This is a genomic window from Algoriphagus iocasae, from assembly GCF_014206875.1.
GTDB lineage: Bacteria > Bacteroidota > Bacteroidia > Cytophagales > Cyclobacteriaceae > Algoriphagus > Algoriphagus iocasae.
The window spans coordinates 1,281,701-1,339,371 of record NZ_JACIJO010000003.1 but is presented as its reverse complement, the minus strand read 5'-3'; the positions used below and the strand labels follow the sequence as shown (position 1 = coordinate 1,339,371).

The following is a 57,671-nucleotide window of genomic DNA, read 5'->3' as shown; positions in this document are numbered from 1 at the left end:
CTTTTGCGAAGCGCAGCATCTGCAAGTCCAGGTAGTTTCTCAGGTAGTCAATTTCGCGTGAAAGAGGGATTTTATCCATTTGGTTTTCATGAAGCATAAAACGCATCATATCTCCCAACTTCTGGATTCCATCAGAGGTCTTTTCGGCATTTTCCATCAACGCAGACCCATAAAGTGTGTTGAGTGCATTGAAAAGAAAATGTGGATTGATCTGTGACCTGAGAAAGCTTAGGTTCGCTGTACTTTGGTTTACCTGAACAGAAAGAATATCGATTTTTCCGATGTAGTCCTCATATTTCGCGAAAATCAAATTGGAAACAGGGAAGACTACAAAAACCAATAAAAGTACCATTCCAACTCCCAGAAGCATGATTTCAGGAACATTGTTTTCTACAGCAGCAAGGAAAAAACCAATTCCAATTACTGTAATTAATCCCCATAAGTACCATCGATAAGCCTTGGTGTTTCCCTTAATTTTATTTCGATAAAGAAGGAAATAATTATAAAGGACAAAAAAGGAAATACTTGGAATGATCATCAAAACGATCACTAAAATCACTTCATTGACAAAGATCCTCGCTACAAACAAAAAGATGCTGATAAAAAGGAAGATCATAAACAGTCGAATACCGTTGTATAGTTGGAAATCCTTGAAAACAGGTGGTAAAAACATCTTTCGGAGTAAAATCGCTGTCACCAAATACACTGTGTAGAGCGAAAGGGTACTGAAATAAAATCTAAAAAAACGCTCTGCATTGATACCATTTACGGCTGCACAAGCACCAGCTAGTGATCCAGTCACCGCTGCTGCGGCAATACTTAATAAGACCAGATGTAATACATTTTTATCCCTGAGATACTTGGGAATGACTACCAAATGCATCACATAAAACCCTATGTAAGCGATAATTGGCATGATGACAATTCCGAAAAACTTTTCCACCGGATAGTGATCGGATGACATGGTAATGACAATATTAGTCAGGACAATGATCAAGAAAATAAAGGTGACCATCCACCACTCAATCTCCCGAAAAGCAAATTTTTTAGATTTCATAACTTATTGTAAATAAATAGGTTGAACTACTTTGTTTCAATAGAATTTGAATTAGAAGTCAAGGTAGTTTCCTGTTTATTTTCAGAAATGCTGATACAAGATTTTATCATCAGCAAATTGTAAATAATTGCTAAAAATATCAGCAAATAAAAAACTTTCTTGGTGTTCATCGAAACTCATTCTAATTGATAGACCAAGATTACGGTGATGAATTAGGCCTTACAAAAGAATGTGACGAAATAGGCAGTTTTTGGGATGGAATTTGAAGTAGAATATAAGATGTATGATTTTAGATATATGATTTAAAAAAATCTAACATCTAACATCTAACATCATAAATCAAAAAGGGTTGCTCAACAAATCGATTCCCCACATCCAAGGAAGTACAAAATACACCATCAAGGTTACCAGGAAAATGGAAATAATGTTTAGCCAGAATCCGGCTGACACCATATCTTTCATCTGCAAATAACCCGAGCCAAAGACCACGGCATTTGGTGGTGTCGCTACTGGCAGCATAAATGCGCAACTGGCTGCCAAGGTGGCACCAACCATCAGTCCAAATGGGTGTAAATCGAGCTTTAGAGCCACTGAAGCTAATATTGGGAGCAGCATAGATGCTGTGGCAACATTGGAGGTAACTTCTGTAAGGAAGTTGACAGAGGCGATGATAATCAATAGCAACAAGAAGAATGAAATGCCTTCGATCAAAGTAAATCGCTGGCCGATCCATTCTGCCAGGCCTGTTTCTTTAAATCCTGCTGCTAATGCCAAACCACCTCCAAAAAGGATCAAAACTCCCCATGGAATACGCTCGGCTGTTTTCCAGTCCAAAATTCGGTCTTCACCAGAGGAGGAGGGAAGGATAAAAAGTAAAACCACCCCAATCAAAACGATGATGGTATCATCTATTTCCGGTAAAAACTTGACCAAAACAAAACTTCTTAGAATCCAGGCCAAACACACCAATCCGAATACTATCATGACTGATTTTTCTTCGTAACTGATTTTGCCTAAGGCTTTTAGTTGGGTTCCAATGATGTTTTTTCCATCTGAAAGGCTGAAACTTTTAGGAAGTGGATTCGCTGAACTCACTAAATAATACCAGCAAATAAATAGCATAACGGCCACCAAAGGCAATCCAAAGGCCAGCCATTCATTAAATCCAATGCTATAATCATATAAATCATTGATTACAGCCGCCATAATCGCATTGGTAGGAGTTCCGATCAATGTAGCTAATCCGCCAATAGAAGCGCTGTATGCGATTCCAAGCATGATATTTTTGCCTAAACGATCAGCAATAGAAGAGTTAGATTCACCTAATTGGGATTTAAATTGATTGACAACGGCCAATCCGATTGGTAACATCATCAGGGAAGTAGCTGAATTTGAAATCCACATCGAAAGAATTCCTGTTGCTAGGATAAATCCCAAAACGATACGTCTCAAGTCTGTACCTAATAAATTTATTATGTTAAGTGCGATTCTTCGGTGTAGATTCCATTTCTCAATTCCTGTAGCCAATAAAAATCCTCCCATATATAAAAGGACCGTAGGGTGCATATAATTTCCAGAAACATCAGCGATTGGTAATATCCCAAGCAGCGGCATCAAGATCAATGGAAGAAAAGCTGTAGCGGCAATTGGTAAAGCTTCGGTAATCCACCAGATGGCCATCCAGGCTGCAAGTGCCAGCATAGACTGAGCAGCTGGGTTTAGATCCGGTGAGCTCATGAAAAAGTGAATCAATAGAAAGGCTACAGGTCCAAGAAAAAGCCCCAACTTGGGAAGTGTTTTATTCATAACTGATGAAATCAGGGGATAAGTGAAATCTCAGCCTTGAAGATAGAAATAATATAGATATGGAGGATATGCTACAGTCTATTTAACATAATATAAATTATTGAACTTTTATTGAAATTTTTAAAAATGAATGTCATGACAAAATACTACCAAGTCATTTATCGAAGTCATTTCTTGATTAAATGGGGCTAAAATTAAAATCTAATCACTTTTTACATAAATTCTTTGCCCAGTTCGAAAGTCCAAATACCCCTCTGTATAAATACTGCCCATCTTGAACAGCGCTTTTATTTCTTGTCCCCAAAGCATGTCGCCTATCTCATTTGCCATTTTCACGAGTGAATTTAGTTTACTCAGTTCAATAAAATCATACATTTCTGGAATGTCCTCAATTTTTCTATGATTGATATGTGCAATCCTGATATTTCTATGATCATTTTTTAAAAACCTGATTTCTTGTCTGAAAACTTTAATTTTTGTTTTTAACTTTTTCAATTTAGTTGGATCACTATTGATCCTTTCCAAATCTTTACGTGCCGAATGGAAGCTTTGTGAGGAACGTTCATCATCTAGATTAGTTAAGTGCATAATCAGTCCGTTTTCAATATATCTCCATGAAATAATAACGAATAACATATGATCTCGACTTATTTTTAGGGAATCTTCAAAGTACTGCATTTTTGTTTTGAGAAAATGCATACTTACGTTGGAATCAATTACCTCAATTTTTAAAGGATGATATTTCTCCTTAAGATCACTTGTCAGCATAAATATTCTTTTTGATTCTTTTGATATAATTTACTACCAAATCTGTGATTAGTTGGTTTGAATTATTCAAATATTAATTTCTGACTCCCCTACATTGTTGAGTATCCGAAAATTTGCTTTTTTATTTTTATTATAACCTTGAATCACATGATAATCTTCAGATATGTTGAATGCCATTTGTATGATGTTTTCAGCCAGTTGATCAAGTTTGGAAATTGGACGAAATTGAGACAACTGAATCATTTCTCACAAAACATAACTTCACTGATAATGAATGTATTTATATCTAATGGTTCCCGCATATACTCATTGATATCACTTCCTGATCCAACTCTCCAAATGTCAATATCATGATATTTCACTGACATAATCATTGATATAAAAGCAAAAGGTTTTGGACCCAATGGTGCAATTACTATACTGTATTCTTTACGCAGTAAATAATATAATGAGGTTAACTCTCTTTCTAAGTGCAAAAGATCATCTAAGGGGAATTTTATGACATTTCTATTTTGAAGAATATCAGAATTGTTAGCTTCTAGACGCTCTACAAATTTTGGATCTAATGCGGGTTTAGAATAGAACAGATAACATTCCTTGGGGTCTAAGTGCTCAATAATCCCTTCTGCTTTACTTTGTTCATACCCAAGACAGACAATCAATGCTTTAGGCTTATCTGTTGGGACGATATATTTGCCTGGTAAGGGAGCAATTTCGGTATTGGGTTTAGGATCTAATGGTTCAGCAAATTTCGAAGGTGTATAAACAAAGTAGACTTTAACAGATTTAAATCGTAGATTTTTTTTTGATAGATAGAGAATAATTGAATAGTACCACGACTTGGTCATGCATGAATAATCTACAACTATGTTTATGGCTTCTGCATTACTAATCTCACTGAATTTAGTATCTAACAAATCATAAATTTCTTGGACATTTGAAATGACTTGCGTAAGTATTTGATCATACTTTTCTGTTTTAAAACTCTCTTTATAGCAAAGGGCAATAGTACTATTGATTTTATTCTCCTTAGCTAATTTTTCATAGCTCGTAAAAATCCTTTTCTCGTGATTCCCTGCAAGAAGAAATAGCGAAATATTTAGACCCTTAATTTGACTTACATCAATTTGTTGTCCGTACTCAATTTCCATAATTCATGATCTAAAAATTGACATCTGTGAAGTATCGAGACCTTTTCCTGAAAGACACTCACTTAACTTTATTTCAGTGTAAGTCCGAATTGGTAAATCATATAGAATTGAAAATAGGTAAGAAAGCTTAAACCTTTTACCTCGAATCTCAAAGTCAAAAGAATCATCATTAGAATCAAGTAGTATAAATGCTCCTTGTGAAACCCCTTTGTCGATTAATTCGAGAATATCCTTCGATATCTCATGTTCGTTCTGATCAACAACGAATGTACCTTTCGGATCCATTTTAAAATCTGGACCATGAACTTGCTCTTTAAAAAAGGATCCAATTTTTTCAATTAAATCAGTAATTGTAAACGCGCTCTTCCCTATTGGTATATTGGCGATTACATTCTTAAACCTATTAGAAGCATTAAGTATCTCGTTATACTGTGTAACCTTATCTGCCCTATCTTTTGATTTCACCATGATAAGACTCATCATCCCTATTAGCCACCTAGGATTACCATCACAAACTTTTGCTAAAACCTCAATTCCAGAGAACAAATCAATTGCTTTCTTTCTACTTCTAAGAGTAACCTTACTATTTCGATTTGACTCAATAAAATAATTTCTGTGATACACAATTGGTTTTATTTTCCTGAAAAGTACATCTTTTTGTTCCTTAGTGTTAGGAATGGGATTATCTACGTCAATACCCTTAGAACTTAAGAATTTTTTAAATGAATCGTCTTTGGCAATTAAGCTTTTTAGTTCATTATAAAACTCACTGCCTTCCGTATAGCTGTCAGGACTTTTATTGTAAATCGCATTTGTTCCAAAGAATGAAGTAAGATCCTTATTGCCACTTACAAAAGATTCAATAATCCTTTTTGAAAAACTCTCATTATCAGAAGAAGACCACATTTTTATCATCTGCACGTCATTCCCTGATGTTGCAGTATAGTCGCCCTTTAATGTTTTTTCTAATTCAATTGATAATATTGGACTAGCACTCAGTTTATAAAGTATGAATTGTTTTCTACTTCTTAATGATCGAAAAAGCTTTTTTTGTAACCAAATGGGAGCAAATTCAAGTTCATCAAAACATAAAGCCCAACTTTTCTTCGTGGAAGATTGAATCCCATAAATTCTTTCAAATTTTGGGATTACAAGCTCAATTGAACTCTCAAAATTTAAATTGAAGTAATCTGGAGTTTGAATTACTGATTTTTGATCATAGTTAAAAATAACCTTCTGTATTAATTGATTTACTTCATCAATTCGTTCGTTAAGTGCTTCCTTAATGAATCTTAATTTAGGAATTGCTGCTGGTATCTTCCATGCTTTAATAAGTTCTTTACACAACTCGACCTCTTTGTCTTCGTCAAAATCCTCTAATTCAATTGAAATGATATTTAGGAAAGTATCGCAAAGGGACGAGAAAACGTTACTATTAACAGAAAAATGTGAGATTTGCTCTGCGAAATTTCCATAGGGCTTTAATTGAGAACTGTAGGTCTGATTCTTGACATCCCAGTATATATCAGTGGATATATAAATACCGTAAAATGGGATATTCTCTCTTACATCTTTGGCTCCTTCGGAATCCCATGCATACAGTGCCGGTAATGTTAGCATTTTCATCAAAGTTGTTTTACCACAACCTCTTGCTCCCAATATTACAGAATGGTTATTCTGAATAAGTTTGCTATAGCTATCGGACCAGATAAATGTTTTAGCAACTTCTTGAGGCGCTAAATGCCTAGCATTATAGGTAGTATAAAAATTATCTGGTTGCATCATGTTCCGATAGATTTCACATTACTTATATATTCTGGCATCTCCCATATCTTAGGTGATATTATTAAACTTTCAGCTTTCAATAATTTCATCAAATCTTCAGCTTCATTTGGCATTAAAAATTCAACATTGGGTACCGCGGTTACTACATCAGACCACTTGGTGATTGGATTGGATCCCACTGTTCCTATTATTTGTCTAGTTATTTGTTCTAATGAATCAGTATTTCCAAATCCCGTATATGGATGAAAACCGCCATCATCGGATATTACAGACCAACCATTTCTAGGTAAGAAAGTCCATGATTTAATTTTCCCTTTTGCCTTTAAACTGCCATCCTTAACTAAGTCAATTTTATGAAATGTGTTTCTCTTGCTCGTCCAACTCAAATTTGTGGTTGCTGAGAAACTCCCTGAGGATAGAATTGGTATTTTATGATTTGTTTGGGAGCAATTGTGATATCGCAGTAATGGATCATGCTTATGCCCATGTATAAATAGGTCAAATTTGAACTTTCCTAAGACTTCTAACAAAGCATCTGCATTTACTATTTTATCTTCTTCGCCAAGAGATAGGCGCGAATGATCTATTGGGTGATGATGTGAAAGAGCAATGTTAATTTTATCATTAGAGGCTTTATCTAAATATTTTTCAACATAATCAACGAGACTATCATCAACCCTCCCAGATGCAGCTGAATCCTTGTTATAGTGGAAATGAGAGCTATTTATTACTAACACTCTATAAGACCTGCCTTCAATAAAAACACATCCTTTAGACCAGAAAGTGTCTCTACTAACTTCATCATCTATTGGAAAACCTTTTCTAATTCCTTTTGCAAGTTCTAAGCTATAGTCGGAATGAGTTCCATAGGAGTCAACATCATGGTTACCTATTGTGGCAATTATCTGATTTCCTTTCAAATGTCCATGGATTTCCAATGAAAAATCCCAACCAGAAATAAACCCTTGTTGGTCTGATTTATTGGTGAAATCTCCTGGACAGAGAGTCAAGTCCACAGAAAGATTCTCTTTTTTTATAAGATCAATAATACCTTCAACAGGGTGATCTTTGGGATTGGATCTTGATTTATTGGTGGTCAAATATGAGTCCAATGTATTGGAACTACTAATATGGTAACAGTGAAGATCACTAATAATAGCTATGCTTAACTTGCTGATTCCCATGTTACTATATTGTATTACAAATTATTAATTCATTATACATACCTCTTGTCTTGTTTCTACCTCCAACTTGACTATACCTTGCGCGTTTATGCATGCTGCCAATTCCTGAATAGAGCTCTATGATTGATTTGTGATAAGCATTTGTTAATATGTAATAAGCTCCTCTTTTTTCAATCTCTTTGATATGATCCCTTAACCTCTCTTGATCTTCCCACGAAAATAGTTTTTGATTGTATTCAATAAATCCATTGTTTTCATGAGCAACAGTATATGGAGGATCTAAGAACACTAGATCATCTTTTTGAATGTATGATAAAGTTTTTTCAAAGTCTATTGATTTAATAATGACATTTTTAAGGACCTTACTTGCATTCATTAGATTTTCTTTGGTCACCACATCCACATTAGGTCTTTTCCCATAGGGTACATTATACTCTCCTTTATTGTTAACCCTATATATACCATTGAATGAGCACCTATTCAAGTAAATGAACTTAGCGGCACGAGTATGAGGGGTCAGGTACCTTGTTTTTCTAATTTTATAGTAATCTTCTTTTGTATTCTTTAGCTTTCTTAAGCTCCTAATTACCAAATCAACATTATCTCTTACTTCGATATAAGTTTCAATTAGCTCTTCATTGGTATCGTATAAATAAGCATTTCGATGAAATGGAGTTAAAGAAAAGAAGATAGAACCACCACCCAAAAAGCATTCGTGATAATTATTGAATTGTTTTGGAAGGAAATTCGAAAATCCATCTCTGACTAACCATGTTTTTGAGCCAGTCCACCTTAAAAATGGGAGAGCTTTTTTTTCAATATTTATTGTTTCTGAAATCAATTTATGGCCTCAATTTTAATCCTTTACATACCTCTTTGATCACTTCACAAGGATCTACATCAATTGCCAGTGCAATAAGATAAACTTCTTCAGCTCTCAGTTTGGCTTTTTCATTATTTGATAGTTCGCTTAATCTTGTTGTACTTATTCCTGTCTTACGGGATACATCAGACCTGTTGATAGACCTTCTAGCCAGAAAACTTCCAAGTTCAGTCATTTGATTTCTGCAAATATATGTTCCGAAAATAAGAATAATTTTTCTGAAATCATGAATAGTTGAGAATGTTCAATTTTACGCACACATTTGCCACTATCTGCCCTTTTTTCCATAGTCCCTCACTGCGGTAATATGATTCCTCCATTGGTAGAGGTGTTAAAAGATTGTTCATTCCTGCCAATAAATTTGAAGTCATTTATGATTGATTTTAGAGGCCTTTCTTTCATTATATTATCTTGCGACAATTTTCAAAACAAGATCATTTACCATGAGGCGAAAAATTCCAGAATCAACTCTACCAAAACTCAATCGCTCGCAATTAATTACTCCAGAAGGCTTACAAAAATTAAGGGATGAACATGATCACTTGTGGCGAGTGGAACGACCAGACGTAACCGCTAAGGTTGCATGGGCGGCAAGTTTGGGAGATCGTTCAGAAAATGCCGATTACCATTACAACAAAAAACGTCTTCGGGAAATTGATAATCGCCTTCGTTATTTGCGAAAATGTATTGATGACTTTAAAGTTGTTGATTATCATCCCAACCAAGAAGGAAAAGTGAATTTTGGTGCTTGGGTAGAAATCAAAAACGAAAAGAAGGGTCTTAAAAATCGTTTTCGTATTGTTGGTTATGAAGAGTTAATTGGTAACAAAAATTATATCTCAATGGACTCTCCCATGGCTAAATCCCTTCTTGGTAAAGCTGTTGGAGATGAGGCGATAGTAGAAACCAAATTAGGTGATTTCGTATGGAAAATTCTTAAAATAGAGTACCAAAAATAAATAGACCCAAATAAATCTCAGGTTACCTTTTGCCTATTGAACTTATTCTTTTCTCAACATTTTGGAAGAAGGTTTCAAAATCGATTTTTATATGTTTGGGAATAAGCCCTAGTTTAGTGACTTGTTTTGACCCCAACCCATGTTTTTAGCAAGTATTTCAGAAATCAGCACCGCTTCATGGATTCTAAGTTTTTTGGCGGCTTTTGTTATTGGTATGTCAAAAGCCGGTATCAAAGGAATAGCCATTATCAATGTCACTTTTATGGCTATTGCTTTTGAAACCAAGCAATCCACCGGTATTGTATTACCGCTTTTGGTGGTGGCAGATGTGTTTGCTGTGATTTATTACAACAGACATACGCAATGGAGCTATGTGGCGAAGTTTCTTCCATGGATGATTTTGGGGATTCTTTTGGGGAGTTGGGTCGGGATGGATCTTCCTGAGAAAGCTTTCAAAATATTTATGGTATTTCTGATCTTCCTGATCCTAGCGTTTATCGTTTGGTGGGATCGTAAAAAGGTAAAAACTGTACCTACTCATTGGGCTTTTGCCAGTGGGATTGGCACTTTGGCAGGCTTTACTACCATGGTGGGAAACTTGGCCGGTCCCCTATCGAATATTTACTTTTTGGCGATGCGATTACCTAAAAATCACTTTATAGGTACTGCAGCATGGTTATTTCTGATTATCAATGTCTTCAAATTACCCTTTCATTTTTTCGTTTGGAATACGATAACGGCAGATACACTATTACTCGATTTGAAATTGATTCCAGGTATTATCGTCGGATTCTTGATTGGAATAAACATCGTAAAAAGGATCAATGAGGAGTTTTTTAGAAAAATGATTTTGGTGTTGACCGCCTTAGGCGCGATCATTATACTGTTTAAATAACATCTTTAAATCTAAGTTTTAATTGTCTTATTGATATCTACCCTACTTAGAATAAAAACCTTCGAGGTTTTGAAAACCTCAAAGGTTATTGCCAAATCCCTTGGAACGCTCTTTGCATCTTATTCACTGATGCAACATAAGAAACATAAAATTTTAGCGGGATTTGTAATTCTTTTAGTCATAGGAGGAATTACGTTTAAATCCCTACAGACTCCCAATTATCCTTCAGAATCACCCAATTTTTCACCTGGAATTCATGACAACATACAACAGGCTTTTTTGGATGTTTGGCAGGAATATAAAGAGCTTCATAGCTACGGATTTGATGTGATTCAAAATACGCTGAGTTCATCTACTATGCAGGCTCAACCAGTAATCGAACTCAGTGATATTTTTGGAAAAAACAGACGCTATAAATTGGATGTTGCCGAAAAAGTTTTGGATTCCGATAATCTCTTTTTAGCCGACTTGCCTGATAATGTTTTAAGAGGTTGGTTTGCCCATGAACTTGGACATATAGTTGATTATGAAAATCACTCAAATATCGGGATGGTCACTTACGGAATTCGTTATGTGCTGTCGGATAAATTTAAACGGGAAAGAGAACATGAAGCAGATAGTATTGCTATTCGCCATGGATTTAGAAAGGATGTGATCGCAGCTAAGAAATACATTCTGGAAAACGATTTTATATCTCCTGATTATCAAAACCAAATCAAGAAATATTACATGTCGATTCGTGGTGCGGAACTTTGTCCGGATGAGCGAATTCCAGTTTTGCCTAAGGTTGAGATATAAATTCCAATAGGCTTTTCATCTTCTCCTCCTTCATCACTTTAGGGGTTTTGGTCTGCCCTCCTTTTTTATTTGTCGTCCCCAAAAAATCTGTGTATTGATCTTTAGAAATTACAGTTACCTGTATGTCTTTCAGTGCTTTAGATCGAGCGACACTATAATTTTTATTGGCATCTTTCAGTAATTGATCTAATTCTTCTGCAAGTCCTTCCGGACTTAAATCACTTACCAAAACCCATTGATGAATGTAATCGCCTGATTCATTTTTGATAGCTGCAACCATGTATTCGTTGATGGTAGCCTGATGGGATTCGGCAAGTTTCAAAATAGCCTTGTCCATCTTTTCTTCTGACAATTGGGAACCGACAACATTTAGAAAAAACTTAGTTCTACCTGTGATTTTTATCTGTGGTGGGTCCTTGCTTTCAAACCTGATCACGTCGCCGATAACATAACGCCAGGCACCAGCACAAGAACTAAGTAATAAAACATACTCCTGTCCCACTTCTACTTCTCCTATTCCTAAAACTTCAGGATCATCTAGCAGTTCTCCGGTTTCATCCACACCCCTTTTATCAAATGGTATAAATTCAAAAAAGTACCCATGATGAAGTGCCAATTTCATTGCCATGGTATTAGCAGTTCCGGTATATGAAATGAATCCTTCTGAAGCCAGATAGGTGTCCAAAATAGTGATAGGTTTTCCACAAATCGCTTCAAAATCTTCTCTATAAGTTTCGAATGCCACACCACCGGAAGCATAGACTTGGAAGTTGGGCCAAATCTCATGGATGTGTTTCAAATTGTGCTTTTGAATGATCCTCTGAAGCATCAATAAAACCCAGGAAGGAATTCCTGCAATCGCTCCGATATTCCATTCTGGAGCTTGCTCGGCAATGGCATCTACACGCTTATCCCAATCTGAGATGGCCGCGATCTCTTTTCCCGGTCTGTAGAAGATCTCGTACCAATCGGGGAAATTACTCACATTGATTCCAGAGATTTCTCCCTCTTCAAAACCATGTTTATTTTTTTCTAATCTGGCAGAACTACTCAGCATCAGAACTTCAGATTCAAACAAAGTCTCTGGAAAATCAAAGTCATGTAAAGAGTTGATCATCGATGTTCCCACGGATTTCATTGATGCTAAAAAATCATTGGTAATCGGGATTCTTTTGCTGCTTTTACCTGTGGTTCCACTGCTTCTGGCAAAGAAATCAGGTTTCCCCGGCCAAGTGATATCTTCCAGTCTTTCTTGCCTAGACCACCACTGGGCATGCATTTGATCGTAATTGAAGATGGGAACTTCCTTTCGGAAAGCATTTATCAGGTCATCAGATTTTAACATTTCCTGAAATCCATAATACTTCCCAAAAGCCGTGTCTTTTGCCTGAGTTAGGAGTTCACGAAGTTGGTTTTCCTGTTCTATTTGAGGGTTCTCATCTGAAGATTGAAGTTTTGCGGTGATATCTAAACCTGCTTTTACGAGCTTTCCAAGAATGGCCATGTTTCTAATTTTTCTTAGGAAAGAAACAAAGCCCATGCCTTGGGAATTTAGAGAGGAAGATTAATAATTATGAATATCCGCTTTTGCACCACCACCCTTTTATTCTTTGATTGAAGAGACGGAAGAAAGAAGACCGAAGACAGGAGCAAGCTAGACCTGAACTTCAAGGCTTCTTTTTTGCAGTCTAAAGTTTATTCTGGTAAGATTACGGATAATCATATAAATAATTTTCAATTAAGAACTGCTTAAGATATTTAGTTGAACATTCCACCTTCTTTATTTAAAGGAGTATGGCCGTTATTCAGTGCTAGAAGGTTTTCTCTCAAAATTTTTGAAAAAGGAGTATTTATTCCAAGTCGGTCTTTCCAATTCATTATTGATCAGATAACTGTTCATAAACTGGAGTTCTACATAGGTTTTGGCACCATCAAAATCAAAGCTATCTCCTAATTCGTCTGAAGGCTTATGGTAGATTTCTGTCATCATATGTGTGATGGCAGAATCGAGCCCAGTATCCGAATCAATGGATTTTATTCCTGTTTTCATCCGCAAAGCAGGAATACCTACTTTGACAAAACTGTAATTATCACTTCTAACGAACCGGACTTCTTCTGGCAGGTGGTCTTCGTCTATAATCAAGTTTAGCAACTTTGCACTTTTTTCGACTACACCCATGATGCTGCTTTGTTCAGCTCCTAAAGGCTCGATAGAAACCAATGGACCTACCCAAGTAGGCATATCTGTGTTGACATTGGCAATAATGCTTGCTGCTGGCACGACTGGATTTTCTGCCAAATAGGTAGATCCCAGCAATCCCATTTCTTCTGCTGTTACTGCTGCGAAAATTACAGATCGTTTGGGTTTGGATTTTAGCTTACTGTATAGTCTGGCAATTTCCAACATAGCACTGATGCCTGAAGCATTGTCGTGAGCACCGTTATAAATAGAGTCTCCATTTATTGGCTTTCCCACACCAATATGATCTAAATGAGCTGTGTGGATGACGTATTCATTTTTTAAATCAGATCCTTCCAATAGGCCGACTACATTGGCACTTTCAAAATCAGTGGAAAGAGAAACAACTTTCCCTTTTAGAATGATCTTGGTTTTGGGATGTAGCCCCTCTCCCCGATTGTATTGAGCGACTAAAGAATCAGCTTCATTTTGGGTTATTCTATTAATAAAATTCCAATCTAAATATCCCCCGAATTTCAAATCCCCAAAACTCGATCTACCCGAATACTTTCCGGGACTTAGCATAACACTGTTTACACCATCCTTAGAGATTCGATCATATGAACTATTAAAGTTACCTCTTCCACCTGGAAACGTGGTAAAAAACACTCCTAATGCACCCTTTTCGCTTAAGGTTTTTACTTTGGTGTCTAAACTGCTAAAATGGGCTCTTTCAGTCGCTTTTAACACCTCAGGGCCTCCGTTGAAAAGAACTACGATTTTGCCTTTGACATTCAAATCTTCGAAATCGTTAAATCCAAAGTCAGAAGCATCAATTCCAAATCCACCAAAAACCAATTCGCCTTCAAATTCTACTTCTGGTTCACTCGCATTTCCTAAATAAAAGTAGTCTGTTCCTGCAATCAATGTGTCGTTATTTCCTGCCAATAAAAAAGAATTCCCTTCGTCAATGAGGGAGTTTCGGATGGTCAAAGTCTGGAAATAACTGCTTCTTTCTTGATTTCCTAAAGGAGTAATTCCCATAGATTGATATTGGTCGACAATGTATTTCATCGCAATATCATATTCTGGTGTTCCCGGTAGCCTTCCTCTTAAACTGTCATTGGCCAAAACGGCAATATGTCTTTCGATGAGGTCTTTATCAGCAGATTTGGCATAGGACAAAAGCGCTTCATCGTCAAGCACTGTGGGCTTTGGCTTACAATAGACGAATAGGGCCAAAAAGGAGAAAACAAAAAGTAGATTTTTCATGGTGTTTGGTGGTTGCTTGGCTTGTATTGCTAAAAGATAAGGGGATTAATTATTTACTGCAATAGGCGATTGATAATCAGTATTATAAAGCAGGTTGGGTAGGATTTCATTGACTTAGACGATGTTTTGAAATCAAATAAAATCTAAAAAATGCATCCATTTTATTTAAGACTAACTGCTAGATTCCAATTCGATTTCAATTTCCCGTTGCAAATACACCCATTTGCCTTAATTTTGATTTTCAATTTTGATCTATGACTGAAGAATCCGCATCTCTTAATTTTATCGAACAAATAATAGCAGACGATTTGGCGGCAGGTTTTGACCCGAAAAAACTCCGGTTCAGATTTCCTCCCGAGCCAAATGGTTATTTACATATTGGTCACGCAGCATCTATTTGCCTGAATTTTGGCTTGGGTTTGCAACATAACGCCCCTGTCAACCTGCGCTTTGATGACACGAACCCAAGCAAGGAAGAGCAGGAATATGTAGATGCAATCAAGCGCGACATACAATGGCTTGGCTTTAAATGGGCTCAGGAATGTTATTCTTCTGATTATTTCCAGCAGATGTACGATTGGGCTGTCCAGTTGATCAAAGAAGGAAAAGCCTATGTAGATCAGCAATCTGCTGAGGCAATGGCTGAGCAAAAGGGCACTCCTACTACTCCGGGAGTTGCTGGACCATATCGAGATCGATCAGTCGAAGAGAACCTTGATTTATTTGAAAGGATGAAAGCCGGTGAATTTGAGCAGGGAAGTTATGTCCTCCGTGCCAAAATCGATATGGCTTCTCCAAATATGTTGATGCGTGATCCACTTTTATATAGGATTGTTAGAAAGGCGCATCATCGAACAGGTACAGAGTGGTGTATTTATCCTATGTACGATTGGGCTCATGGAGAATCTGATTACATCGAACAGGTTTCTCATTCCCTTTGTACGCTGGAATTTAAAATGCACAGAGAGCTTTATGATTGGTTCTTGGATCAGATTTATGATCCTGCATTATTGAGACCAAAGCAAAGGGAATTTGCCAGAAGAAACCTTTCTTATACAGTCATGAGTAAGAGGAAGTTGCTGGAATTAGTAACCAGCAAAACTGTGACAGGCTGGGATGATCCAAGAATGCCAACTATTTCTGGTTTGAGAAGAAGAGGTTATACGCCTGAATCTATCCGCAAATTCTCTGATCTCTCTGGAATTTCTAAGCGTGATTCTGTGACTGATGTTTCCTTATTGGAATATTGTATCCGTGAGGATCTGAACAAAACAGCTACCAGAGTGATGGCCGTTTTAGATCCTGTTAAGTTGGTAATCACCAATTATCCGGCTGGAAAAACAGAAATTCTATCTGCTGAAAACAATCCCGAAGATCCGAATTCCGGAACGCACGATTTACCATTTAGCGGTGAGTTATTTATAGAAAGAGAAGATTTCAAAGAAGAAGCTGGAAGCAAGTTTTTCAGATTGACTTTAGGAAATGAAGTTCGTCTAAAAAGCGCTTATATCATTAAAGGTGAGTCAGTTGTGAAAGATGCTGAAGGCAATATTCTGGAGATTCATTGTACAGCTGACTTAGATTCAAGGTCTGGAAGCGGAACCGAAGCAAGCACCAGAAAGGTAAAAGGAACTTTGCATTGGGTTTCTATTCAGCATGCGATTAAAGCGGAAGTTCGTGAATACGACCGTTTGTTCCTAGATGAGGCTCCAGACAGCCATGAGGACAAGAACTTTATGGAATTTGTGAACCCTGATTCCCTCAAAGTAATCAAAGAAGCATACCTGGAGCCTTTCCTGAAAGATGCGACTTTGGATGATAAGTTCCAGTTCCAAAGATTAGGGTATTTTACCTTGGATAAGGATTCAACTGCTGATAGTTTGGTGTTTAATAAGACGGTTGGTTTACGTGATTCTTGGGCCAAGCAACAACCTGCTCCTACTCCACAAAATCAGCCAAGTAAGCCAGCAAATCAAGGAGGTGGACAAGCTCAAGGACAAAGATCTGCTTTGAATGAAATCCAAAAGATAGCTAAGAAGTATACTAATCTATCTGGAGATAAGTTGGCAGCGGCAAGAGCTGATATAGCGAAATTGGCGGAAGAAGTTACTTATGAAGAATTAGAGCCATTATTCAACACTGCTGCTAAGAAAGTTGGAACTCGTATTGGAGTGATGATTGCTTTAGGAGTATTATTGAAAAAAGGTCAAGAAAGAAACGCTGAAATAGATGCTTTTATAGCCTCTGGATTGGAAGATGGAAATGAGGAATTGGTGAAAGAAGCGAAAGCAGTCAACAGTAATTAGTCAAAAACAGTAGTGCTTAGCTGTCTTCCTAAGCGGAATTATTAGATAAATAAATGCTCGTAGATTCATTCTGCGAGCATTTTTTATTTGTTGAGTTTTCCGGGAAATTGACAATGTCAGGATTTTAGTAAATTGATATACAATACTTTATCAATTAACTTTTTATGAGTTTAAAATCACATTTTCAAGGAAAAGTCATCTGGATCACTGGAGCATCTTCAGGTATCGGTGAGGAAATGTGTTATCAATTCTCAGATTTTGGAGCAAAGCTCATTATTTCAGCTAGAAATGAAGGGAAACTAAAGCGAGTAAACTCTCAACTTCCTAGAAATCCCGGTTCAGCCAAAGTTTTACCTATTGACTTGGAGAACCTTTCTGAACTTCCGGGTAAAGCCAAAGAAGCCTTGAGTTTTTATGGAAGGATTGATATTCTCATCAATAATGCAGGAATGGCTGTTAGAGATTTCGCTATCAACACCTCAATCGAGACAGATCAAAAGCTGATGAACATCAATTATTTTGGAGCTGTGGTTTTGACAAAAAGCCTATTGCCTCGTTTCATATCCCAAAAATCCGGGCAATTGGTGGTAGTCAGTAGCCTTTCCGGAAAATATGGTGTTCCAAAATTAGCGGCCTATTCTGCTCCAAAACATGCATTGCATGGATTTTTCGAATCTTTACGAAGTGAATTGATGGATTCAGGAATTTCCATTTCTATACTTATTCCAGGGATAATTCAGACTGAAATTACCGCCCATGCAGTCATGGGGCAAGGAGAAAATTATGGAAAAGTAGAAACAGCATTTAAAAAAGCCTACCCTACTGAAAAAGCCGTAAGGGAAATGATCAGAGCTATTTCAAAACAAAAAGAGGAATTTTATGTAGGAGGAATGGAAGGAGTCACCCTTTGGCTAAATAGGTTTTCGCCATGGTTGCTTCGTCGATTCATTCGAAACCATCCTTTAAAAAAATTAAGAGCTATCAAGAAAAAAATCGGATTGTAATCTGATTTCCAGAAGAAATAAATGGTGTCTATTCAGTGCTATTTATTGGTTTTTATGCTTGGACATGTTATTGGAAGCTAATCCAATGATCACTATTTGCCGGAACAGTTACTTCAATTTCGACTGAGTAATCTCTGCTTAAAGTGAGTTCCAGAGTTTCCTCGTTCTTGTTTTTGGCGATTGTTTTATCCTGTAATCCCGTGTAGTATAATGGAACTTTTATTTTTTGGGTGATGGCGTGATCCGTTGGATTATACACCACCAACATGCCTTTTTCTGTTCCTTGCGGATTTACATTTAACCAGTAATCCAAGTCTTGTCCATTAGCACGTTTTAGATGGATAATATCTCCTTCCAAAACCTCTCTGTGTTGCTTGAACCAATCCACCCGATTTTTGACCATGGTTTTGGTTTCTTCTGTGTCAAATAAACGTGGGCCTCTGTAGCATGCCTGAACTCCAGCTCCTAGATTGCTGGCGATCATCATTTCATAATGCGCCAAATGCTCGTTCAATGGTTCGATTGTAGCTGCAGCTCCGCCACCTTGGTATTCTGTCAAAGGAACGAACATCCAACCCATCGTAGATGTTTTTTCCCAAGTCCCATCATAGATATTTTGTCGGGCATGCACCAATTGTTGGTTTCGGGGAAGACTCCAGTTTACTTCACGGTATCCCATTGCAATTTTGTTTCCCCCTGTCATAAAATAATAATCAGGAATATTGAGATAGATACCCTTTCCTCTAGACCATTTGTAAAATTCAGAAATCATTTGATATTGATTCCAGCGGCTATCGGCTAAGCCTTTATGACCGGGATGATCCTCTGAAGCGCAAACATCCCCAGGATAAGACCCATCATGTTCTAATAGCGTAAAGCCAGTTTTATCATAGAAATTATACAGTTTTTGAAAGTATTCTTGTCCCCATTCACTAGCCAAACATGGAGAGTTGCCAAAAGTAGGTCGCATTCCCTCTGGCATAAGCACATCGTTTTTCTTATCGATACTTCGGGAAGCCAATAAGGAATAACCACCGATTTCTACTCCTTTGCTTTTTGCATAATCAGCATATCGCTTCATTTCTGCTAAATACTCCTCACTGTCATCCTCGATGTTGAAACCACTGCCAAAAGTCAAAATCACCATTTCAAAGCCTACTTCTGATGCTTGGTCTATCGCCTTTTTCACCTGCTCCCAATCCGCAAATCTGGCATGCATCATCAATGGATTTTCTGTTGTCCAAGGGGCAAGAGTTTTATACATTTTGCGAAGCGAGAGTCCTTGTCTTTCACGATCGTAACTATCATAAGGCAGGACAAATGTTCTAAAAGAGTTAAATTTCTTTCCTGGCTCTAAATCCTGATCTGGTCCATAACTTGGACTGACTTTCAATAAACTTGGTGTTTGTCGGAGGTAATTCACCTGAGTGAAATATTCGGGATCAGGAAGCCAATTTACGACATGGGCATTCGCATCTTTTGCCTTCATACTGGCAAAAGCAAAGTCGGTTTCTACATGGATATTTGGAGTTTGAATGACTGTTTTTTCTCTTAATTCCACCACGGATTCGTACTCTACAGCCGCGATGATTTCGCTGGTGAAGTCTCCGATAGTAATTGATTTGTCGCTCTTATTTTCAACTGTTATCCATTTGGCCATCACTGGAATTCCGTCATAAATCTCATAATGGACTGAAACAGTTACATCTTCTGGATTTAGGTTGTTTTTGATGGTAGTATCTAATTCTCCATACATCGCAAAATCCAACACCTGCATTCTGACCAAATCACCTAGTTCTGAATCATCTTTTTTGTTTCCCTTCCCATCAGTTTTTCCGATTCTTATTTGGGTAGGAAGGCTAGAAAATGAAGGTAACCTCTCAATAGTTTCCCAATCACCGTTTTTAGGTTTTGCTTCGCAAAGGACTCCCTCATTGGTGATTCTAAACCGAAGCGACCAAGGCGAATTTAAATCAAGCTTTTGCCTCCCTCCTGCTGCTCTGAGTTGTTTTTCTCCATCCCAAAGTCCAAACATAGACACACCATCGTCGTACTCATTTCCTCCTGGTTTGAGGTAAAATTTGATTGTGCTATCAGGCCAAACCAAGGTAATTCCTGGGCCATATTCTCTTGATTGGTCGGTACCAGTATTAAATGTGGCTTCAATGATTTTCGACCTTGGGTCAAAATCTCTTTCAATAAATACGGAAGTGTTTCCAGGGGTATATATTTCTCCCATTTTCCCCTCATTTTCAAAAGAGGATCTTGGATGACTAGAGGATGTATTGACGATCCAGGAATCATCGAGGGTGTTAAAATCTGTATTATAGAGCATCTCCCTCCCCAGGAAACTTGGAAGAGGTTCATCAGAAGACAATAAGTCTTTTGATTCAGGAAGGATGAAATCAAGACGGAGATGTGCTCCTTTCGGTGGCCAAGCTGCGTCTAAATTCCCATGACGAACTTTTGCCCAATCAAAAGGTGCTTGAGTTTCCATGATTTCATGACCTGCATATTGCATTGCCGAAGGGGAATTACTGAGTTGATCAATCCACTCTTCTTTTAGAAATGCATAATTTGGTTGTCCTTTTAGGCCTCCAACCTCATAATTAACCCCATTTATCTTTACTTCTGCTTCAGGTTTTACTCCTCTGAGAAATGATTGGCCACTATACAGGTTATCTAATTTGATAGTAGCGGCATTTGGAGAGATTTTTATCACTCGTTCGATCAGTCCATTGGAAAGAGTGATCTTATCTCCTGATTCCTGGATGTGAGATTTGTAAGAAGAGTTATCCAACAACCAATCAGTCTGGGCATGTGAAAGGGTTGTGATAAAGCAAAGTATTACAAAAATGAGCTTATTGAAGGTTTTGGATTGGGTTTTCATGTCGGAGAAAAAGGTCTAAACAAAGAAAAGAAGCTGAGGCCAAATGAAAAAGGAATTTCCACTCTGGTTTTTTAAAAGCCAAAAAACCTGAACCCAATGGATTAGGGTTCAGGTCTTTTTTATAGATATCAAATGGAATGAATTCAGGGATTACCAGATTTTGATTCGCTCAGTTTCTGCTTTGAAGTTTTTATCTCCCGGTTGGATTGGGAAGGAAGCATAGAAAGGATCAAAGTTCATCAGCGGGCCATTAACTCGCCACATAGCAGGAGAATGGGAATTAGTATTTACATAGGTTCTCATAAATTCATCTCGCACTTTCACTCTCCAAATATTGGCGATCGATAAACAAAACCGTTGATCCGGTGTATAGCCATCGATTTTGGTGGTGTCTTGCCCTTGATCAGTCATTTTGAAAGCATCATAGGCTATATAAATTCCACCGTTATCAGCAGTATTTTCTCCAATGGTCATCGCACCTTTTACATGCACACTATCCAAAATGGTGAAGGTATCGTACCGATCGATTAATTGCTGGGTTTTCGCTTTGAACTTGGCATAATCTTCTTCTGTCCACCAGTTTTTCACATTTCCATCCTTGTCAAATTGCGCTCCCTGATCATCAAATGCATGCGTTAATTCATGTCCGATAACCATTCCTATACCTCCATAATTGACAGCATCATCGGCATACAGATCAAAATATGGGTATTGAAGAATTCCTGCCGGAAAGACAATTTCATTCAAAGAAGGATTGTAATAGGCAGTAACTGTGCTTGGTGTGGTTCCCCATTCATCTCTGTTTGGTGCTTTACCGAATTTCTCTAATTGATAACGGCTTTCGTCTTTTCTTAATGCCAGCACGTTTTCAAAATATTTCCCTCGGTCAATCGAAACTGGATACTCTCTCCAAACATCAGGATAGCCGATTTTCTTGTTGATTGAATATAGCTTTTCCTTGGCTTTAGCTTTGGTACTATCACTCATCCAATCCAATTGATTGATTCGATTTTCGAAGGATTTTTGAAGATTGTTGACCAAGTCTAAAACACGTTTTTTGGCATCTTCATTAAAATACCTTTTCACATAAAGTTGTCCCAAATCAAATCCCAATTGTCGATCCACTTGCTGAACCATTTGTTGAGCTCTTGTCAACTGTTTGGATTGACCAGAAACAACTTTGTTATATTCAAAAGAGGCATTCTCAAAATCAGTACTCAGATAACTCGCATAAGTAGAAAGAGTATGTGCCTTAAGGTAAGTCTTCCAATCATCCAAAGGAACAGAAGAAAGCATGGTATTTAATTTCTCATAATATGCAGGTTGGCGCATATCAATAGAGTCAGCATCTAAACCTAGCGTCGCCAATATTGACTTAATTCCAAGATTAGGGTTGCTCTTTTCCAGTTCTGCAACGGCCATCTTATGGTAGTTTTCCTTGACCACTCTTCGTTCAATTCGGGTTTTATGGGATTCAGCTAATGACTTTTCGATTGCATAAACTTCACTAGCAGCTTTAGCAGCTTCTTCTGCATTACTTCCTGTCATCTCAAAAAGCGTTGCGATATAGGTCTGATAAGCTTTCTGAATACCCAACGTGGAAGAATCTGTTTTGAAATAATATTCCCGATCCGGTAGTCCAATGCCTGTTTGACTGAGATGTGCAATGTTGATACTGCTGTTTTCATCATCTGGAGAAATGCTTAATCCAATCAATGAACGCGTGTTTGACTGAAGTTCAGATGCGATAAATTGATGAAGACCATTCAGATCAGAAATGCTTTGTATTTGATCTAAAATCGGTTTTACCGGCTCATAACCACGGGAATTGATAGCCGTAGTATCCATTCCCGAAGCATAAAAGTCACCGATTTTTTGCTCAATGCTACCTGCAGGATGTTCAGAAGAGGAAACTTCATTGAGAATATTCTCCAATAACTGCTTTTGGGGAATATTCAGGAAAGAGTATGATCCAACACCTGATTGATCGTCTGCAATTTTTGCCGAATCATACCAAGTTCCGTTGACATGCATAAAGAAATTATCTCCCGGTTTAATGCCTGGATTGATCTCATCAACTTTGATAAATTGTCTTTGAGCTTCTGCTTGTTCCTTACTGGATTCTGTACCGCATGCTGCGAATAGAATTAAAGAGGCAATGGCTATTTTTTTCATAAAAAAAGGTGGTCGTTTGAGGGAATTTAGATCAAATTCACAGCTTTTCCATGGTGATTTATTTAAAAAGTGAAAAAGAGGGATTAAACAGTTAACTGGGATTTAATCAAAAAAATCGCCTCATTTCAAAAGATGAATTGGGGCGATTTTTTAATTTCTATTTATTGGAAAATCCTTCTACCAAAAAAAAACCAGAATTAAATAAACTCTGGTCTTTTTGTCTTATAAACTCATTTATTTCTAATCATTAAATTACTAATGATTGATTCCTTAACATACGAACCCTTAAAATGGTTTGGATTTACTAAACTTTAAATAATTATTTTTTATCCTGATTTCCGAAGAATAAGATAATTATACCGTCCAAAAAAAGTATTTGCTCATCTTCGATTCACTTTTTGTAATTTAAGATTACATAACCATCAACCAAATGAGATACAATTACAAATCGCTTCAGGCATTGCTAATATGCTTGGGTATAGGATTTTCGGACTATGATGCATTGGCTCAAAGTCAATCCAATCCTGTGGATCCATCTTTTTACAGTAGTTATAGCTGGCGCAATATTGGACCTGATCGAGGCGGTCGATCCTTAGGAGCTTCCGGAAGTCCTGGAAGAAAAAATGAATATTATTTCGGCGCTACAGGTGGAGGACTTTGGAAAACCGTAGATGGAGGAAATGAATGGTTTCCTGTGACAGATGGAAAAATAACCTCTTCCAGCATTGGTGCTGTGGCAGTTGCCGAAACCAATCCTGATGTAGTTTACATTGGAGGAGGCGAAACCCAATTGAGAGGTTCCATTACACAAGGTGACGGAGTTTACAAAACCACAGACGGAGGAGAAACCTGGAGACATATTGGGTTGAAAGAAACCCAAGCGATTTCCAGAATCAGAGTTCATCCGACCAATCCTGACATAGTATATGTAGCGGCTTTAGGACATCCATATGGAGAAAATGAAGAAAGAGGTGTTTTTCGATCTACAGATGGAGGAAATACTTGGGAGAAAGTATTGTATGTCAGTGATAAAGCTGGTGCAGCTGATTTAATAATTGATCGAACGAATCCCAATGTCCTATATGCCTCAACTTGGCAAGTGTATAGAAAAGCCTGGAAAATGTGGGGAGGTGGACCAGATTCCAAACTTTGGAAGTCTACCGATGGAGGAGACACCTGGACGGATTTGACTTCAAACTCAGGAATGCCAGAAGGACCTATTGGAAAAATTGGGGTAACTGTCTCCCCTGCTGATCCGAATCGGGTTTGGGCAATTGTGGAAGCTAATGAAGGTGGTGTATTCAGATCAGATGATGCAGGAAAAACTTGGAAGCGAGTAAACGATGAAAGAAAGCTTAGACAAAGAGCATTTTATTATTCTAGAATTTATGCCGATCCAATCGATAAGAATACGGTATATGGCTTGAATGTTGATTTTTGGAAATCTACAGATGGTGGAGAGACTTTTGATGTAGAGATTTCGGTTCCTCATGGAGATAATCATGATCTCTGGATAGATCCAAATGACCCAATGCGGATGATTTCCTCAAATGACGGTGGAGGAATTGTCAGTATCAACGGTGGAAAAACCTGGACTGAAGAAGATTACCCAACTTCCCAGTTTTACCATGTTATGACTACTTCAGATGTTCCTTATCATGTAGCTGGTGCTCAGCAAGATAACAGTACTTTGGCTATGCCATCTGAAGGCTGGAGACATATGCTTGGAAGTGGTCCAGGGCATGGCTATCATTATGCTGTTGGAGGTGGAGAAAGCGGTTGGATTACTCAAAGTCCTACTGATCCAGATGTCTTTTATGCTGGTTCCCAAGGTGCTTTATTGACGAGGTATAATCGTAAGACAGGCCAATACAGAGATATTCAGGTCTATCCAAGATTCTTTTCAGGCGAACCTGCTTCTGCCCTACCTGAGCGTTGGCAATGGACTTTCCCTATTATGTTTTCACCCTTGGATCCAAGTATCATGTATACTACTTCCCAGCATGTTTGGAAAACCACGAATGATGGACAAACTTGGGAGAAAATCAGTCCAGATTTAACATATGCCGATCCAGAAACCTTAGGTAAAACCGGTGGAGTGATCACCATGGATATGAATGGCCCAGAGATCTATGCAACAGTATTTGCTTTAGCTCCTTCTATGCATGATGTGAATACGATTTGGGCGGGATCAGATGATGGAAAGGTACATATCACTCAAGATGGAGGAAAAAACTGGGTGGACATCACACCTGCTGATCTTCCTAAATTTTCTAGAATAAGCATCATTGATGAAGGAAAATTCGCTCCTGGAACACTCTATTTGGCAGCAAATAGATATCAGGTTGATGATAGACAGCCCTATGTTTTCAAAACCAAAGACTTTGGGAAAACCTGGACGAAAATCATCGATGGAATCGAAGATGGGCATTTCGCCAGAGCAATTCGTGAGGATTTACAGAAACCGGGACTTTTGTATCTAGCTACGGAGCATGGTGTGTATGTTTCATTCAATGATGGTGCTGAGTGGCAATCCTTACAATTGAATTTGCCGGATACTCCTATTCGCGATCTTGTTTTGAAAAATGACGATGTGGTTTTGGGTTCACATGGTAGAGGATTTTGGATTTTGGACGATATCAGACCTTTAAGAGAGGCTGTGGAGGTTACCAAGAATGATGAGGTTACTTTGTTTAAACCTGCGAATCCTATTCGTGGCGTGTATAATGCAGCAATTCAATATTACCTGCCTGAAGAAGGCGAAACTATAACCATTGAGATCAAAGATGCTGATGGGAACCTGATCAATACCTATACTGGTACCAAAGGCAAAGAAGGAAGAAATGCTCCAGCATTGAAGGCTGGTTTGAATACTTTCACTTGGGATATGCGCTATCCTGGTGCCACTGTTTTTGATGGAATGATCATTTGGTCTGCAAGACCACAAAGAGGTCCTATGGCTCCTATCGGTGAGTATTTTGTCACTTTGAAAACAGGTGAGGTAGAAAAAGAAACATCCTTCGAATTGGAAATGGATCCGAATCTTGAAGGCGTAACTGCCTCGGACATCCAAGAGCAATTTGATTTGGCGATTCAGATTCGGGACAAAGTTTCTGCTGCAAATGAAGCGGTAATTTTGATCAGAGATATTAAGTCTCAGGCGAAGGATGTGAAAGCAAATGCGAAAGTCAAAGCACAGATTGATGAACTTCTTGCAAAACTTCAGGTTGTCGAAGAGGATTTATATCAGGTTCAAAATCAGTCTGGTCAGGATCCACTCAATTTCCCTATCAAGCTGAACAACAGATTAGCTTCCCTTCAGCGTAGTGTGGAATCAGGACAAGCCAAACCAACGGATGCGGCTTATGTTGTATTTGAGGAGCTTTCGGCTGAACTTGAAACCCATCTAACGAAGTTAAATGAGATCTTAGATTCAGAATTGAAGGAAGTGAATGATAAACTTCCAAAGAAGATTTCTCTCGATAAGAAATAATAACAATGCAGCAGGTTTCGGATTTCGGAACCTGCTTTTTTATAATAATGCCTACTTATCCTTCCATACAGAAACTGAGAGAGTACCAAAAGCAAAATGGAATCAAAATTTCCCTTTTGGGATCTAGAGATGAATTGCTTCATGTTTTATTCGGATCAAACCAAGGTGAATGGAAGCTTTTTATTCTAGATGAGGCAGGTGATTTTGATGAAAAAAATCAATTGGTTTGCCTATATCTAACCTTAAAGTCGCTGGAAGACTATGTGGAGGAAACCGATTTTCTGGCTTGGTCTAACTTTTATGGTTTAGATGATTTTGATCCCTTTTGGCTTGATTATTATAAAAGTCTGGACAAAATCCGATATGAAATCGAGTTTCATTTCGGAAAGATTGACTCCTTCATAGATTCTCTTGATTATGAGTTAAGAGCCGGAGCTTTTCAAGAACTGACAAAAAAATAATATTGGATTTCAAAATGTGAAATTCCCATCTATTCGATTTCTCAAGTACCTGTTCATTAAAATAAATCAATCTACTTGTAGAATGATTTGAATATTTACTGAACCTAGGAAGTTAAACTTCAGTTTGAATGATAGTCTATTTTAAAGTAGATAACAGACTGAAATTGAATTTAGATGAAAAAGCAATTTGGCGGTAAAGTCACCAAGAAGGAGATTGAAAAATTCCAAAAAGTTAAAAACTGGGATGGAGAGAAGTTCCTGAATCTGGAGCCCACAAGTATGGATTTTAGCTTTCAGGCTTTGCCAAAATTTCTTTACAAACAGTTTTGTGAAAAAGAAGGACGTGAGCCGAAACAAAAAATTCCAGTTCAGGATTTTGATAAAGAAGCCTTTTTAGCTCCTTCGGAGAAAGCAAAATTTATCTGGTATGGTCATTCTGCATTGTTGATTCGCATGAATGATAAAACCATTTTAATTGATCCGATGCTTGGTCCAGATGCATCTCCAATTGCTCCATTTTCTACCAAAAGATTCAGTGAAGGGACTTTGGATCTTATTGATCAGTTTCCTGAAATTGATTTGCTTTTGATGACACATGATCATTACGATCATTTGGATTTGAAAAGTATGAAGCGCTTAAAGCCAAAAGTGAAGCAGTTTTTTGTAGGTATGGGTGTTGGAAGACATTTGGATAAATGGGGATTTGATCAAGATTTGATCACAGAATTTGATTGGTGGAAATCTGAATATTTCCATGATCTTCAAATTATTTATACCCCAACTAGGCATTTTTCTGGTCGTGGATTATCAGATCGAGCCAAATCTATGTGGGGAGGATGGGTACTTAAATCTGAACATGAAAATTTATGGTTTAGTGGTGATGGTGGCTATGGATCCCATTTTGCTGAAATCGGGGAAAAGTTAGGTCCATTTGATTTTGCTTGGATGGAATGCGGCCAGTACAATGAAAATTGGAGCTTGATCCACATGTTTCCTAATGAAAGTGTGCAAGCTGCGATCGATGCAAATGCTCGGAAGATTATGCCTGTTCACTGGGCCGGATTTTCTTTGGCACAACATCATTGGACCGAACCTGTAGAAAAGTTTATTGAAACTGCTGAGCGAAAATCCATTAGCTACCTCTCTCCTAGATTAGGTGAATTAGTTCATTTGGATGAGGATAAAAGCACTGATTTTTGGTGGAGAGAATTGTAAATAGAGGATTTTTTATGCCAAGTCCTCTATTCTTCCTTCATAATCAAACTGCAAGTCTTCATGTAAACCAGAAATGATTTTTTCGGCTTTGGCAACCTGGGTTTTATAGAGATTATCGATCACCTGATTTCCATGTTTCAAAAACCCGTACTCTTTTATCTTTTCGCAGAAAAATAAAAGCACCTCAATCTGATCTGTTTTCTCTTTACTGAGCTTCAAAAGCTTATTCATTTTTCTACGAATCTTTTGAGCCGATTTCTTTGCATAGTAGGAATGATCGCCTCTTGCATTTTGAAATTCCATTTCCAAATCTTCCTGAACCATCTGAACGTACAGATATGGCTGGTCTCTTCCATATAATTTGAAAAAAAGATAAGCTTTATTATCCCTGCTGAACTTACTGAGATCAATTATATAATCTCTAAGCTCCTTCTCGTTCAGATAACTTAATTCTTTTTTGATTTCCGCTAAGCTGGGAATCTGCATTTTTATGTTCTTTTAGTTAAAAGGAATACTCAATAGCGCCAAACAAGTTTGAATTCCCTCCAGATAATTTCCAATTCTTATATTTTCATTGGGTGCATGAATGCTATTATCAGGATTAGGAATTCGAACTGAAACAGCTGGAACCCCCAAAATATTGATAAATGGAGCCATGGGTTGTGATCCGCCGGTAGTTCGGGTATTGATATAATTCGTTCCGAAAACGTAAGACATTCCATCTTTTAACCAATTGGAAAATGGTGAGTCCATTTCAGCCCTGAAAGGATCTGAACCCAGTCTAAAATCGAAGGAAGCAAGTTTTGGATATGTTTTCCTCTCTTCATCAGTAGGTTCGCCGTCCACTAAATGATATCCATGATCTATCACAAATTGACGAAGCAGATTGATTTGTCTTTCTGCTGGTGTTTCTTTTACTAGTCTCATATCAATTTCAGCAATTGCTTCGGATGGTATCAGCGTTCGAACTTCCTCTCCTACCCAACCTGCACGGATCCCCCTAACATTCAATGATGGAAATTGTAAGGCCTCCTGAAGTGAGTTTCCGACTTTTTCTGATTCTGCAAAACCCAATTCATTTTCTATAGTTTCCAAATCTTCCGGAACTTCATTCATCGCTTTGATTTCAGCATCGGTAAATTCGATTCCGGCATAAAAATCAGGAATCAAAACTTTTCCATTTTCATCTTTAATAGCTGCCAAAAGTCTGGAAAGAGCGAAAACAGGGTTTGGTGCAAAATTTCCATATTGCCCGGAATGCAGATCATTTTTAGCACCGAAAACCTTGATGGTAGCGGTAGCAATACCTCGTGCTCCGTAAGTTAGGTTAGGTAAATTGGAAATATGGCGGGTACCATCCATGATCAATATCCCATCGGATTCAAATAATTTTTTGTTTTCAGCAACCACATCTGCCAGTTCCGGTGAACTCATTTCCTCCTGAAAATCCAAGATAAACTTCAGGTTGACCGAGGGTTCATTCCCAGTTTTATCTAGAATATCCAATGCAGTAAGAAAAGCCATCCCCGGACCTTTGGAATCAGAAGCTGATCTTGCGAAGATTTTCCATTCTGGGTCAATAGGTCCTTCTAGAAAATTCCAATTGATCTCTTCCCAACCATCCCCTACTTTCATTTTCAAAGCTGGTATATAAGGACTCTCCTGATCCCATGCTGAAGAATCTACAGGTTGCCCATCAATCTGCATATACACCAAAATGGTTTTCTTTTTTGGGTCAGATTTACCTTCGGAAAATAGATGTGGAATAGATCCTGATTTCAATACTTTTGTTTTAAACCCTCGGCTTTCAAAAGCATCCTTACACCATTCAAGATTTGCCTGAATATCAGCAGGAGTTTTTCCATTATTGGGGATACTGAGATATTCTCTGAAGGTTTGAAGCGATGTCCTTAGTTCCTTATTAGATTCCAAAATGATTTCTTCTTTGCTGAGCTGCGCAAAGCTAAACTGGCTGGTAAAGCAAAAAAACAGGATGAAATAAAAACAGATTGATTTCATAGGTAAGTTAGATCAATTTGGAAATTAGCATTTTTAAAAAAACCTTTTCCAAAAATCAGTAAAAGAAGTTTTTCAAATAATTTCATGCAAAATTCAAACGATTTACTGATTTGGAGCTTTAATCATTGAAATTGATAGTAAGCAAGCTTATCTTAAACCCAAACTAGAGCCCAACTGATGAAAGAATTTCAGGCCATTATCCAAGCGTATGAACTTTATAAAAATGAAAACAAGCCAATTGCATTGGCAACAGTCGTTCATGTGGATGGATCAGCCTACAGAAGACCTGGTGCAAGGATGTTGGTGTCGGAAGATGGGGATTTAACCGGAGCGATCAGTGGTGGCTGTCTTGAAGGAGATGCTTTGAGAAAAGCTCAATCTGTGATTTTCCAACAGAAATCTATGTTGGTAACCTATGATACTACCGATGAGGATGATCAGAAATTTGGAGTTGGTTTAGGTTGCAATGGGATTATTCATGTTTTGATAGAGCCGATTGATTATCAAGACTCTATGAATTCTGTTTGTCTTTTAAAGAGGGCTCTTTCAGATAGAGACGTGTGCACTTTAGTCACTGTTTTTTCAATTAAAAATTCCAGATCTGAGCAAATTGGAACAATACTATTATCAAAAAATGGAGCTCTTGAAGGACATTCGGATAAATTAGAGTTCACATTTTTTCAGGCTATTTCTGATCAAGTAAAGGATACAAATCAAAAGAGTAGTTTGATAAAATCTTATCCTGAATTCGATTCTATACAGGTGTTTTATGAAAAAATCAAACCTGCTACTCGGCTCTTGTTATTTGGTGCAGGGAATGATACAATTCCTATTGTTCAACTAGCGGAAATTCTAGGATTTGAAGTGATTGTGATTGATGGTAGAGCTAATCATGCGACAACTGGACGTTTTCCAAAAGCGAAAGAAATAATCGTGGGAACAGCAGATGAAGTGGTAAATAAATTGCCAATGGATGATCAAACTGTGGCTTTGTTGATGACCCACAATTTCGAATACGAATGTGTGGTATTACGGCAGCTTATCAATTCCCCTCTTCCCTATATTGGAATCTTGGGACCAAAAAAGAAATCTGAGAAGATGATTCAGCGATTGGAAAATCAAGGAAAATCCGTGAAAAAGGATAACCTTTACTCCCCGATGGGTTTGGATATCGGAGCGGAAGGCTCTGAAGAAATAGCTTTATCGGTATTAGCTGAAATCAAAGCGGTTTTGGCAGGAAAATCAGGAAACTTCTTAAAAGACAAAGAAGGTCCAATACATGAAGAAATAGCATGAACAGTCCAAAAACAGGGATTATCATATTAGCAGCCGGAGAATCATCCAGATTAGGATATCCAAAACAAATCGCCAGATTTCAAGACAAAACCTTGCTTCAATGGGCAATTGATGCAGCAAATGGAGCCAATGTGGATAAAAGGGTATTGGTTTTAGGAGCTTTTAAAGACGAAATAAAAAAGACTTTTTCAGGTGCCAGTATTCCAAATATTCCAAATCCAAATTGGGAAAAAGGAATGGCTTCGACGTTGGTAAAAGGGCTAGAATATCTTCAAAAAATCAATCCTGTAGATCAAGTGATTATCATGCTATGTGATCAGCCTTTTGTGGATGCCAAAATCCTAAATAAGTTGATAGCAGCTCAGCAAAAGTCTGGAAAGGGAATAGTAGCCTGTAAATACTCCAAAACCTTTGGGGTGCCGATTTTATTTACGAAGAAATATTTTGCTGAACTGGAAGCCTTGACGGGTGATGAAGGCGGTAAAAAAATTGCCTCGGCAAATGAAGATGACTTGGAATTGGTGGCTTTCCCAAAAGGGAAAACTGATGTGGATACCGAAGCCGATTTAAGGGATTTAAACCTTTAAAACCAATCTTTTTAGACACAATTGACTAGTCTCCTCTTAGAGCCTGGACTACTTTCTTTACCCAATCCACTGTATCTAAAATATCCTGTTCCGAAGTTCCTTTTCCTAAGCTGAATCGAATGGAGGCTCTACCCAAATCTGATTCCATTCCCATTGCTTGAAGGACATGGGAAGGTTTTGGAGAAATACTGGTGCAGGCGGAACCGGAACTTACAGCGACCTTTTGGCAGACTTTTCTGAGAAGTTCCTCTCCTTCTACACCTTCAAATGATAGATTGCACACATGGGGCAATCTGTTTATTTGACTTCCATTCAAAATTGTACCCGGAATTTGTAAAAGGCTTTCTTCCAGTTGATTTCGTAGCAAAGACAATCTGGAAATCTCAGTCTCCATTTCTGCCTGTTTTAATTCAGCGGCTTTTCCCATTCCCACAATTCCAGGAACATTCAAAGTTCCTGATCTGAACCCTTTTTCGTGACCGCCACCGTCAATTTGAGCAATTGGTTTCGGGAGGTTATGATTATGCCTGATATATAGTGCCCCTACTCCCTTTGGACCGTAAAATTTATGGGCTGAAATAGCCATAAGATGAATACCTGAAACTGAAATTGGAATTTTTCCAGCGGCCTGAACAGCATCTGTGAAGAAAATCAGGCCATTATCATCTGCGATTTTTGCAATCTCTTCAATTGGATGAATTATTCCAGTTTCGTTATTTGCCCACATTAGGGCAATCATTTTGGTCTCTGGCTGAATGGATTTTTTGAGAAGTTCTAAATCCAAACTTCCATCTTTCTCTACAGACAAATAGGTAACGACAGCCCCTCTCTTTTCTAATTCGGCAAAGCAATCCAAAACAGCTTTATGTTCTGTCTGACAAGTGATATAATGCTGCTTTTCGCCTTGATAAATTTCAAATATCCCCTTGATGGCCAGATTTATAGCCTCTGTAGCTCCTGAAGTGAAGATGATTTCCTTTGATTTGGCTCCCATTAAGTTTGCCACTTTCTCTCTAGCGATTGCTACTGCGTCTTCCGCAACCCAGCCATAAGGATGACTTTTGCTAGCAGCATTTCCAAAATGCTCAGAAAAATAGGGAAGCATTTCCTGTACAACTTCCGCTGCGCAAGGCGTTGTGGCATTGTAATCTAAATAGATGGGATAATTCATCTGATTATTTGAGTTTTACTAGGATCATCTACTATCGAAATTTCTATTATTCGACAAGAGAAATCAAATTAGAGGTTTCAGTTGAAGTATAAAAGTCTTTATTTACGAGGAACTAATTTCCTACTAACTTCCCTTTTCCTTAAGAGGAATTTAAACATAATCTTATGCAAGAATCTTGGGCTTTTCAATTAAGTGAACCAAATACAAGTGATTTTTCAAATTCCATAGAATCCACATTAAAGAAGGAGGAGAAAGATTTAGGGATTTTCCTTTCATTTTATTTCAAAAAAGAAGGTGCAGTAGCTGAAAAAGTGATTCTGAAAGATAAACCAATATTTAATTCCAATAATTCTGGAAAGCTAACCCTTGAGTTTGATTTGGTTCATTTTAATGCTTGTCTGGCAATTCATGAGCAGAAAAGAGATCAAATAGATGTTGATTTTTTGATCGATGAAAAGCAAAATAAATTAACCTTGACTGGCCCTTACTGGCCAGAAAGAGGAGTTGATGATATCTGAGATTGAATTGAAAAACTGAAACCTAGTTTGCGATCGTTGAGTCAAAAAAAGGCACATTTCAAATGAATGAAAAGTGCCTTTTTAAATTGATAAGACTTAATTTCTAAAATACTAAATCTTATAGCATACATCTTATATCAAAAATCCATTAGGATCTTTTGATTACCAGATTCAGATCCTCGAACTCCTTCTGTTCAATAAACGGTTGAGTTCTTAGTCTTCGTTCAGTTGCTTTGTAAATAGCATTGGCGACAGCCCCACCTGTTGGTGGCAAAGCTGGCTCACCCAATCCTGTTGGATCAAAACCACTATCAACATAATGCACATCGATCTGGGGAACTTCCTTCATTCGGATTAATCGATATTTGTCAAAGTTCTTTTGAGTTGGTAAACCATTCTCAAAAGTCAGGTTTCCATACATCGCATGTCCCATTCCGTCTACAATACCGCCTCTTACTTGATGATTGGCTCCTGTTGGATTGATGACCATTCCACAATCGGTAGCTGCAGTAATTTTCTTGAGAACAGGAGCTCCGTTTTCCATCTCAATATCAGCAACTTGTGCCACATAGGTTCTATGAGAGAAATAAACTGAGAATCCTTGACTTACATTTGGATTTTTACCCCAGTTCGATTTTTCTGCTGCAGTTTTGATTACTCCAATCATTCGATCTGCATCATATCCAAGCTCCCCTCCTACAGGATTTGCCTTTGCTTTTTCCAATAAAGCCAATCGGAATTCCACAGGGTCTTTCTTTGCAGCCATAGCTACTTCATCCAAGAAAGATTGCTCTGCATAGGCTAAGAAGTTAGTAATTGGAGCTCTCCAGGCATTTGTAGTGATAGGTGATTGATGATCTATACTTTCAATCAAAACGTTGTCTACAGCTCCAGAAGGGAAATTGTTCTGTCTGGTGCTATTGCCAGCGTTAATTCCAGCACCTTTCAGCTTATATCCGATCATATTTCCATCTGAATCGAGCGCTGCTTCAAATCGATATCTAACGGCAGGGCGATAAGCTCCACCAGTTAGGTCATCCTCTCGACTCCAGGTAACCTTTACAGGAGCATTGATTAATTTGGAGATTTTTACTGCTTCATCCGCATAATCAGCTCGCAATCTTCTTCCAAATCCTCCTCCCAATCGGGTGATTTCCACGGTAATATTTTCCTTAGGAATACCTAGAATTTCTGCGGCTGAGGATGCTGCACGGTCTGGAGTTTGAGTTGGTCCGATGAGTTCAGCTGAGTTTTCTTTGACATGGGCAAAGAAATTCATTGGTTCCATAGGTGAATGTGAAAGGAAAGGACATTGGTACTCAGCGGTAACTACCTGAGCAGCATTTTTAAATGCCATGTCCACATTTCCATCTCTTCTTCTTTCTTCTGCTTTTCCAGAATCCAGCATTTCTCTGAAAATACGATCATGGTCACTGGTGCTTTCCACCATGCCATCTGGCTCATATTCTACTTTCAAAAGCTTTTTAGCTTTCATCAATGGCCAAGTGGAATTTCCAATTACCGCTACGCTATTATCGAAAGTCACTACTTGAGAAACACCATTAACAGCTTTGGCAGCGGTGTCATCCACAGATTTAATTTTCATTCCAAAAGGAGGTCTCTGGACCATAGCATGCATCATGCCTTCTCTATAGAAATCCAGACCGTAAAGTGGTTTTCCGGTATAAATCGCTCTGCTGTCTACATTTTTGACAGGAGTACCTATGATTTTGAAATCCTTTTTATCCTTTAGAACCACATCTTCCGGAGCTTCGATCATTGAAGCTGCAATGGCCATATCACCATAACTGGCTTCTTTACCACTTCCTTTGTGAAAAATCATTCCTTCTGAGGTAGTGATTTCTTCCGCTGGCACAGCCCACTCATTTGCGGCAGCCGCAACAAGTAAATACCTAGCTGTAGCCCCGGCTTTTCTCAATCTTTCCCAAGAATGAGGCATAGCTCCCGATCCACCGGTAAGTTGTCTGTCAAACTTTTCAGTGTCCAAATTTGCCTGGAGCACTCTTACTTTCTTCCAATCTGCATCCAGTTCCTCGGCAACTACCATAGGAAAAGAAGTTTTGATATTCTGGCCCAATTCGGGGTTAGGAGAATAGATGACGATATCACCACTTGGTGCAATGCTGAGATAAGCATTGAAATTTTTAGCCTGGGAAAGTACCTGCTCATCGGAAAGGACTTCCATTTTTGGAGAGTCACAACCGAGCCAGTTAAAACCGATGAATAAACCTCCTGCTGTAGTTCCGGCGATTTTTAGGAAATCCCTTCTATTAGTCTTTGTCAGTGTAGCCATGATTTTTAGATTTTAGCAGCTTTTGCGACAGCTTCCCGAATTTTATGATATGTTCCGCATCGGCACAGATTTCTGTTCATCGCATTTTCAATTTCATCCATACTTGGTGAAGGATTTTTCTTTAGAAATGCGGCAGCGTTCATAATCTGTCCTGCTTGGCAATAGCCACATTGGGCCACGTCAATCTCTTCCCAAGCTTGCTGAACCGGGTGGTCTCCTTCTTCAGAAAGACCTTCGATGGTGGTTACTTCATCCGAACCTACACTTGAAACGGGCATACTGCAGGAAAAAATTGCTTCTCCATTTAGATGAACTGTGCATGCTCCACATTGGGCTATCCCACAGGAGTATTTAGTTCCTACAAGTCCCAGATGATCACGAAGAACCCAAAGTAATGGAGTATCTTCTTCTACGTCAACGGTATGGGTCTTGCCGTTAATTTTAAGATTTAAAGTTGCCATGGATTATGTTTTTATATGGTTAATTTAAAGAATATCAAGGCTTAAGAAAAGCCGTTTGTATAAAATCGAAAAGGCTCATTAGGTTGGTAACAAGATGCAAACTTTCCTGTTTGATAAAAAATTGTCTTTTTTCATCTAAATGGCATCTTTTTGCTCATTTTTCAGTTTATCCTTTTGCGTAATTTTTAAAAATCACTCATCTCATACCTATGCTTCAATCTTCTGTGAAGATTCTAAGAAAGATCTTATTGGTTTTATTATCCCTGAGCCTAATCCTATTTCTAGCTAGTTTCCTGTTTGTCACTTTCAGTCCTCAGTTTGGAGGAAATCCAAGTGAGGAGCAAATGGAATCCTTCGAAAAACTGGATCATTATTCCAATGGGGAGTTTCATAATTTGATTGAAACTAACATGGACATGGATGTCGGTAAAGCTATAAAAATGCTTCCGGAATTCTTTAAAAAAGATCCAACACGTGTACCTGATTTTGAAATCCCAATTGTCAAAGTTGATTCCATAGATCTGACTAAAACAAACATACCTACCCGATTGATTTGGTTTGGACATTCAGCATTTTTACTGCAAATCGACGGTAAAAATATCCTCTTGGACCCCATGCTAAGTGAAGTTCCAGCGCCCCATCCGATGTTAGGGAAAAAGCGCTTCAGTAAAGAATTACCCATACAAATTGAAGAATTACCTCAGATTGACATGATCATTTTCTCCCATGATCATTACGATCATTTAGATTATGAATCGGTGCAAAAGCTGATGGGGAAAACCAAAGAATTCTACGTGCCATTTGGTGTTGGTTCGCATTTGGAGGCTTGGGGAATAGATAGATCAAAGATTCATGAAATGGATTGGTGGGATGAAGTACAAGTAAATGGATTAAAATTGGCTTTCACTCCTTCTAAGCATTTCTCAGGAAGAGGTTTGAATAACCGCTTTTCAACGCTTTGGGGATCTTGGGTGATCAAAGGAAGTTCGGATAATATCTATTTCAGTGGTGACGGTGGTTACGGGCCTCACTTTAAGGAAATCGGAGAAAAATATGGTCCTTTTGACTTTGCCATGATGGAATGTGGTCAATACAATGAGCGATGGAAAGAAATTCATATGATGCCTGAAGAGACGGCACAGGCTGGAAAAGATATTCAGGCCAAGGTGATGATGCCAATTCATTGGGCGGCATTTACTTTAGCAATGCATTCCTGGACAGATCCTGTGGAGCGAGTTTTTAAGAAAGCTGAGGAGATCCAGATGCCTGTTTTTGTACCAAAAATTGGGGAATACATTGATTTGAATGGAAATCTACAAACTCAAGAATTTTGGTGGATCAAACCATGATTGTTTCCAAAGTATCCTGATTTTCAGTAATTAATCTTGATTTCATTGATTTTTTTCCAAATGCGAGACAAAAATCAAAGACTTGATAAAAAATTGATAAACTCAAGATGCCTCTTTTTTAAAGCATTTTTCCTAATTTGACATTTTAAAATTCTATTTAATTCAACCTAAAAAAACCTATGTCTCAGACAATCAAAGCTGCTATCGTGGGAACCGGATTTATCGGCCCAGCTCATTTAGAAGCACTTAGAAGAATTCCAAATATCGAGGTAACTGGCCTTGTAGAAGTGAATCAAGAGGTAGCAGATGCCAAAGCCGCAGAGCTTGGAATCCCAAATGCTTACACTTTTGAAAATATGCTGAAGGATGAGAGCATTGATGTAGTACATATTTGTACGCCAAACTTCCTTCACTTTCCGCAGGCAAAAGCTTGTATGCTTGCTGGCAAACATGTGGTTTGTGAAAAGCCACTTTCCATGACCATTGAAGAAGCTGAAGAGCTTGTGAAAGTGGCTAAAGAAACTGGATTGATCAACGCAGTTCATTTCAACTTAAGATATTACCCAATGGTACGCCAGATGCGTGTGATGCGTCAAAAAGGCGAATTGGGAGATGTGTATTCTGTGATGGGTTCTTACCTTCAGGATTGGTTAATCCACAAAACTGACTACAGCTGGAGATTGGATCCAAAGCAATCTGGTGGTTCTAGAGTAGTGGCTGATATTGGGTCGCACTTATTGGATATGACTGAGTATGTGACTGGTCTGAAAATCACTGCTGTAATGGCTGATTTCTCCATCGTACACCCTACCCGACTAAAGCCTTTGAAAGCAGTGGAATCCTTCTCTGGAAAAGCGCTTGATCCAAAGGATTACGAGGAATATGAAGTGACTTCTGAAGACTACGCTACCATTATGCTTCGCTTTGACAATGGACGCACAGGATCTATTGTCGTAAGTCAGGTAAACGCAGGCCGTAAAAACCGTCTGAATATTGAAATCTCTGGCTCCAAAGCCAATTATGAATTCAATGCTGAGAAACCAAACGAACTTTGGATCGGTAAGAGAGACACTGCAAATTCAATTTTGATGAAAGATCCAGCTTTGGTTGATGAAGGAGCCCGTTCATTGGTAAGCTTCCCGGGAGGTCACCAAGAAGGATTCCCAGACACTTCTAAACAATTGTTCAAAGAAGTTTATGCAGCTGTGAGAGAAGGCAAACAGCCTGAATCACCTACTTTCCCAACATTTGCTGATGGATTGAGAGAATTGATCATCGGAGAAGCAATCGTAGAAAGTAATGCCAAAGAAGCTTGGGTAAAGATTTAAAAGAAATAGACGGCTTTGTTAAAGTCTCTAATAAAGTCGGTTAGAAGACTTTCAATTTTGATAAATTGTTGTATTTTGAACACAAATCTAAAACCAATAACAATGAACTTTAAAAAGAGTCTTTTAGCATTTGCACTACTTGCATTTGTAGGCTTTGCAGCCAATGCTCAAGAGAAAGCAAGTCCTGCAAAAACAGCAGAAGGTACTGTTGGAGATGCCAAAATCACCATTAACTATAGCAGTCCTGCTGTAAAAGGCAGAGTGATCTGGGGGGATTTGGTTCCTTTAGGTGAAGTTTGGAGAGCTGGTGCAAACGAAGCAACTACTTTCACCACTACCAAAGATATCATGGTAGAAGGTAAGAAATTGCCAGCTGGAACTTATGGTTTCTTCATCATCCCAGGTGAAACAGAATCTACCTTGATTTTCAACAAGGTAGCTAAGCAGTGGGGTGCATTTGATTACGATGCCAGTCAGGATGTATTGAGAGTTTCTGTACCATCTCAGCAGACTTCTTCTATGGAAGAGCGATTGGTATATGAAGTGAAACCATCTAGCTTCGAAATCAGATGGGAATATGGAAAAGCTTCTGCTAAGCTAGGTTCTTAAAACCACAAAGCTGAAAAAATGAAACCACGGGAATTTTCCCGTGGTTTTTTTATTTAAACTTGAAAGTCTTTTTGAACTACTTATAACTTCTTTATTACCTGAGGATTTTTTTCTTTTTCTATTTCTAGATAGTTGACCAAAGCTCTGCCCATTCCTTCCCAAGCCACAGTCATTTTATCTCCTTCCTCAAGTAAGATTTTGTTACCAAAACTAAAGGCATCTGCTCCATAAAAATGAACATGGGATTGGAAGGGAATTCTATGTGAATCGTATTTGAAATGATGAAACTCCAGATTTGCCAAATTGTGACACATATTCTGTTGGCCTGTATTGATTTTGGAACTCCAGACAGTTTCTCCTTTTCGGGAAACAGACACTTCACCAGTATAGCTTTCAAAATCGGCATCAATGACCAATTCCGGTCCAATCGAGCAAGTTCTAATTTTTGAAGGTGCTAAGTAGAGGTAGTTCTTTTTTTCCATCACATGGTCTGAAAACTCATTTCCAATGGTCAAACCAATCCGAAATGGATTTCCTTCTATGTCAATGATATAAACTCCTGCAATTTCCGGTTCCTCTCCCCCATCATCCCCAAAAAAGGGAATCTGAAGCTTTTCTCCATGAGCTCTTAATACAGACCCATTTCCTTTATAAAACCATTCTGCTTGTACTCCTATTTCGCCAGGCTCTGGATTTCCTCCCTTCACTCCCATTTCATACATGATTAAACTGTCAGTAGGTTTTTCCTCTGCTTGACTATGCATCATTTGCCTGTTTAAAGCACTGTTATGATGTGTAAGACCCGTACCGGAAACCATGCAAGAAAATGGGGATTCTGGATGATCAAAGGAGGGTAATAATTTCCATTCGCTGTTTCCTTGATAAATGGAATCATAGTCAAGTTTCTCCTCAGAAAGACTTTGTTGGATCAATTCGCGTAACTTCTGATTGTAATCTATAGCCGCTAAGGCAAGCTGATAAACAGAATTGTAATTTTTGAGGAGTGTTAAATTGGGTTCTTGCACCAATGCAATTTTTCTTCCTTGTGAAGGATGGATGAGTTGGACTAGCCTGGTTTTATTTTTCATTTTATTTCAATTAAAAGTATAAAAGCAAAAGGGTACTCTGCTAAAAAAGGTTTACTGATAAATATGGGGCAAAATTTCAAGAATCGCCATTCCAGTTCTTGATATTGTGGCTATTTGAAAAGAGTTAAAATTGAATCCTAATTTATTTTTCCAATTCCCAGATTTTAGGAACCTATCTTTGCAGCATGTCGAATCCCACCAAAAGCCAAGCTGATATTCTTTCTAAACTAGGTATTACCAATCTTAATCCGATGCAATTGGCTGCAAAAGAAGCAATCAATACCGATCAGGACCTGATTCTTCTATCTCCAACCGGAACCGGTAAAACCCTGGCTTTCTTGCTTCCCTTGATTCAAAATCTGGATGAACAAATCGCAGAAATTCAGTTGCTCATCATTGTTCCTTCCCGTGAACTTGCCATTCAGATTGAGCAGGTGATGCATGAAATGGGCACGGGATTCAAAGTAAATGCGGTTTATGGTGGTCGAGCTGGATCAAAAGATAGAATAGAGATCAAACACCGACCAGCGGTTTTGATAGGAACTCCGGGAAGGGTTGCTGATCATTTGCAAAGGGAAGCTTTCGAAAAACGATTTATTAAAACCTTGGTATTGGATGAATTTGATAAGTCGCTTGAAATAGGCTTCGAAGTGGAAATGAAATTGATTCTTGAAATGCTTCCTCATTTGAAGAAAAGAATTCTGACTTCAGCAACTCAGGACGTTCAAATCCCGAAATTTGTCCAGCTGAAATCATCCATTATAATCGATTTTTTAAGCGAGAAAATCTCCCAGCTGAAAGTGAAGCGAGTACTCTCCCCTTCCAAAATTAAACTGGAAACACTGGTTCAACTGATCAGCAATCTTGGTCAGCAGAATGGTATTATCTTTTGCAATTTCAAGGATTCCATCCAACAGATCAGTAATTATTTATTGGATCATGGAATCTCGCATGGCACTTTTCATGGGGATATGGAACAACAGGATCGTGAGCGATCTTTGATCAAATTCCGAAATGGTACTCATCGATTGTTGTTGGCCACAGATTTGGCAGCCAGAGGAATTGATGTGCCTGAATTGGGCTTTATCATTCATTTTCAACTTCCAAATCGTGAATCTGAATTCATTCATAGAAATGGCCGAACTGCCAGAATGAATGCTGAAGGGACAGCTTTTATCCTTCAGCATGAAAAGGAAAAGTTGCCCAATTTTGCAGCTGATGCAGAATTGCAAACTTTAAATTCAGCAAAGCTTCCCGCTCCATCCCAATGGTCTACTTTATTTATTTCTGGAGGAAGAACCAATAAAATTTCCAAAGGAGATATTGCAGGTTTGTTCCTAAAACAAGGCAAGCTAAAGCAAGATCAATTGGGTGTCATCGAACTCAAAACAGATTGTGCCTTTGTAGCGGTAAAAACAGATCAAGTGGAATCGCTTATACCGAAAGTAAATCAGACGAAGCTCAAAGAGAAAAAGGTTAGAATTAATTTGATTTAAGATGGAAATAGGAATTGTATTCTTGAGTAACATTTTACCAGATTACAATTCCATTTGATCCTTGTTTTAAATTGAGTTTTCACAAACCAAAAACTTACTTTATCTCAAACTTATTTTCTACTACCACTCCAAAAACCTCATAGATATTCTTCTCATTTAACACATCATCAGAGGCACCTTTTGCAAAGACTTTTGAGTTTTTTAATAGCATAATGGTATCAGAATATTTTGCTGCGATATTCAAGTCATGAACCACTCCCAATACTGTCAAATCAGGGTTTTCGACCATGAATTCTCGGATCTTATCCATCAAGTCATATTGGTAAAATACATCCAGAAATGTCAGGGGTTCATCTAAGAGTAACAGCCTGGATTTTCCTTGAACTGGCTGCCAAATTTGAGCGAATACTCTTGCAAATTGTACTCTTTGCTTTTCACCCCCACTCAGTGTTAAGTAGTTCCTATCTCTCATCTCATCCACTCGGAAAAGCTTCATCGACTCTTCACAAATCCTCATATCCAATGAATTGGGGCTTCCTTCATAATGAGGAAATCGCCCCATCAAAACTACCTGAGACACATCCAGTGGAAAACTCAATTCAATATTCTGAGATAAAACCGCACGAATTTTTGCTTGCTCTTTGATGGAAATGTGATGAAGATTTTTTTCATCCATTAACACAGTTCCATTACTAGGTTTTAATTCTCCACTGATCAGTTTGATTAATGTCGATTTTCCTGCGCCATTAGGTCCGAGAATCAAGTGCATTTTACCTTTTTCAAAGTTTGCAGAAACATCCTGCACCAATTGCTTTCCGCTTTTTTCGAAGGATAAATTTTCTAGTGTAATCATCTTAAAAAAAGTAATTGCTACGTCTTAGAAGGATAATAAATACGGGTACACCAATTAGAGAGGTGACGATTCCGATTGGCAATTCTGCCGGAGCCAATAACAATCTTGCAGTTAAATCTGCCCCGGTCAAAATAATCGCTCCCAACAATGCCCCTGCCCAAATCAGAAATCGATTATCCGATCCATTTAACATTCGTAATAAATGGGGAACAATCAACCCCACAAAACCAATCACCCCAACAAATGCTGTTGCGACAGCGACCATAACCACATTGACCAAAAGGATTTTGATCTTCAATTGAAATATGCTGATTCCCAATAATTGGGCTTCCTGCTCTCCTAGCATCAAAGCATTGAGTTGTTTGGCATATCTTAAACTGATCAAAACACAGCAAACCGTTACTCCTGCCACTAAGTATAAACCTTCCCAGTAGGAACCTGAGAGTGTTCCCAAGTTCCAAAAGGTAATAGATCGGGCTTGTGGATCCCTTGCGATATAGGATAAAAAACCAACCCCGCTAAGGAATAAAGCATTGATGGCAATACCAGTAAGCAATAAAGAAACTACGGAGCTCTTGCCACCTTCCCTTGACTGAGAAAGGTAGAAAACCATCAAAGTAGAAAGTATCCCTCCAATACAAGCAGCGATTGGCAGAGTCCATTCTCCAAAGTGAAAACCAAACGTTGCCCCCAATACAAAGTACAAGGCAGCGCCAAATGCAGCTCCACTTGAAGTTCCTATCAATCCTGGTTCTACAATTGGGTTTCGGAACAAAGCTTGCATCAAGACTCCTCCCACTGCCAGGGCCGCTCCAACGAAAATTCCCATAATCACTCTTGGCAATCTGATCTGCATGAAAATCCGCTCATTCAGATCTGTGATTTCAGTGCCTTCAAGAATATGGGAAAGTGAACTCCAGATTTCCTGAATCGATATAGTCACCGCCCCAAATTTTACGGAAAACAAAGAAATCAGCACCAGGAGAATGATCAGAATCCCTCCAATCGCTTTAGATTTATTTGGATTCATCTGGGTGAATTAGCTTTTGAATTCGGAGGACATTTTCACCTGTTCTAGGTCCTAGGTAAACCATGTCATGCTCTTCCACTCTGAAAATCTGCTTGTTCTGAAAGGCTTTGGTGGCAGAGATTCCCGGAAGTTTTTCGATTTCATTTCCCTGGCTCAACTGATCATATCCAAAATCAGTAAGAAGTATGATGTCTGGATTAGCAGCTGCCACAACCTCAGGAGATAATTGTTTCATTTGGCTTTCAGCTTCTACAGCCATTTCTCCCCCAGCCCATTCGACCATTTTTGCAGCAGTACTGGATTTGGTCATGACCAAGTAGACATTCGAGGCCCTACCAAAATGGATTACCAAAACCTTTGGCTTGCTGCTGAATTTTTCTGCCTCAGCCAAAGCTTTTTCCATATCCGTATTTAGTTTTTTAATGAGCTCTTCAGCCTTTTCTTCTTTGCCATAATAGTTTCCCATTTCCCGAAGTAAAGAGTCCGTTCCGGCAATAGTTGATTCATAGCTGCCAAAAGTCTTCATAGGGATTTTCAATTCTTCTAGCTGGTTTACCACTTGCTCAGGTCCAATGTTATTGTCATGGAGAATCAAGGTGGGTTTCATTGCTAAAATGGTTTCAGTGCTCAATGCCCGATGATAGCCAATGGTTGGGAGATCTTTGATTTCTGGTGGATAGGTGCTGGAAAGATCAACTGCAACTATATTTTCTTCAGCCCCCAAAGCAAAAATGAATTCAGAATACTGCTTCGAAATACAAACAATCCGCTCTTCATTGGTTTGTTTTTCATCCTTATTTCTAAACCTTCCACAGGCCATTAATGTGCTGAGAAGTAGCAATGCAAATAGATAGTTCTTCATAACTGAAAATTTAGAAACCTGCCTCCAAATGGATGAAGGCAGGTTTTAGATAGCTTAAATTTTAGAAGGTATATTTTAGATTCAATCCCCCAAAGAAGTTGATTTCATTTGGAGTAGGGATATATGCATCAGGCAACTGATTCACAAAGACCATGTTGTAATATTGGGTACCTGTGATATTATTCGCAGCTACATATACATCCAAATCAAAATGTGAGATGCTTTTACGATATCCAATCTTGGAATTCAGCAATTCATAAGGATCTGTTTCATTCAGTCCATCTGAAGTGTAAGGCATACTGCTTCTGTAATTGAAATAAACATTGCCATAAAATCCGACATTGGTTTCTACATCTACACCTGCATTCAATACAAAAGGCGCTACTCCAGCAACTGCTAATCCAGAATAATCTTCTACGACGGTCATATCTTGACCTTCAGAGTTTTTACCAACTTTTTCAAATTGGTAATCTTCGTATTGGAAATCAGAATAAGTGAAGTTGACAAATGGCTGAAGTAATCTGATAAATCCTGTGGAAGACTCCATTGCTCTATAATTCAGATACCCTTCAATTCCCTTGTTATTCAACTGACCGCCATTCACTAAATAGGAATAAAGTGTTGCCGTATTATCAGGGTTTTGAACAGTCACGGTGGTGAACTTGTCCTGGAATTTAGTTTGAAAGATCGCCAACGTGTAAAACAGTTTGTTGTCTCCGAAATTTCCTTTTGTTCCCACTTCAAACTGAGTTCCTTTCTCAGGTTTTAAACCGGTATTCAATTCACCAGTCGTTGAAATCAGGATATTGCTGCTGACTGGAGCTTTGTAGCCTGTGGAATAAGATGCGTAAACAGAGGCTTTTGAATTGATTTCCTTGTTAATCGCTAGAGTTGGAGATACCAGAGAATTGTAGCTTTTTTCGTAAACTTTCAATTTCTCATTTCCAGGATGATTGTTGGACAATCCCCAAAGTCGATCCTCCAGACTTATTTTCATATTGCTGATGCCTAGACCAGCTGTTAGACTCAATTGATTTGGCAATTTTAAAGTCCATTGAGTGAAATAGGAAGCCGTAGAGCTTGTGGTCACTTGATTACTTCGGATGCTGGTAATAATGTTATATCCAGAAAGATTGGTGCTATCAGCCGACATACCATACCCAACAGTTTGGGCATTCATTTTTTGTGCTTCCACTCCGATATTTCCTGATAAACTTACTTGATCAGAAAGATCAAAATCCAAATCAAATACTGATCTAAGACCATAATTCAATGGTGATTTATCTGTCCATCCACCAGCTGAACTGTTATCCAAGCTTTGCGATGAGCCAAAAAGAGAAGTTGTATTAGAAACTGTATTACTAAAGCGGTAAGTATTTCCAATTCCTGCTCGGAATGTTTTCACTGCCGAATGCGCGTTGTTTTTGATGTATCGCGCATTTCCTGAATAATCCAATGTTTCGTACTGCTCTATGGTCAACTCACCATTTCTTTCATCATAGCTATTGGCATAGCCAAAATAAGTGTTGACACTGTGCTTCGCATTCAATCTGAAATCTCCCGTTAAGTTCACAAAATCCTTGGTTGATTTGGTATGATCCATAAACCCATCGTATTTCTGATTGCCGTAATTAACCAGTATAGATGAGTTCTCATTTCCAATACTCAAACGGGTTGTTGATCTTACCAAACCATAATTTCCAAGCATCACATCTTGTCCAATAATGGTTTTGTTTTTGGGAGCCTGTTCGGTTTTCATGTTGATGACTCCTGCTATCGCCAATCCATACAATGTTCCAGAAGGACCTTTCAAGACAGAGGTATTTGATACTGAACCATAGTCAATATCATCCATCAGGGTGATTCCTTCAGCATCTGTAATCGGAATTCCATTCAGATACATTTTTACTCCTTGCCCATCAAAGTTGTTACTGACTCCTCGGAATCCCATGCCACTACCGTATCCTCGGATATTGATTTGCTGTCCTCCAGACTGGGTTCTCCTTTGCATAAAAACTCCAGGAACATTGGTGTTGATAGCGTCATCCATAAAAAGACCCGTTCCTCTTTTTAAGGCTCTATTATCCATTTCCACAATGGAAACAGGTTGCTCCAATTGTAATTTGTTAGAATTGGCATTTGCTGTGACCTCGACTTTTTCCAGTTCCTGATCATTGGATTTCAGTTGGATTTCTAAAATTTCCGAGGTACTACAATCAAAGGTTTTGGTAAGAGTTCTATATCCTACGTGGGTTATTTTTAATCGAACAGAACCACTACAAGGAATCGTGAATTCACCTTGATTGTCAGAAATCACTCCTTTGTTAGAATCCACCACTACTATATTCGCCCCTATGACTGGGCTATTATCTAGTTCGTCTACGATTCTTCCTTTTATTAGCCCATTCTGGGCAAAAGAAAGCACAGAGCAAACCATACTCATTGCGAGTAAAATTATTTTTCTCATAATATGCTGTATAAAATATTGTAAAAAGACATACCTCTCCCAGCCTTTTAAAAGGTGGATTTTTTGAGGTATTAATTAATAAGAGAGATTATGAAAAATTTGGTGGTGGAGTTAAAACCTCCTTAAAAACGGGTAGATATTTTGTTGCCATTAGCAGAGCCAAAGCTGGATCTAGATGGGTTTTTGGATTGATTTTAAAATCAAAATAATCATTGAAATAAAGCAATTTCAATGCCTTGACAACCTTGGTGATGGGGCTATTGGGTTGATTGGATTCATGTTCTATTTCCAGAAGAACCAACGTATCTAGCTGAGCAAAAAGGATAGTTTCTTCTTTATCATTGACACAGTGAAGATGAATAGAATCTCCAACGATTTCCTTCCTGACGATGTCAAACATTTCGTTTTCATGCCGGAATTCTATATCAGGCCTTTCCCAATCAAGTTGATCAAATTCAATTTGGCTTAATTCAAAATAATGTAACTCATCCTCTGGAATTCCTGATTTGATTTGTCTTTTGATGGATCTTCTGACCTGTGCTTGCTGAACCTTGAAAACTATATAAGTTCCAGTGAAATTTGAAAAAATGGTAAATAGCAATAGAAAGGACAGTAGACTTTTTACCATGTAACTTCTCTATCTAAAATGTTTCCGATGTGCAGAGTCATGTTTCTACTGTAGGCTGAATTCTATTTTCAAACTGATCTAATGTATTTAAGTAACCGTTAGAGTACAAGTGTAATTGGTTAGAATGGGGAATTTCCGTGAATAAGCATCGATTTTTTATTTGAAGATGTATTTACACCTTTTGATAAAAATTTTACGCTATTGCCAGAACCATTGCTTCTTTGATTGCTTACTTAATTATGAATCAAATTTTCCTTTTTGCATTTTTTCTTATTCATATTTAGAAAAGAATGGACAAAGCTCATCCCTAGTTCAGAAACTCCTATTTTTGCAGCCTCATGCTTCAAAATTTCGATTACAACAGTTTTGATTTACCGGTAGCAGAAATTATTTCTGAGGTAAATAAACACCTTTCCGAGTCCAATTCTTTAATCATTCAAGCCCCACCAGGTGCAGGAAAAAGTACTCTTCTTCCACTTGCTTTGTTAAATGAACCTTGGCTTCAAGGAAAGAAAATCTTGATGCTGGAGCCACGTAGATTAGCGACAAAATCCATCGCAACCCGGATGGCAGACATGTCCAATACCAAAGTGGGAGATTTGGTAGGATATAGAATTCGGTTTGAATCGGTGGTTTCCAAAAACACCCAATTGGAAGTAATCACGGAAGGTATTCTTACTCGAATGCTACATTCTGATAACGCTCTGGAAAATGTAGGATTGGTGATTTTTGATGAGTTTCATGAGCGTAATCTTCATTCCGAAGTGGCATTGGCCCTTTGTAGGGAAGTTCAGGAGGTCTTAAGAACGGATTTAAGAATTCTTCTAATGTCTGCTACGATTGATACTCCTACCCTTTCCGAGTTGCTCGGAGCAAAGGTCATTCAAAGCATGGGGCGGCAATATCCTGTGGAAGTTTTTCATCTCAATGAAGTAGATGAATACGCCATTGGAGAGGATACTGCGAGACAAATTATTCCATTGACAAAGAAGCATGAAGGTGATTTTTTGGTGTTTTTGCCGGGTCAGGGTGATATTAAAAAAGCAGAAGCTGTCCTTCGAAAAGCTTTACCGAATGACTTGGTATTGCCACTTTATGGTCAGTTACCTCCTGGGGCACAAAACCGAGCAATTATGCCTGATCCTGCCGGAAAACGGAAAATCGTGTTGTCCACAGACATTGCAGAGACCTCTCTGACCATAGATGGAATCAAAGTTGTGGTCGATTCTGGTTTTGCGAAATCCTCGAAATTTGATCCTCGAACAGGGCTTTCCAGATTGGTATTGCATAGAATCAGTAAAGATTCGGCTGACCAAAGATCTGGTCGAGCTGGACGTTTGACTGCTGGTCATTCGTATCGTCTTTGGACGAAGTCCGTTGAAAATCAATTGGCTGAGTTTCGTACTCCTGAGCTATTAGAGGCTGATTTGACGCCTATGGTTTTGGATATGAAAGCTTGGGGTCAAGAAGATATCCGGGAGATGACTTGGCTTACACCACCTCCTGCCGGCACCTTACATTTGGCAGAGAAAACCCTTGAGGCTATAGATGCTTTGGAAGAAGGAGAAATGACTCCACATGGTCGCGAAATCCATGCGGTGCCGACTCATCCAAGAATTGCTCATTTACTTTTATATGCCAAAAAACATGGGAAATTAGGTTTAGGAACCGATATCGCAGCAATTCTTGACGAAAGAGATGCATTGGGGCCAGATGCAGGTGTAGATCTCAATTTGAGAATCGAGGCTTTGAGGAGATATAGAGATCGGGGTGTAACTATCCCTAGAATCAAGAAAATAGAGAAACTTGCGGCTTCCTATCGTTCCATGTTTAAGATTGCAGCAGAAAATAAACCAGTGGATCCTTGGATGACTGGGTTGTTATTGGCTTATGCCTATCCTGAGAGAATCGCGGCTGCAAGACCTGGAAATAACGCCCAGTTCCAATTAGCGAATGGAAAAATTGCCCAGATTGGTCATCGGGATGATTTGGCACATGAATCTTGGCTAGCAGTAGCTCATGTCGATGCACGTGAAGGAATGGGTAAGATTTGGTTGGCAGCTCCATTAAATCCGAAAGATTTAGCTCCTATGCTGAAGACCAAGGAAGTTATGGAATGGGATCGAAAAAAAGGTGGTTTGATAGCCCATACTGAAGTACGAATCGGAGCTATTATTTTAGGAAAAAGACCATTGGCTAAATTCGATTCCAGTCTGGCCAAACAGGCAATTCTTGAAGCTGTAAAAGAAGAGGGAGAATTACTTCTAGATTGGAACGACGAGGTGATTCAATTGATGAACCGTGTTCAATCGCTAAAAAAATGGAACCCTGAGCAGAATTGGCCTACTTGGACCATGGCGAATTTATGTGATACAGCAGATTTATGGCTGGAACCCTATGTTTCCAATATCAAGCAAAATGAGGATTTTAAAAAGTTGAATCTTAAGGAAATACTGACTTCCAGTTTGGATTATGAAATGCAAAAGGAATTGGATCGTTTGGCTCCAAAAACGCTTTCTGTACCTTCTGGAAGTAAAATTTCGATAGAATACCAGGAGAATGGGGACACTCCTCGCCTTTCGGTTCGGCTTCAAGAACTCTTCGGATTATTGGAAACACCCAAAGTAAATGACGGCAAAATCCCAGTTCTTATAGAAATGCTTTCTCCAGGATTCAAACCTGTTCAGCTAACTCAAGATCTCAAAAGCTTCTGGACAAATGGATATTTTCAAGTGAAGAAGGAATTGAAAAGAAGGTATCCAAAGCATGAATGGCCAGACGATCCAGTTTCTGCAGAAGCTGTAAGGGGTGTGAAAAGAAGGAATTAATCTATCTTATCCAGATAGTTTAGAAATTTGAGGTAGGAAGCTATGTTGAAAGGAGTCATTTGCTGCTCCTCAATATGTTCCAAAAAGATATTTCTGATATAAGGATAATCGCTTGGGTTATACAATTTACTCAAAGCAGTGGCACGAAAGGCATTATAAACAAAGTTGTGGGTTTTGAAAGATTTAGCTTTCCTTTCAAAAAATGCCAATTCCAGATTGATAGGATCACTCATTTTATTCAGCCAAGGAAATCCTTCCAAAACAAAAAACTTCTCTGCTGACATCATGATCTGGGAAAGTTCCCAATCATTTTGCACCACAAATTTGTCTGGGAGGTATTTGCCAATTTTATCCAAGGTCTGAATTAGCGTGATGGATTTTTCTGCATAACCACTGAGAGTAGGTAGAAACTGATGAATCAGCTCCTCTACCTTGTCTATCCTTACTCCTAAATTATATTCAACAATTGATTCAGAATTGTTTTCATTCAACTGAATAAAAACCACTTGTTTTCCAAGTTCAAAGAATTTTTGAAAATTCATGCAGTTACCATTCAATTCAAATCCAAAATCTTGAAAAAATTGAGTATGTAAGCCGATGAAATTTACTCTTTTCATGTTTACATTAACACAAGAATCAGATTTTTGTTGCCTATTTTTCAGAAAATAATTCCCTCATTTCCTGCAACATAGGTTCGATTTCAGCTTTTTTTATTGCCAAGCTTCCTTCATCTTCTGGATTATGTAAATAATGGTTCCAGTGTTTTTCAGCTTTACGGATCGTTCTAGGTGTAATTTCAAATTCTACGCTATCCAGATACTCTTTAGCCAGAGTTTCTGCTTTGAAATTTCCGAAAAGATAAACTCTAAAAATATCCACCAATCTTTCGCTTAAATCGAATTCTTCTAGAATCTGCACGAAAGCTCCTTGGTGATTTTGGTTCTTTTTATCTCGAATAGCATCAAAAATCGCATCTAGAGATTCTTCATTGAAACTGGTCTTAGAAAGGGCTTTGCAGGCTAGGTAGGCTATTTCCCATTGATCTCCTTTTACAAGTTCGATCAGTTTATCCCGAACTTCTTCTGTGTTGATTTTTCCTAGTTTTTCAGCAAAATAAAATGCCTCTTTTTCGTTTGGATCACAGATTTTGTCAAAAAGCTTTTGGGTTTCCTCCTGCATAAAATTTCAGTTTATTTGCACAAAGATAAACGATTTGTCCACCCAAACATGGCTTCAGGAATTTACCAAGAGATCAGCCCTTCAATTTTTTCTCAGCTGAGAACCCAAGTAATAGGCATGGGCTTGATTGAAAGCTATTTAGACGATACGCATCAACTTGAATTTTCTAGAAATCAGGAATGGCTTATTCGTATTTCTCTACCTTGGTCTGTGGCCTTAACACCAGATGGTATGATTCAAAAGAGGGACGATTATCATTTGGCAATGGTCATGATCCGTGCTGGAATCGCAAATACTGGGTATTTCCATAATGGTGAATTGATAGATCATAAAGTTTTTAGAGCCTATATGGTCAGGCAAAAACAAGGGAAAAGCCAGATTAAATATTTAAAAACGAAAGGAAAATCGCGGGCTGGTTCCAGAGTGAGACTGGGAGAATCGGAATTATTTTTTGAAGAGATCAATGAAAGACTGAATCAGTATGCAGCTAATTATCCCATTGATCATTGGGGGATTTCCTGTAGTAAAACTCTGTGGCCTTTTTTCTTCGGAGCGTCTATTTCGCCACCTTTTGATAAGAAACAGGAAAATTTGATGAGTATTCCTTTTCATGTGCAACATCCGGACTTTGAGACTCTTCAAGAGATTCATCGCAAGGTGAACGCATACCATGTTTTATTCTCAGAAGGCTCAATTGTGGAGTTTGGAGATTTATTGTCCAGCCATTCAAATCCAGAACAAGAAGATTCGGAGGATTGGTAAAGGAAAAAAAATATCTCTCATCATACTAATTTTTTAAATAACTGATTTCCAGTATAAAAATGTACTTTTATTAAAGTGTGTTTAAGTCTTGTGTTAATTTTTAAAATCAAAAAATACATGAAAACAATGATCCTCGTATTTGTATCTCTTTGTGTGATACAATTACCTCTTTTGGCACAGGAATCCAGTTCCTCAACTATTTTTAACCCAGCCAAGATTTTGGAAGCCCACAATTTATTAAGGCAGGAAGTTGGAGTTCCGGCTTTGGAATGGTCGGAAGAATTAGCCGAAAAAGCTCAAAAATGGGCTGAAAAATTAGCTTTGAAGAATCAAGGTGAAGAATGGTATCTAGAGCATTCAGGATCAGGTGAAAATCTTGCTGGAGGTTTTGTAACTGGAGATCTTCCAGAGGTAAGAGTTTCTGATGGTTGGGGAAGTGAAAAGGAGGATTTTGATTTTTCCGCTAAGTCATGTCTCGCCATTGAAAAATGCGGACACTATTCACAGATTATTTGGAGAAATACCACAAAAGTAGGTTGTGGATTGAAAGCCAACGAAAACGGAAAATACATATTAGTCTGTAATTATGATCCTCCAGGAAACGTTAGAGGTCAGACAGCATTTTAAGCTTTCAAATAAAAAAAAGGCCTGAATTTCTTCAGGCCTTGGTTAGCGGTTAAGTAAAATTAGGATTTATGATCAGGACCCATGTCGAATGAGTTCGAAAGCATATTGATAGTTTCATGAGCAACTTTGATGTTGTACTCATAAGCTAAACTCTTATAGTTGACTAAGTCGACGATAGTACCGATAAAACATAGACCTACTGTCAAAATATAGAGAATACCCAGACCGATCTGTCCTAGGATGAATCGATGTAAACCTGCGAAGCCAAAGAAGCCAAGCAAAGTTAGAATAAGGATCATTTGAGCGTCTTTTCTTCTTGCGCGATACACTTGAGCAAAAAGTGAAGCTTGATCTTCATCCATATTTTTCATCAATCCCTGGATATATCCCAGTTCCATTCCTTCCAATTCAGGAAGATGTCTCAATACATTAGCCATAATTGTGTGTTGTTTTAAGGTTTTTAATTAGTTGCCAAATTCTAGAGAAAATCACTACGAAAGCCAGCATAGCCAAAGGGTGCATAGACCAGGATTCCTGAAATTCTCCTCTAGCCAGGAGATTCATGGATCTGCCTAAGCCACATCCCGGACACCAGGAAAACCCTAGTTGATCCAAAGGACAAAGGCTAAAGTGCGTCGCTGCATGGGGCTCGAGTAGTAAAATTGCTACCAAGCTCCCGATCCAAAAGACCAGTTCCAAAGGGAAATGCTGAAGCTGTTTTGTGAATTCCTTCATGCCACTATGAATACGAAAAAGATGCCATTGCCTAAATATGGGCAAATTGGGCCAATTTCGAGGGTTGCCAAAAATTTATGATTGGTAAACGTACAAAAATATGTCCGCTTATGAACGCTTTCGTTCAGGTAATTGAATTCGGACCTTTTCTCCAAACTGCTGAAAATACCCCTCTTCGAATTCTTGAATAAATCTAGCATGGGATTTCTTTCCCGCATAATTTTTCCAACCTAAAAATTGAAAAATAGCCCCTATTATTTCTGAAGTGAAAATGGATTCGGTTTGAATTCCCAAGGCTGAGGAAGCTTCTTTTCCAATCATAAAAGAAACCAAGGATTCAGACTTTCCTTTTAGAAATGCCTCTCTTTGATTTTGCTCATAATAGGAAAGCAAAGAACGGATGAGTATTTCCCCAGCTTTTGAGTTTCTCATATGCCTCAGACGAATCAGTTTTTCCAATTCAAATGCTTCTTTATTGTTATCAGGCCAATAGTCTGTTTGGATTCCCATCAATTTTCCCAAAATCTTCCAATATCCTAGAATCTGTTCCGATTCTCTTTTGGAAATTGAAATTCCTATTTTTCTCATTCCTCTCAACACCAGTAGACTAAAAGCCAAATTCGTCCCTAATAGATCTTCCTGATTGATAGGTTGACCAAACTCCTCCTTCCAATCTTTAGAATAATGATGGATAAAATAACGGCTGAAGGCATGGATGAGACGAATTTTAGCACATATGAAAAATGCTTCACCAGAATTCAGGAAAGCACCAGGCCTAAATACCTCCAGGAGAAACTTAGCCGTCTCCCCTAACCTTTTGCCTGATTCGTTGACGATTCGATTGGATCTGACCAAAACTTCTGCCCCATTTGCAAAGGCATAACAGTATGGAAGGGAATAAAACCCCAGCATTGCCAGATAGATATCCCCTTGTTTGTTGAAAAATGATTGACCTTGTTTTAGAATTTCCTTTTCTTGGTCAGTAAGTTCTTGCTTGTATTCAAGGAAAAATTCCTGTAGGCTTGGAGTAAAATTTGATGGAAGTGTGTCCGGTATTTCAGTCCATTGATTGATTTGGGAAATGATCTCGGGTTGGCGCATCAATTCACCAACTGCCTGATCGGCAAGAGGATCCTCCTGCTTTCTCAAGAAGTCTAATCGCTCATTTTGATACAATTTAAGTTTACTCACAGCTTTCTAACATCCATTTTGTAATTTGGTTGATCAATTTTATTTAAAAATGAAAATTCTCTTTTCGATACTACTCCTAAATTTTACTTGCCTGATTGGTTCTGCACTTGCCCAAGGTGGTTTTGACCTTTGGGTGGTAGAGACTTCAGGAAAACCTGGTAACCTTAAAATCCATCCCGAAACGGCATTTGCTCTGACAGACCGTCCTGAATATGACAATCAGCCGAGTTTTATCAATGAATACCAAATGGTGTTTTCGGCAGCAGATGAAAATGAGAATTATGACATCATCGTCTATAATTTCAATTCCAAGAAATTTACAAATATGAGCCGTACTTCGGATCGAAATGAAAATTCCCCAATGATTACCGATTGTGGAATGTATATTTCGGCTGTGGTTTCAGAACCGGATAAGAAGCAGCGGATTTGGCTCTATCCAGTCAGTTTTGAGCAGGCAGAGTTATTATATGATGACATTGAGCCGGTTGGATATTACGATTGGTACAATAATAAGGCTGCAATGTTTGTTTTAGGCGAACCAAATAGTCTTGTTTATGCCCGGGGTAGAAATGACATAATTGATATCGATCAGGAAGTTGCCAGATCAATTAATAAGCGACCTAAAACAAGTGAAATCACCTATTTATCTACTGGAGAGTTTAGAAATGTAGGAGACGAAAAAGCGCTTACTCTGAAAAGTTATGATATTGAAAGTGGGGAAAGAGCAGAATACAGTTTTGGATTACCGGGGGCTGAAGACTTTATTTGGCTGGATAAAAACTACCTGCTGATGGCCAAAGGAAATAATATTTATAAAAGAAAATATACCGATATCAATTGGGAACTAGTAGGAACAATCGAGTCTGAAACCCATCAAAACATTAGTAGAATGGCATATAGTGAGGATTTGGATGTCCTAGTTCTTGCCATGGAAAGAAAATAATCAATAAACCTTATGAACCCTTTAAAACACGCTTGTTTAATCACTGCGCTATTCGCAACCCAATCCCTTTTTGCTCAAATTGAAGACAGAGGTGGTGTGGTTGCCAGAAATGCTGAATTGGTAAAAGTTCAGGATGGATTTTCTTTCACCGAAGGTCCGGCAGTAAATAGAATGGGAGATGTCTTCTTTACTGATCAGCCTAATAATAAAATCTATAAATGGTCTGCAGGAAGTGGAAACATCACACTTTTCAAAGAAAACGCCGGTAGATCTAATGGGATGTATTTCCTGCTCAACAATACGCTGATTACCTGCGCAGATGAGAAAAATGAACTTTGGTCAATTGATCAGGATGGAAATGAAACAGTGATTCTTTCGGGCTTTAAAAGTAAATTATTGAATGGGCCAAACGATTTATGGGTAAGACCAAAAGGCGGTTTATTCTTCACTGATCCATTGTATCCAAGAGAATATTGGGAAGGAATCAGAACTCCAGAAATGCAGCAAGACGGGCAGCACGTATATTATGTTTCAGAAGACCGATCTGAATTTTTCCGTGTTACAGATGACTTGGTAAAACCAAATGGTATCGTGGGAACGCCTGATGGCAAATACCTTTTCGTTTCTGATATTGGTGCGAATAAGACTTACAAATATGAAATCCGCGAGGATGGATATTTGACTAACAAAACTCTTTTCTGTGAGAAAGGATCAGACGGAATGACGATTGATTTCAAAGGTAATTTGTATTTAACCGGTGATGGTGTGACCGTTTTCAACAGAAATGGAGATCAGGTGGCTCATATCCCTGTTCCAGCAAAATGGACTGCAAATGTGGTTTTTGGAGCTTTGGATAGAAAAACATTGTTCATCACTGCAATGGACGCAGTTTATACCTTGCAAATGAAAACCAGAGGAGTTTGGTAATATTTTTAATAAAAAAATAACCCTGGAAAATCAGCTGATCAACTGGATTTCCAGGGTTTTTTATTGTTTTGAAGTCTTAATTAAAATACTCCGATAAAGTGGCTTCCTGCTACGTTTTCCAA

49 protein-coding genes (2 of these 49 running past the window's edge) are annotated in these 57,671 nt (G+C 38.3%); 20 read left to right on the top strand and 29 right to left on the bottom strand.

Going from position 1 to position 57,671, the window contains the following annotated elements:
- From FHS59_RS19890 to FHS59_RS19855, 8 genes are all read right to left on the bottom strand, one after another.
- On the bottom strand, positions 1 to 1,057 hold the 5' portion of the coding sequence (locus FHS59_RS19890; protein ID WP_184497367.1) for a sensor histidine kinase. The gene continues 347 nt to the left of window position 1, outside the view; 1,057 of the gene's 1,404 nt are visible here — the first part of the coding sequence; the start codon lies at positions 1,055 to 1,057; its stop codon lies off the left edge, out of view.
- Between the two features lie 339 nt (positions 1,058 to 1,396).
- Positions 1,397 to 2,863, bottom strand: a complete 1,467-nt coding sequence (locus FHS59_RS19885) for an SLC13 family permease (protein WP_184497365.1) — start codon at positions 2,861 to 2,863, stop codon at positions 1,397 to 1,399.
- 201 nt (positions 2,864 to 3,064) lie between these two features.
- A complete protein-coding gene (locus FHS59_RS19880) occupies positions 3,065 to 3,631 on the bottom strand; it encodes a hypothetical protein (protein ID WP_184497363.1) in 567 nt (188 codons plus the stop codon).
- Positions 3,632 to 3,870: 239 nt separating this feature from the next.
- Positions 3,871 to 4,782, bottom strand: a complete 912-nt coding sequence (locus tag FHS59_RS19875) for a hypothetical protein (RefSeq protein WP_184497361.1) — start codon at positions 4,780 to 4,782, stop codon at positions 3,871 to 3,873.
- A gap of 3 nt (positions 4,783 to 4,785) precedes the next feature.
- The gene (locus tag FHS59_RS19870) at positions 4,786 to 6,567 is read right to left on the bottom strand and encodes an ORC-CDC6 family AAA ATPase (RefSeq protein WP_184497359.1); all 1,782 of its coding nucleotides are present in this window, start codon (positions 6,565 to 6,567) and stop codon (positions 4,786 to 4,788) included.
- A complete protein-coding gene (locus FHS59_RS19865; RefSeq protein WP_184497357.1) occupies positions 6,564 to 7,751 on the bottom strand; it encodes a metallophosphoesterase family protein in 1,188 nt (395 codons plus the stop codon). The genes FHS59_RS19870 and FHS59_RS19865 overlap by 4 nt, the downstream gene beginning before the upstream one ends.
- Before the next feature lie 4 nt (positions 7,752 to 7,755).
- Complete coding sequence (locus FHS59_RS19860) at positions 7,756 to 8,592, bottom strand: DNA adenine methylase (protein ID WP_221444544.1); 837 nt, start codon at positions 8,590 to 8,592, stop codon at positions 7,756 to 7,758.
- Position 8,593: 1 nt separating this feature from the next.
- Entirely contained in the window at positions 8,594 to 8,809 is a 216-nt protein-coding gene (locus FHS59_RS19855) for a helix-turn-helix domain-containing protein (protein ID WP_184497355.1), read from the bottom strand.
- A 268-nt stretch (positions 8,810 to 9,077) separates the two neighbouring features.
- Here FHS59_RS19855 and greB point away from each other — a divergent pair, with 268 nt between their 5' ends.
- From greB to FHS59_RS19840, 3 genes are all read left to right on the top strand, one after another.
- A complete protein-coding gene (gene greB, locus FHS59_RS19850; RefSeq protein WP_184497353.1) occupies positions 9,078 to 9,593 on the top strand; it encodes a transcription elongation factor GreB in 516 nt (171 codons plus the stop codon).
- A 139-nt stretch (positions 9,594 to 9,732) separates the two neighbouring features.
- Positions 9,733 to 10,488 (top strand): sulfite exporter TauE/SafE family protein, encoded by a 756-nt coding sequence (locus tag FHS59_RS19845; RefSeq protein WP_184497351.1) that lies wholly within the window; start codon positions 9,733 to 9,735, stop codon positions 10,486 to 10,488.
- 69 nt (positions 10,489 to 10,557) lie between these two features.
- Positions 10,558 to 11,286: a hypothetical protein gene (locus FHS59_RS19840; protein ID WP_246388521.1), complete on the top strand. Its 729-nt coding sequence runs from the start codon at positions 10,558 to 10,560 to the stop codon at positions 11,284 to 11,286.
- Here the strand turns inward: FHS59_RS19840 and FHS59_RS19835 are convergent.
- Positions 11,270 to 12,826 (bottom strand): GH3 family domain-containing protein, encoded by a 1,557-nt coding sequence (locus tag FHS59_RS19835; RefSeq protein ID WP_246388520.1) that lies wholly within the window; start codon positions 12,824 to 12,826, stop codon positions 11,270 to 11,272. The genes FHS59_RS19840 and FHS59_RS19835 overlap by 17 nt on opposite strands.
- A 261-nt stretch (positions 12,827 to 13,087) precedes the next feature.
- Positions 13,088 to 14,737, bottom strand: a complete 1,650-nt coding sequence (locus tag FHS59_RS19830) for a M28 family peptidase (protein WP_184497350.1) — start codon at positions 14,735 to 14,737, stop codon at positions 13,088 to 13,090.
- A 254-nt stretch (positions 14,738 to 14,991) separates the two neighbouring features.
- Here FHS59_RS19830 and FHS59_RS19825 point away from each other — a divergent pair, with 254 nt between their 5' ends.
- Together FHS59_RS19825 and FHS59_RS19820 are read left to right on the top strand one after the other, a co-directional pair.
- Positions 14,992 to 17,043: a glutamine--tRNA ligase/YqeY domain fusion protein gene (locus FHS59_RS19825; RefSeq protein ID WP_184497348.1), complete on the top strand. Its 2,052-nt coding sequence runs from the start codon at positions 14,992 to 14,994 to the stop codon at positions 17,041 to 17,043.
- A gap of 164 nt (positions 17,044 to 17,207) precedes the next feature.
- Complete coding sequence (locus FHS59_RS19820) at positions 17,208 to 18,047, top strand: SDR family oxidoreductase (RefSeq protein WP_184497346.1); 840 nt, start codon at positions 17,208 to 17,210, stop codon at positions 18,045 to 18,047.
- A 67-nt stretch (positions 18,048 to 18,114) separates the two neighbouring features.
- Here the strand turns inward: FHS59_RS19820 and FHS59_RS19815 are convergent, their stop codons facing one another.
- Together FHS59_RS19815 and FHS59_RS19810 are read right to left on the bottom strand one after the other, a co-directional pair.
- Entirely contained in the window at positions 18,115 to 20,937 is a 2,823-nt protein-coding gene (locus FHS59_RS19815; RefSeq protein ID WP_184497344.1) for a hypothetical protein, read from the bottom strand.
- 150 nt (positions 20,938 to 21,087) lie between these two features.
- Positions 21,088 to 23,112: a M13 family metallopeptidase gene (locus tag FHS59_RS19810; protein ID WP_184497342.1), complete on the bottom strand. Its 2,025-nt coding sequence runs from the start codon at positions 23,110 to 23,112 to the stop codon at positions 21,088 to 21,090.
- Between the two features lie 430 nt (positions 23,113 to 23,542).
- On the opposite strand from FHS59_RS19810, the gene FHS59_RS19805 reads away from it, so the two are divergent.
- The 3 genes from FHS59_RS19805 to FHS59_RS19795 all read left to right on the top strand — a co-directional run bounded on the left by FHS59_RS19805 (position 23,543) and on the right by FHS59_RS19795 (position 28,281).
- Positions 23,543 to 26,605, top strand: a complete 3,063-nt coding sequence (locus tag FHS59_RS19805; protein ID WP_184497340.1) for a VPS10 domain-containing protein — start codon at positions 23,543 to 23,545, stop codon at positions 26,603 to 26,605.
- A gap of 47 nt (positions 26,606 to 26,652) precedes the next feature.
- The gene (locus tag FHS59_RS19800; RefSeq protein WP_184497338.1) at positions 26,653 to 27,066 is read left to right on the top strand and encodes a hypothetical protein; all 414 of its coding nucleotides are present in this window, start codon (positions 26,653 to 26,655) and stop codon (positions 27,064 to 27,066) included.
- 174 nt (positions 27,067 to 27,240) lie between these two features.
- On the top strand, positions 27,241 to 28,281 hold the full coding sequence (locus FHS59_RS19795; protein WP_184497336.1) for an MBL fold metallo-hydrolase: 1,041 nt from the start codon (positions 27,241 to 27,243) through the stop codon (positions 28,279 to 28,281).
- Positions 28,282 to 28,293: 12 nt separating this feature from the next.
- On the opposite strand, the gene FHS59_RS19790 is transcribed toward FHS59_RS19795, so the two are convergent.
- A complete protein-coding gene (locus FHS59_RS19790; protein WP_184497334.1) occupies positions 28,294 to 28,767 on the bottom strand; it encodes a hypothetical protein in 474 nt (157 codons plus the stop codon).
- A 12-nt stretch (positions 28,768 to 28,779) separates the two neighbouring features.
- Positions 28,780 to 30,300 (bottom strand): M20/M25/M40 family metallo-hydrolase, encoded by a 1,521-nt coding sequence (locus FHS59_RS19785; protein ID WP_184497332.1) that lies wholly within the window; start codon positions 30,298 to 30,300, stop codon positions 28,780 to 28,782.
- A gap of 177 nt (positions 30,301 to 30,477) precedes the next feature.
- On the opposite strand from FHS59_RS19785, the gene FHS59_RS19780 reads away from it, so the two are divergent.
- Both FHS59_RS19780 and FHS59_RS19775 read left to right on the top strand, forming a co-directional pair.
- Entirely contained in the window at positions 30,478 to 31,596 is a 1,119-nt protein-coding gene (locus FHS59_RS19780) for an XdhC family protein (protein WP_184497329.1), read from the top strand.
- Positions 31,593 to 32,183, top strand: a complete 591-nt coding sequence (locus FHS59_RS19775) for a nucleotidyltransferase family protein (RefSeq protein WP_184497327.1) — start codon at positions 31,593 to 31,595, stop codon at positions 32,181 to 32,183. The genes FHS59_RS19780 and FHS59_RS19775 overlap by 4 nt, the downstream gene beginning before the upstream one ends.
- A 25-nt stretch (positions 32,184 to 32,208) precedes the next feature.
- On the opposite strand, the gene FHS59_RS19770 is transcribed toward FHS59_RS19775, so the two are convergent.
- Positions 32,209 to 33,354 carry a cysteine desulfurase family protein gene (locus FHS59_RS19770; RefSeq protein WP_184497325.1) on the bottom strand — a complete coding sequence of 382 codons (1,146 nt, stop codon included), beginning with the start codon at positions 33,352 to 33,354 and terminating at the stop codon, positions 32,209 to 32,211.
- 164 nt (positions 33,355 to 33,518) lie between these two features.
- On the opposite strand from FHS59_RS19770, the gene FHS59_RS19765 reads away from it, so the two are divergent.
- Positions 33,519 to 33,872 (top strand): hypothetical protein, encoded by a 354-nt coding sequence (locus FHS59_RS19765; RefSeq protein ID WP_184497323.1) that lies wholly within the window; start codon positions 33,519 to 33,521, stop codon positions 33,870 to 33,872.
- A 148-nt stretch (positions 33,873 to 34,020) separates the two neighbouring features.
- Here FHS59_RS19765 and FHS59_RS19760 read toward each other — a convergent pair whose 3' ends face one another.
- Together FHS59_RS19760 and FHS59_RS19755 are read right to left on the bottom strand one after the other, a co-directional pair.
- The gene (locus tag FHS59_RS19760) at positions 34,021 to 36,186 is read right to left on the bottom strand and encodes a xanthine dehydrogenase family protein molybdopterin-binding subunit (RefSeq protein ID WP_184497321.1); all 2,166 of its coding nucleotides are present in this window, start codon (positions 36,184 to 36,186) and stop codon (positions 34,021 to 34,023) included.
- 5 nt (positions 36,187 to 36,191) lie between these two features.
- Positions 36,192 to 36,647, bottom strand: a complete 456-nt coding sequence (locus tag FHS59_RS19755; protein WP_184497319.1) for a (2Fe-2S)-binding protein — start codon at positions 36,645 to 36,647, stop codon at positions 36,192 to 36,194.
- Between the two features lie 209 nt (positions 36,648 to 36,856).
- Between FHS59_RS19755 and FHS59_RS19750 the strand changes: the two genes are divergently transcribed.
- The 3 genes from FHS59_RS19750 to FHS59_RS19740 all read left to right on the top strand — a co-directional run bounded on the left by FHS59_RS19750 (position 36,857) and on the right by FHS59_RS19740 (position 39,933).
- Positions 36,857 to 37,996: an MBL fold metallo-hydrolase gene (locus FHS59_RS19750; RefSeq protein WP_184497317.1), complete on the top strand. Its 1,140-nt coding sequence runs from the start codon at positions 36,857 to 36,859 to the stop codon at positions 37,994 to 37,996.
- A gap of 179 nt (positions 37,997 to 38,175) precedes the next feature.
- Positions 38,176 to 39,324 carry a Gfo/Idh/MocA family protein gene (locus FHS59_RS19745; RefSeq protein WP_184497315.1) on the top strand — a complete coding sequence of 383 codons (1,149 nt, stop codon included), beginning with the start codon at positions 38,176 to 38,178 and terminating at the stop codon, positions 39,322 to 39,324.
- Positions 39,325 to 39,426: 102 nt separating this feature from the next.
- Positions 39,427 to 39,933, top strand: coding sequence for a DUF2911 domain-containing protein (locus tag FHS59_RS19740; protein ID WP_184497313.1), 507 nt, complete (start codon positions 39,427 to 39,429; stop codon positions 39,931 to 39,933).
- Between the two features lie 80 nt (positions 39,934 to 40,013).
- Here the strand turns inward: FHS59_RS19740 and araD1 are convergent, their stop codons facing one another.
- Positions 40,014 to 41,021, bottom strand: coding sequence for an AraD1 family protein (gene araD1, locus FHS59_RS19735; RefSeq protein ID WP_184497311.1), 1,008 nt, complete (start codon positions 41,019 to 41,021; stop codon positions 40,014 to 40,016).
- A 185-nt stretch (positions 41,022 to 41,206) separates the two neighbouring features.
- Here araD1 and FHS59_RS19730 point away from each other — a divergent pair, with 185 nt between their 5' ends.
- Complete coding sequence (locus FHS59_RS19730) at positions 41,207 to 42,517, top strand: DEAD/DEAH box helicase (protein ID WP_184497309.1); 1,311 nt, start codon at positions 41,207 to 41,209, stop codon at positions 42,515 to 42,517.
- A 94-nt stretch (positions 42,518 to 42,611) separates the two neighbouring features.
- On the opposite strand, the gene FHS59_RS19725 is transcribed toward FHS59_RS19730, so the two are convergent.
- From FHS59_RS19725 to FHS59_RS19705, 5 genes are all read right to left on the bottom strand, one after another.
- The gene (locus FHS59_RS19725; RefSeq protein ID WP_184497308.1) at positions 42,612 to 43,370 is read right to left on the bottom strand and encodes a heme ABC transporter ATP-binding protein; all 759 of its coding nucleotides are present in this window, start codon (positions 43,368 to 43,370) and stop codon (positions 42,612 to 42,614) included.
- Position 43,371: 1 nt separating this feature from the next.
- Positions 43,372 to 44,400 carry a FecCD family ABC transporter permease gene (locus FHS59_RS19720; protein WP_184497305.1) on the bottom strand — a complete coding sequence of 343 codons (1,029 nt, stop codon included), beginning with the start codon at positions 44,398 to 44,400 and terminating at the stop codon, positions 43,372 to 43,374.
- The gene (locus FHS59_RS19715) at positions 44,387 to 45,262 is read right to left on the bottom strand and encodes a heme/hemin ABC transporter substrate-binding protein (RefSeq protein ID WP_184497303.1); all 876 of its coding nucleotides are present in this window, start codon (positions 45,260 to 45,262) and stop codon (positions 44,387 to 44,389) included. The genes FHS59_RS19720 and FHS59_RS19715 overlap by 14 nt, the downstream gene beginning before the upstream one ends.
- Positions 45,263 to 45,323: 61 nt before the next feature.
- Positions 45,324 to 47,729, bottom strand: a complete 2,406-nt coding sequence (locus tag FHS59_RS19710) for a TonB-dependent receptor (RefSeq protein WP_184497301.1) — start codon at positions 47,727 to 47,729, stop codon at positions 45,324 to 45,326.
- An 88-nt stretch (positions 47,730 to 47,817) separates the two neighbouring features.
- Positions 47,818 to 48,357, bottom strand: a complete 540-nt coding sequence (locus FHS59_RS19705; RefSeq protein ID WP_184497299.1) for a hypothetical protein — start codon at positions 48,355 to 48,357, stop codon at positions 47,818 to 47,820.
- Between the two features lie 338 nt (positions 48,358 to 48,695).
- Here FHS59_RS19705 and hrpB point away from each other — a divergent pair, with 338 nt between their 5' ends.
- Positions 48,696 to 51,185: an ATP-dependent helicase HrpB gene (gene hrpB, locus FHS59_RS19700; RefSeq protein WP_184497297.1), complete on the top strand. Its 2,490-nt coding sequence runs from the start codon at positions 48,696 to 48,698 to the stop codon at positions 51,183 to 51,185.
- On the opposite strand, the gene FHS59_RS19695 is transcribed toward hrpB, so the two are convergent.
- Together FHS59_RS19695 and FHS59_RS19690 are read right to left on the bottom strand one after the other, a co-directional pair.
- The gene (locus tag FHS59_RS19695) at positions 51,182 to 51,802 is read right to left on the bottom strand and encodes a hypothetical protein (protein ID WP_184497294.1); all 621 of its coding nucleotides are present in this window, start codon (positions 51,800 to 51,802) and stop codon (positions 51,182 to 51,184) included. The two genes, hrpB and FHS59_RS19695, sit on opposite strands and share 4 nt — an antisense overlap.
- Positions 51,803 to 51,836: 34 nt before the next feature.
- On the bottom strand, positions 51,837 to 52,364 hold the full coding sequence (locus FHS59_RS19690; protein ID WP_184497292.1) for a HEAT repeat domain-containing protein: 528 nt from the start codon (positions 52,362 to 52,364) through the stop codon (positions 51,837 to 51,839).
- A gap of 48 nt (positions 52,365 to 52,412) precedes the next feature.
- Between FHS59_RS19690 and FHS59_RS19685 the strand changes: the two genes are divergently transcribed.
- The gene (locus FHS59_RS19685) at positions 52,413 to 53,126 is read left to right on the top strand and encodes a hypothetical protein (protein ID WP_246388519.1); all 714 of its coding nucleotides are present in this window, start codon (positions 52,413 to 52,415) and stop codon (positions 53,124 to 53,126) included.
- A 117-nt stretch (positions 53,127 to 53,243) separates the two neighbouring features.
- Positions 53,244 to 53,753, top strand: coding sequence for a CAP domain-containing protein (locus FHS59_RS19680; RefSeq protein ID WP_221444543.1), 510 nt, complete (start codon positions 53,244 to 53,246; stop codon positions 53,751 to 53,753).
- A 59-nt stretch (positions 53,754 to 53,812) separates the two neighbouring features.
- Here FHS59_RS19680 and FHS59_RS19675 read toward each other — a convergent pair whose 3' ends face one another.
- The 3 genes from FHS59_RS19675 to FHS59_RS19665 all read right to left on the bottom strand — a co-directional run bounded on the left by FHS59_RS19675 (position 53,813) and on the right by FHS59_RS19665 (position 55,679).
- Entirely contained in the window at positions 53,813 to 54,190 is a 378-nt protein-coding gene (locus FHS59_RS19675) for a TM2 domain-containing protein (protein WP_184497290.1), read from the bottom strand.
- Positions 54,183 to 54,488, bottom strand: coding sequence for a DUF2752 domain-containing protein (locus FHS59_RS19670; protein WP_184497288.1), 306 nt, complete (start codon positions 54,486 to 54,488; stop codon positions 54,183 to 54,185). The genes FHS59_RS19675 and FHS59_RS19670 overlap by 8 nt, the downstream gene beginning before the upstream one ends.
- A 108-nt stretch (positions 54,489 to 54,596) precedes the next feature.
- A complete protein-coding gene (locus tag FHS59_RS19665) occupies positions 54,597 to 55,679 on the bottom strand; it encodes an oxygenase MpaB family protein (RefSeq protein WP_184497286.1) in 1,083 nt (360 codons plus the stop codon).
- A 49-nt stretch (positions 55,680 to 55,728) separates the two neighbouring features.
- Here FHS59_RS19665 and FHS59_RS19660 point away from each other — a divergent pair, with 49 nt between their 5' ends.
- Complete coding sequence (locus FHS59_RS19660; RefSeq protein WP_184497284.1) at positions 55,729 to 56,622, top strand: hypothetical protein; 894 nt, start codon at positions 55,729 to 55,731, stop codon at positions 56,620 to 56,622.
- Between the two features lie 12 nt (positions 56,623 to 56,634).
- Entirely contained in the window at positions 56,635 to 57,549 is a 915-nt protein-coding gene (locus FHS59_RS19655; RefSeq protein WP_184497281.1) for an SMP-30/gluconolactonase/LRE family protein, read from the top strand.
- Positions 57,550 to 57,629: 80 nt separating this feature from the next.
- Here FHS59_RS19655 and FHS59_RS19650 read toward each other — a convergent pair whose 3' ends face one another.
- Positions 57,630 to 57,671: the end of a hypothetical protein gene (locus FHS59_RS19650; protein WP_184497279.1), read on the bottom strand. Its footprint extends 1,326 nt past the window's final position; the window shows 42 of its 1,368 coding nt (coding positions 1,327–1,368); its start codon lies beyond the right edge, outside the window; it ends in the stop codon at positions 57,630 to 57,632.

Excerpts from the sequence above, each read along its gene's own strand:
- FHS59_RS19885 (WP_184497365.1), bottom strand. The coding sequence starts at position 2,863 with ATGAATAAAACACTTCCCAAGTTGGGGCTTTTTCTTGGACCTGTAGCC.
- FHS59_RS19880 (WP_184497363.1), bottom strand. The coding sequence starts at position 3,631 with ATGCTGACAAGTGATCTTAAGGAGAAATATCATCCTTTAAAAATTGAG.
- FHS59_RS19875 (WP_184497361.1), bottom strand. The coding sequence starts at position 4,782 with ATGGAAATTGAGTACGGACAACAAATTGATGTAAGTCAAATTAAGGGT.
- FHS59_RS19870 (WP_184497359.1), bottom strand. The coding sequence starts at position 6,567 with ATGATGCAACCAGATAATTTTTATACTACCTATAATGCTAGGCATTTA.
- FHS59_RS19865 (WP_184497357.1), bottom strand. The coding sequence starts at position 7,751 with ATGGGAATCAGCAAGTTAAGCATAGCTATTATTAGTGATCTTCACTGT.
- FHS59_RS19855 (WP_184497355.1), bottom strand. The coding sequence starts at position 8,809 with ATGACTGAACTTGGAAGTTTTCTGGCTAGAAGGTCTATCAACAGGTCT.
- greB (WP_184497353.1), top strand. The coding sequence starts at position 9,078 with ATGAGGCGAAAAATTCCAGAATCAACTCTACCAAAACTCAATCGCTCG.
- FHS59_RS19845 (WP_184497351.1), top strand. The coding sequence starts at position 9,733 with ATGTTTTTAGCAAGTATTTCAGAAATCAGCACCGCTTCATGGATTCTA.
- FHS59_RS19835 (WP_246388520.1), bottom strand. The coding sequence starts at position 12,826 with ATGGGCTTTGTTTCTTTCCTAAGAAAAATTAGAAACATGGCCATTCTT.
- FHS59_RS19830 (WP_184497350.1), bottom strand. The coding sequence starts at position 14,737 with ATGAAAAATCTACTTTTTGTTTTCTCCTTTTTGGCCCTATTCGTCTAT.
- FHS59_RS19825 (WP_184497348.1), top strand. The coding sequence starts at position 14,992 with ATGACTGAAGAATCCGCATCTCTTAATTTTATCGAACAAATAATAGCA.
- FHS59_RS19820 (WP_184497346.1), top strand. The coding sequence starts at position 17,208 with ATGAGTTTAAAATCACATTTTCAAGGAAAAGTCATCTGGATCACTGGA.
- FHS59_RS19815 (WP_184497344.1), bottom strand. The coding sequence starts at position 20,937 with ATGAAAACCCAATCCAAAACCTTCAATAAGCTCATTTTTGTAATACTT.
- FHS59_RS19810 (WP_184497342.1), bottom strand. The coding sequence starts at position 23,112 with ATGAAAAAAATAGCCATTGCCTCTTTAATTCTATTCGCAGCATGCGGT.
- FHS59_RS19805 (WP_184497340.1), top strand. The coding sequence starts at position 23,543 with ATGAGATACAATTACAAATCGCTTCAGGCATTGCTAATATGCTTGGGT.
- FHS59_RS19800 (WP_184497338.1), top strand. The coding sequence starts at position 26,653 with ATGCCTACTTATCCTTCCATACAGAAACTGAGAGAGTACCAAAAGCAA.
- FHS59_RS19795 (WP_184497336.1), top strand. The coding sequence starts at position 27,241 with ATGAAAAAGCAATTTGGCGGTAAAGTCACCAAGAAGGAGATTGAAAAA.
- FHS59_RS19790 (WP_184497334.1), bottom strand. The coding sequence starts at position 28,767 with ATGCAGATTCCCAGCTTAGCGGAAATCAAAAAAGAATTAAGTTATCTG.
- FHS59_RS19785 (WP_184497332.1), bottom strand. The coding sequence starts at position 30,300 with ATGAAATCAATCTGTTTTTATTTCATCCTGTTTTTTTGCTTTACCAGC.
- FHS59_RS19780 (WP_184497329.1), top strand. The coding sequence starts at position 30,478 with ATGAAAGAATTTCAGGCCATTATCCAAGCGTATGAACTTTATAAAAAT.
- FHS59_RS19775 (WP_184497327.1), top strand. The coding sequence starts at position 31,593 with ATGAACAGTCCAAAAACAGGGATTATCATATTAGCAGCCGGAGAATCA.
- FHS59_RS19770 (WP_184497325.1), bottom strand. The coding sequence starts at position 33,354 with ATGAATTATCCCATCTATTTAGATTACAATGCCACAACGCCTTGCGCA.
- FHS59_RS19765 (WP_184497323.1), top strand. The coding sequence starts at position 33,519 with ATGCAAGAATCTTGGGCTTTTCAATTAAGTGAACCAAATACAAGTGAT.
- FHS59_RS19760 (WP_184497321.1), bottom strand. The coding sequence starts at position 36,186 with ATGGCTACACTGACAAAGACTAATAGAAGGGATTTCCTAAAAATCGCC.
- FHS59_RS19755 (WP_184497319.1), bottom strand. The coding sequence starts at position 36,647 with ATGGCAACTTTAAATCTTAAAATTAACGGCAAGACCCATACCGTTGAC.
- FHS59_RS19750 (WP_184497317.1), top strand. The coding sequence starts at position 36,857 with ATGCTTCAATCTTCTGTGAAGATTCTAAGAAAGATCTTATTGGTTTTA.
- FHS59_RS19745 (WP_184497315.1), top strand. The coding sequence starts at position 38,176 with ATGTCTCAGACAATCAAAGCTGCTATCGTGGGAACCGGATTTATCGGC.
- FHS59_RS19740 (WP_184497313.1), top strand. The coding sequence starts at position 39,427 with ATGAACTTTAAAAAGAGTCTTTTAGCATTTGCACTACTTGCATTTGTA.
- araD1 (WP_184497311.1), bottom strand. The coding sequence starts at position 41,021 with ATGAAAAATAAAACCAGGCTAGTCCAACTCATCCATCCTTCACAAGGA.
- FHS59_RS19730 (WP_184497309.1), top strand. The coding sequence starts at position 41,207 with ATGTCGAATCCCACCAAAAGCCAAGCTGATATTCTTTCTAAACTAGGT.
- FHS59_RS19725 (WP_184497308.1), bottom strand. The coding sequence starts at position 43,370 with ATGATTACACTAGAAAATTTATCCTTCGAAAAAAGCGGAAAGCAATTG.
- FHS59_RS19720 (WP_184497305.1), bottom strand. The coding sequence starts at position 44,400 with ATGAATCCAAATAAATCTAAAGCGATTGGAGGGATTCTGATCATTCTC.
- FHS59_RS19715 (WP_184497303.1), bottom strand. The coding sequence starts at position 45,262 with ATGAAGAACTATCTATTTGCATTGCTACTTCTCAGCACATTAATGGCC.
- FHS59_RS19710 (WP_184497301.1), bottom strand. The coding sequence starts at position 47,729 with ATGAGAAAAATAATTTTACTCGCAATGAGTATGGTTTGCTCTGTGCTT.
- FHS59_RS19705 (WP_184497299.1), bottom strand. The coding sequence starts at position 48,357 with ATGGTAAAAAGTCTACTGTCCTTTCTATTGCTATTTACCATTTTTTCA.
- hrpB (WP_184497297.1), top strand. The coding sequence starts at position 48,696 with ATGCTTCAAAATTTCGATTACAACAGTTTTGATTTACCGGTAGCAGAA.
- FHS59_RS19695 (WP_184497294.1), bottom strand. The coding sequence starts at position 51,802 with ATGAAAAGAGTAAATTTCATCGGCTTACATACTCAATTTTTTCAAGAT.
- FHS59_RS19690 (WP_184497292.1), bottom strand. The coding sequence starts at position 52,364 with ATGCAGGAGGAAACCCAAAAGCTTTTTGACAAAATCTGTGATCCAAAC.
- FHS59_RS19685 (WP_246388519.1), top strand. The coding sequence starts at position 52,413 with ATGGCTTCAGGAATTTACCAAGAGATCAGCCCTTCAATTTTTTCTCAG.
- FHS59_RS19680 (WP_221444543.1), top strand. The coding sequence starts at position 53,244 with ATGAAAACAATGATCCTCGTATTTGTATCTCTTTGTGTGATACAATTA.
- FHS59_RS19675 (WP_184497290.1), bottom strand. The coding sequence starts at position 54,190 with ATGGCTAATGTATTGAGACATCTTCCTGAATTGGAAGGAATGGAACTG.
- FHS59_RS19670 (WP_184497288.1), bottom strand. The coding sequence starts at position 54,488 with ATGAAGGAATTCACAAAACAGCTTCAGCATTTCCCTTTGGAACTGGTC.
- FHS59_RS19660 (WP_184497284.1), top strand. The coding sequence starts at position 55,729 with ATGAAAATTCTCTTTTCGATACTACTCCTAAATTTTACTTGCCTGATT.
- FHS59_RS19655 (WP_184497281.1), top strand. The coding sequence starts at position 56,635 with ATGAACCCTTTAAAACACGCTTGTTTAATCACTGCGCTATTCGCAACC.